This window comes from Pseudomonas sp. Z4-20, assembly GCF_051131955.1.
Classification (GTDB): Bacteria; Pseudomonadota; Gammaproteobacteria; order Pseudomonadales; family Pseudomonadaceae; genus Aquipseudomonas; species Aquipseudomonas marvdashtae.
Window position 1 is genome coordinate 336,559 of sequence record NZ_CP071641.1, and the last position, 53,625, is coordinate 390,183.

At 61.8% G+C, this 53,625-nt stretch carries 59 protein-coding genes and 1 pseudogene (2 of these 60 cut by a window edge); 20 read left to right on the forward strand and 40 right to left on the reverse strand.

All coding sequences use genetic code 11. From position 1 onward, the window contains the following. The 9 genes from J3P82_RS01635 to J3P82_RS01675 form a co-directional block, all read right to left on the reverse strand. A protein-coding gene (locus tag J3P82_RS01635; RefSeq protein ID WP_434560200.1) for a serine kinase crosses the window boundary here: on the reverse strand, positions 1-182 show its 5' portion. It extends 43 nt beyond the left edge of the window; only the first 182 of its 225 coding nucleotides appear in the window; the start codon lies at positions 180-182; its stop codon lies beyond the left edge, outside the window. A 138-nt stretch (positions 183-320) separates the two neighbouring features. Further along, the gene (gene sctL / locus J3P82_RS01640; RefSeq protein WP_434560202.1) at positions 321-902 is read right to left on the reverse strand and encodes a type III secretion system stator protein SctL; all 582 of its coding nucleotides are present in this window, start codon (positions 900-902) and stop codon (positions 321-323) included. Then, the gene (locus J3P82_RS01645; protein WP_434560204.1) at positions 880-1,470 is read right to left on the reverse strand and encodes a hypothetical protein; all 591 of its coding nucleotides are present in this window, start codon (positions 1,468-1,470) and stop codon (positions 880-882) included. Before J3P82_RS01645 ends, sctL begins: the two co-directional genes overlap by 23 nt. Further along, positions 1,467-2,342 (reverse strand): type III secretion system inner membrane ring lipoprotein SctJ, encoded by an 876-nt coding sequence (sctJ, locus tag J3P82_RS01650; protein WP_434560206.1) that lies wholly within the window; start codon positions 2,340-2,342, stop codon positions 1,467-1,469. The genes J3P82_RS01645 and sctJ overlap by 4 nt, the downstream gene beginning before the upstream one ends. A 13-nt stretch (positions 2,343-2,355) precedes the next feature. Further along, positions 2,356-2,730 carry a type III secretion system inner rod subunit SctI gene (gene sctI, locus J3P82_RS01655; RefSeq protein WP_434560208.1) on the reverse strand — a complete coding sequence of 125 codons (375 nt, stop codon included), beginning with the start codon at positions 2,728-2,730 and terminating at the stop codon, positions 2,356-2,358. Between the two features lie 28 nt (positions 2,731-2,758). After that, positions 2,759-3,688: a type III secretion protein gene (locus tag J3P82_RS01660; protein WP_434560210.1), complete on the reverse strand. Its 930-nt coding sequence runs from the start codon at positions 3,686-3,688 to the stop codon at positions 2,759-2,761. Between the two features lie 58 nt (positions 3,689-3,746). Continuing rightward, on the reverse strand, positions 3,747-3,956 hold the full coding sequence (locus J3P82_RS01665; protein ID WP_030138390.1) for a hypothetical protein: 210 nt from the start codon (positions 3,954-3,956) through the stop codon (positions 3,747-3,749). Between the two features lie 92 nt (positions 3,957-4,048). Further along, the gene (locus J3P82_RS01670) at positions 4,049-4,972 is read right to left on the reverse strand and encodes a sigma 54-interacting transcriptional regulator (RefSeq protein WP_434560212.1); all 924 of its coding nucleotides are present in this window, start codon (positions 4,970-4,972) and stop codon (positions 4,049-4,051) included. Positions 4,973-5,382: 410 nt separating this feature from the next. After that, positions 5,383-5,958, reverse strand: coding sequence for a DUF6436 domain-containing protein (locus tag J3P82_RS01675; RefSeq protein WP_434560214.1), 576 nt, complete (start codon positions 5,956-5,958; stop codon positions 5,383-5,385). 107 nt (positions 5,959-6,065) lie between these two features. Here J3P82_RS01675 and J3P82_RS01680 point away from each other — a divergent pair, with 107 nt between their 5' ends. Then, a complete protein-coding gene (locus J3P82_RS01680; protein WP_434560216.1) occupies positions 6,066-7,016 on the forward strand; it encodes an alpha/beta hydrolase in 951 nt (316 codons plus the stop codon). 4 nt (positions 7,017-7,020) lie between these two features. On the opposite strand, the gene J3P82_RS01685 is transcribed toward J3P82_RS01680, so the two are convergent. Further along, on the reverse strand, positions 7,021-7,764 hold the full coding sequence (locus J3P82_RS01685; RefSeq protein WP_434560218.1) for a DUF2059 domain-containing protein: 744 nt from the start codon (positions 7,762-7,764) through the stop codon (positions 7,021-7,023). Positions 7,765-7,904: 140 nt separating this feature from the next. Here J3P82_RS01685 and J3P82_RS01690 point away from each other — a divergent pair, with 140 nt between their 5' ends. Together J3P82_RS01690 and J3P82_RS01695 are read left to right on the forward strand one after the other, a co-directional pair. After that, a complete protein-coding gene (locus tag J3P82_RS01690) occupies positions 7,905-8,537 on the forward strand; it encodes a 2OG-Fe(II) oxygenase (RefSeq protein WP_434560220.1) in 633 nt (210 codons plus the stop codon). A gap of 2 nt (positions 8,538-8,539) precedes the next feature. Then, the gene (locus J3P82_RS01695) at positions 8,540-9,031 is read left to right on the forward strand and encodes a DUF523 domain-containing protein (RefSeq protein ID WP_434560222.1); all 492 of its coding nucleotides are present in this window, start codon (positions 8,540-8,542) and stop codon (positions 9,029-9,031) included. Positions 9,032-9,094: 63 nt separating this feature from the next. Here the strand turns inward: J3P82_RS01695 and J3P82_RS01700 are convergent, their stop codons facing one another. Continuing rightward, the gene (locus J3P82_RS01700) at positions 9,095-10,468 is read right to left on the reverse strand and encodes a GTPase/DUF3482 domain-containing protein (RefSeq protein ID WP_434560224.1); all 1,374 of its coding nucleotides are present in this window, start codon (positions 10,466-10,468) and stop codon (positions 9,095-9,097) included. Next, complete coding sequence (locus J3P82_RS01705) at positions 10,461-11,828, reverse strand: DUF2868 domain-containing protein (RefSeq protein WP_434560226.1); 1,368 nt, start codon at positions 11,826-11,828, stop codon at positions 10,461-10,463. The genes J3P82_RS01700 and J3P82_RS01705 overlap by 8 nt, the downstream gene beginning before the upstream one ends. A gap of 77 nt (positions 11,829-11,905) precedes the next feature. Between J3P82_RS01705 and J3P82_RS01710 the strand changes: the two genes are divergently transcribed. Beyond that, positions 11,906-12,418, forward strand: coding sequence for a dihydrofolate reductase (locus J3P82_RS01710; protein ID WP_434560228.1), 513 nt, complete (start codon positions 11,906-11,908; stop codon positions 12,416-12,418). Between the two features lie 66 nt (positions 12,419-12,484). Here J3P82_RS01710 and J3P82_RS01715 read toward each other — a convergent pair whose 3' ends face one another. Then, a complete protein-coding gene (locus J3P82_RS01715) occupies positions 12,485-13,876 on the reverse strand; it encodes an L-cystine transporter (RefSeq protein ID WP_434560230.1) in 1,392 nt (463 codons plus the stop codon). Between the two features lie 242 nt (positions 13,877-14,118). Between J3P82_RS01715 and J3P82_RS01720 the strand changes: the two genes are divergently transcribed. Further along, positions 14,119-15,174: a haloacid dehalogenase-like hydrolase gene (locus tag J3P82_RS01720; RefSeq protein WP_434560232.1), complete on the forward strand. Its 1,056-nt coding sequence runs from the start codon at positions 14,119-14,121 to the stop codon at positions 15,172-15,174. Between the two features lie 193 nt (positions 15,175-15,367). Here J3P82_RS01720 and ilvD read toward each other — a convergent pair whose 3' ends face one another. From ilvD to J3P82_RS01735, 3 genes are all read right to left on the reverse strand, one after another. After that, positions 15,368-17,203 (reverse strand): dihydroxy-acid dehydratase, encoded by a 1,836-nt coding sequence (gene ilvD / locus J3P82_RS01725; protein WP_434560234.1) that lies wholly within the window; start codon positions 17,201-17,203, stop codon positions 15,368-15,370. Positions 17,204-17,471: 268 nt separating this feature from the next. Continuing rightward, entirely contained in the window at positions 17,472-18,677 is a 1,206-nt protein-coding gene (locus J3P82_RS01730) for an MFS transporter (protein ID WP_434560236.1), read from the reverse strand. A gap of 207 nt (positions 18,678-18,884) precedes the next feature. Beyond that, positions 18,885-20,081 (reverse strand): class I SAM-dependent rRNA methyltransferase, encoded by a 1,197-nt coding sequence (locus J3P82_RS01735; protein ID WP_003206543.1) that lies wholly within the window; start codon positions 20,079-20,081, stop codon positions 18,885-18,887. Between the two features lie 192 nt (positions 20,082-20,273). Here J3P82_RS01735 and J3P82_RS01740 point away from each other — a divergent pair, with 192 nt between their 5' ends. Genes J3P82_RS01740 through J3P82_RS01750 form a run of 3 tightly spaced genes read left to right on the forward strand, consistent with a single transcriptional unit; the run spans position 20,274 to position 22,309 of the window. Further along, positions 20,274-21,089: an HDOD domain-containing protein gene (locus J3P82_RS01740; RefSeq protein WP_434563666.1), complete on the forward strand. Its 816-nt coding sequence runs from the start codon at positions 20,274-20,276 to the stop codon at positions 21,087-21,089. Between the two features lie 30 nt (positions 21,090-21,119). Further along, positions 21,120-21,932: a bifunctional DNA-formamidopyrimidine glycosylase/DNA-(apurinic or apyrimidinic site) lyase gene (mutM, locus tag J3P82_RS01745; RefSeq protein ID WP_434560238.1), complete on the forward strand. Its 813-nt coding sequence runs from the start codon at positions 21,120-21,122 to the stop codon at positions 21,930-21,932. A 56-nt stretch (positions 21,933-21,988) separates the two neighbouring features. Then, positions 21,989-22,309, forward strand: coding sequence for a multidrug transporter (locus J3P82_RS01750; protein ID WP_434560240.1), 321 nt, complete (start codon positions 21,989-21,991; stop codon positions 22,307-22,309). Positions 22,310-22,332: 23 nt separating this feature from the next. Here the strand turns inward: J3P82_RS01750 and J3P82_RS01755 are convergent, their stop codons facing one another. The 4 genes and pseudogenes from J3P82_RS01755 to J3P82_RS01770 all read right to left on the reverse strand — a co-directional run bounded on the left by J3P82_RS01755 (position 22,333) and on the right by J3P82_RS01770 (position 24,990). Beyond that, positions 22,333-22,584: a YfhL family 4Fe-4S dicluster ferredoxin gene (locus J3P82_RS01755; RefSeq protein ID WP_003206534.1), complete on the reverse strand. Its 252-nt coding sequence runs from the start codon at positions 22,582-22,584 to the stop codon at positions 22,333-22,335. Between the two features lie 145 nt (positions 22,585-22,729). Further along, on the reverse strand, positions 22,730-23,209 hold the full coding sequence (gene coaD, locus J3P82_RS01760) for a pantetheine-phosphate adenylyltransferase (protein ID WP_007897855.1): 480 nt from the start codon (positions 23,207-23,209) through the stop codon (positions 22,730-22,732). A gap of 115 nt (positions 23,210-23,324) precedes the next feature. Further along, positions 23,325-23,414, reverse strand: a pseudogene (locus tag J3P82_RS01765) (hypothetical protein); the annotation flags it as partial. Between the two features lie 145 nt (positions 23,415-23,559). Further along, a complete protein-coding gene (locus J3P82_RS01770; protein WP_434560242.1) occupies positions 23,560-24,990 on the reverse strand; it encodes a coniferyl aldehyde dehydrogenase in 1,431 nt (476 codons plus the stop codon). Between the two features lie 148 nt (positions 24,991-25,138). Between J3P82_RS01770 and J3P82_RS01775 the strand changes: the two genes are divergently transcribed. Further along, the gene (locus J3P82_RS01775) at positions 25,139-25,810 is read left to right on the forward strand and encodes a TetR/AcrR family transcriptional regulator (RefSeq protein ID WP_186634454.1); all 672 of its coding nucleotides are present in this window, start codon (positions 25,139-25,141) and stop codon (positions 25,808-25,810) included. A gap of 36 nt (positions 25,811-25,846) precedes the next feature. After that, on the forward strand, positions 25,847-26,701 hold the full coding sequence (locus J3P82_RS01780; protein WP_434560244.1) for a sulfurtransferase: 855 nt from the start codon (positions 25,847-25,849) through the stop codon (positions 26,699-26,701). On the opposite strand, the gene J3P82_RS01785 is transcribed toward J3P82_RS01780, so the two are convergent. The 6 genes from J3P82_RS01785 to J3P82_RS01810 form a co-directional block, all read right to left on the reverse strand. Continuing rightward, on the reverse strand, positions 26,664-27,695 hold the full coding sequence (locus J3P82_RS01785; protein ID WP_434560246.1) for a hydrolase: 1,032 nt from the start codon (positions 27,693-27,695) through the stop codon (positions 26,664-26,666). The two genes, J3P82_RS01780 and J3P82_RS01785, sit on opposite strands and share 38 nt — an antisense overlap. A gap of 79 nt (positions 27,696-27,774) precedes the next feature. After that, positions 27,775-29,241, reverse strand: a complete 1,467-nt coding sequence (locus J3P82_RS01790; protein WP_434560248.1) for a M16 family metallopeptidase — start codon at positions 29,239-29,241, stop codon at positions 27,775-27,777. After that, a complete protein-coding gene (locus J3P82_RS01795; protein WP_434560250.1) occupies positions 29,234-30,571 on the reverse strand; it encodes a M16 family metallopeptidase in 1,338 nt (445 codons plus the stop codon). Before J3P82_RS01795 ends, J3P82_RS01790 begins: the two co-directional genes overlap by 8 nt. A 107-nt stretch (positions 30,572-30,678) precedes the next feature. Further along, entirely contained in the window at positions 30,679-31,296 is a 618-nt protein-coding gene (gene rsmD / locus J3P82_RS01800) for a 16S rRNA (guanine(966)-N(2))-methyltransferase RsmD (RefSeq protein WP_434560252.1), read from the reverse strand. Continuing rightward, complete coding sequence (locus tag J3P82_RS01805; RefSeq protein ID WP_434560254.1) at positions 31,296-32,789, reverse strand: M16 family metallopeptidase; 1,494 nt, start codon at positions 32,787-32,789, stop codon at positions 31,296-31,298. Before J3P82_RS01805 ends, rsmD begins: the two co-directional genes overlap by 1 nt. After that, on the reverse strand, positions 32,782-34,137 hold the full coding sequence (locus J3P82_RS01810; protein WP_434560256.1) for a M16 family metallopeptidase: 1,356 nt from the start codon (positions 34,135-34,137) through the stop codon (positions 32,782-32,784). Before J3P82_RS01810 ends, J3P82_RS01805 begins: the two co-directional genes overlap by 8 nt. Before the next feature lie 343 nt (positions 34,138-34,480). On the opposite strand from J3P82_RS01810, the gene ftsY reads away from it, so the two are divergent. From ftsY to rpoH, 4 genes are all read left to right on the forward strand, one after another. After that, positions 34,481-35,905: a signal recognition particle-docking protein FtsY gene (ftsY, locus tag J3P82_RS01815; protein ID WP_434560258.1), complete on the forward strand. Its 1,425-nt coding sequence runs from the start codon at positions 34,481-34,483 to the stop codon at positions 35,903-35,905. Further along, a complete protein-coding gene (ftsE, locus tag J3P82_RS01820; protein WP_025215982.1) occupies positions 35,902-36,573 on the forward strand; it encodes a cell division ATP-binding protein FtsE in 672 nt (223 codons plus the stop codon). The genes ftsY and ftsE overlap by 4 nt, the downstream gene beginning before the upstream one ends. Further along, positions 36,570-37,592 carry a permease-like cell division protein FtsX gene (gene ftsX, locus J3P82_RS01825; protein WP_434560260.1) on the forward strand — a complete coding sequence of 341 codons (1,023 nt, stop codon included), beginning with the start codon at positions 36,570-36,572 and terminating at the stop codon, positions 37,590-37,592. The genes ftsE and ftsX overlap by 4 nt, the downstream gene beginning before the upstream one ends. A 112-nt stretch (positions 37,593-37,704) precedes the next feature. After that, on the forward strand, positions 37,705-38,559 hold the full coding sequence (rpoH, locus tag J3P82_RS01830; protein ID WP_092395442.1) for an RNA polymerase sigma factor RpoH: 855 nt from the start codon (positions 37,705-37,707) through the stop codon (positions 38,557-38,559). A 91-nt stretch (positions 38,560-38,650) separates the two neighbouring features. On the opposite strand, the gene mtgA is transcribed toward rpoH, so the two are convergent. Further along, the gene (mtgA, locus tag J3P82_RS01835) at positions 38,651-39,373 is read right to left on the reverse strand and encodes a monofunctional biosynthetic peptidoglycan transglycosylase (protein ID WP_434560262.1); all 723 of its coding nucleotides are present in this window, start codon (positions 39,371-39,373) and stop codon (positions 38,651-38,653) included. 73 nt (positions 39,374-39,446) lie between these two features. On the opposite strand from mtgA, the gene J3P82_RS01840 reads away from it, so the two are divergent. From J3P82_RS01840 to trmB, 4 genes are all read left to right on the forward strand, one after another. Continuing rightward, the gene (locus tag J3P82_RS01840) at positions 39,447-39,827 is read left to right on the forward strand and encodes a DUF423 domain-containing protein (RefSeq protein WP_434560264.1); all 381 of its coding nucleotides are present in this window, start codon (positions 39,447-39,449) and stop codon (positions 39,825-39,827) included. Between the two features lie 91 nt (positions 39,828-39,918). Beyond that, positions 39,919-40,119, forward strand: coding sequence for a sulfur carrier protein ThiS (gene thiS, locus J3P82_RS01845; protein ID WP_434560266.1), 201 nt, complete (start codon positions 39,919-39,921; stop codon positions 40,117-40,119). 54 nt (positions 40,120-40,173) lie between these two features. Continuing rightward, positions 40,174-40,968: a thiazole synthase gene (locus J3P82_RS01850; protein ID WP_434560268.1), complete on the forward strand. Its 795-nt coding sequence runs from the start codon at positions 40,174-40,176 to the stop codon at positions 40,966-40,968. A gap of 9 nt (positions 40,969-40,977) precedes the next feature. Continuing rightward, the gene (gene trmB / locus J3P82_RS01855; protein ID WP_434560270.1) at positions 40,978-41,703 is read left to right on the forward strand and encodes a tRNA (guanosine(46)-N7)-methyltransferase TrmB; all 726 of its coding nucleotides are present in this window, start codon (positions 40,978-40,980) and stop codon (positions 41,701-41,703) included. Between the two features lie 56 nt (positions 41,704-41,759). Here the strand turns inward: trmB and J3P82_RS01860 are convergent, their stop codons facing one another. From J3P82_RS01860 to J3P82_RS01900, 9 genes are all read right to left on the reverse strand, one after another. Continuing rightward, positions 41,760-42,083 carry a DUF3392 domain-containing protein gene (locus tag J3P82_RS01860; RefSeq protein ID WP_014340681.1) on the reverse strand — a complete coding sequence of 108 codons (324 nt, stop codon included), beginning with the start codon at positions 42,081-42,083 and terminating at the stop codon, positions 41,760-41,762. A gap of 17 nt (positions 42,084-42,100) precedes the next feature. Continuing rightward, positions 42,101-43,300: a radical SAM family heme chaperone HemW gene (gene hemW / locus J3P82_RS01865; protein ID WP_434560272.1), complete on the reverse strand. Its 1,200-nt coding sequence runs from the start codon at positions 43,298-43,300 to the stop codon at positions 42,101-42,103. After that, entirely contained in the window at positions 43,297-43,893 is a 597-nt protein-coding gene (gene rdgB, locus J3P82_RS01870; protein ID WP_434560274.1) for an RdgB/HAM1 family non-canonical purine NTP pyrophosphatase, read from the reverse strand. The genes hemW and rdgB overlap by 4 nt, the downstream gene beginning before the upstream one ends. Further along, positions 43,890-44,324 (reverse strand): DUF4426 domain-containing protein, encoded by a 435-nt coding sequence (locus tag J3P82_RS01875; RefSeq protein ID WP_434560276.1) that lies wholly within the window; start codon positions 44,322-44,324, stop codon positions 43,890-43,892. Before J3P82_RS01875 ends, rdgB begins: the two co-directional genes overlap by 4 nt. A 25-nt stretch (positions 44,325-44,349) precedes the next feature. After that, positions 44,350-44,970: a methionine biosynthesis protein MetW gene (gene metW, locus J3P82_RS01880; protein WP_434560278.1), complete on the reverse strand. Its 621-nt coding sequence runs from the start codon at positions 44,968-44,970 to the stop codon at positions 44,350-44,352. A gap of 7 nt (positions 44,971-44,977) precedes the next feature. Then, positions 44,978-46,117, reverse strand: coding sequence for a homoserine O-succinyltransferase MetX (gene metX / locus J3P82_RS01885; protein ID WP_063323960.1), 1,140 nt, complete (start codon positions 46,115-46,117; stop codon positions 44,978-44,980). Between the two features lie 240 nt (positions 46,118-46,357). Further along, the gene (locus tag J3P82_RS01890; RefSeq protein ID WP_434560280.1) at positions 46,358-46,948 is read right to left on the reverse strand and encodes a YggT family protein; all 591 of its coding nucleotides are present in this window, start codon (positions 46,946-46,948) and stop codon (positions 46,358-46,360) included. Between the two features lie 10 nt (positions 46,949-46,958). Beyond that, positions 46,959-47,777, reverse strand: a complete 819-nt coding sequence (proC, locus tag J3P82_RS01895; RefSeq protein WP_434560282.1) for a pyrroline-5-carboxylate reductase — start codon at positions 47,775-47,777, stop codon at positions 46,959-46,961. Positions 47,778-47,805: 28 nt separating this feature from the next. Further along, entirely contained in the window at positions 47,806-48,498 is a 693-nt protein-coding gene (locus J3P82_RS01900) for a YggS family pyridoxal phosphate-dependent enzyme (protein WP_434560284.1), read from the reverse strand. A 55-nt stretch (positions 48,499-48,553) separates the two neighbouring features. Here J3P82_RS01900 and J3P82_RS01905 point away from each other — a divergent pair, with 55 nt between their 5' ends. Continuing rightward, positions 48,554-49,588, forward strand: coding sequence for a type IV pilus twitching motility protein PilT (locus J3P82_RS01905; RefSeq protein WP_434560286.1), 1,035 nt, complete (start codon positions 48,554-48,556; stop codon positions 49,586-49,588). Positions 49,589-49,740: 152 nt separating this feature from the next. On the opposite strand, the gene J3P82_RS01910 is transcribed toward J3P82_RS01905, so the two are convergent. Then, positions 49,741-50,352 carry a C40 family peptidase gene (locus J3P82_RS01910; RefSeq protein ID WP_434560288.1) on the reverse strand — a complete coding sequence of 204 codons (612 nt, stop codon included), beginning with the start codon at positions 50,350-50,352 and terminating at the stop codon, positions 49,741-49,743. Between the two features lie 249 nt (positions 50,353-50,601). Between J3P82_RS01910 and J3P82_RS01915 the strand changes: the two genes are divergently transcribed. Then, the gene (locus J3P82_RS01915; RefSeq protein ID WP_186612062.1) at positions 50,602-51,030 is read left to right on the forward strand and encodes an NINE protein; all 429 of its coding nucleotides are present in this window, start codon (positions 50,602-50,604) and stop codon (positions 51,028-51,030) included. A gap of 49 nt (positions 51,031-51,079) precedes the next feature. On the opposite strand, the gene J3P82_RS01920 is transcribed toward J3P82_RS01915, so the two are convergent. The 3 genes in view from J3P82_RS01920 to pyrR are tightly spaced (at most 24 nt apart) and all read right to left on the reverse strand, a layout consistent with a single transcriptional unit that may run on beyond the window. Further along, on the reverse strand, positions 51,080-52,351 hold the full coding sequence (locus J3P82_RS01920; RefSeq protein ID WP_434560290.1) for a dihydroorotase: 1,272 nt from the start codon (positions 52,349-52,351) through the stop codon (positions 51,080-51,082). Beyond that, positions 52,348-53,352, reverse strand: coding sequence for an aspartate carbamoyltransferase catalytic subunit (locus J3P82_RS01925; protein ID WP_434560292.1), 1,005 nt, complete (start codon positions 53,350-53,352; stop codon positions 52,348-52,350). The genes J3P82_RS01920 and J3P82_RS01925 overlap by 4 nt, the downstream gene beginning before the upstream one ends. 24 nt (positions 53,353-53,376) lie before the next feature. Further along, positions 53,377-53,625 carry the final stretch of a bifunctional pyr operon transcriptional regulator/uracil phosphoribosyltransferase PyrR gene (pyrR, locus tag J3P82_RS01930; protein ID WP_434560294.1) on the reverse strand. The gene runs 258 nt beyond the window's last position, so only the last 249 of its 507 coding nucleotides appear in the window; its start codon lies beyond the right edge, outside the window; it ends in the stop codon at positions 53,377-53,379.

Sequence of the window (53,625 nt, forward strand, 5' to 3'; positions counted from 1 at the left end):
GCGCTGGTTTGTTGAGTGGTCGCGTTCACCGCGACCGACATGCCGTTCATGCTGGTGAAGAATGAATGCATATCGTCGAGCGATTGGCTTTCCGCGGCGTTGATCGCCGCGTTGTTGACGTTATCGGTCGCGCGCTGGAAATAAGTGTCGAGACGGCGCTGCAAGGCATCGATAGAAGACATGGTCGGTTCCTCCGAGTGGGCGTATTCACCGGATGAGTGGTGATTACGCCGGCGGCGGTTCCGCGTAAAAGAAAGGAAAAAAGCCAGTCGCGGTGACGGTTGAATCCTCAGGCACGCCACGGGTTCTGCGTTGTTGGCTCACCGCTGCGGTTCAGGCAGGCGCAATGCCTCGACAGCCGTGGCCCAATCGACCAGGAACGTGCCGCCCGGCGTTTCCAACTTCAGCTGGTGCGCCTCCATGCGGGCGTCTGCAACCGTCGTCCAGGGACGCTCGCCCGATGAACCCAGGCTTTGGGTCAGTTTCGCCAAATCATCGGGATGACAGCGAAGGGTCGCGGCGACCGCATCATCCTGACACGAGGCAAGCTGACGCACGAGCGCATCGATGCGCGCCTGCTCCGGCACATCCTCCAACAACATCTCCAGGGCTTCGTTGACCAACAGTGCCGCGCTGCTTTCGATCCGCGCCCACATGGCCAGGCGCTGGGCTTCCCAGGCCGCGAGCACGGTTTCGGCTTTCTCCCAGAACTGTGCTTGAGCCTGGAGCACTGCGGCGTCCGCTTCTTCGGCGGCCTGCTCAAGCAGTTGCGCGGCTTGTGCCTGGGCCCGTTCGAGAGCGGTTTGCGCACGGCCGCAGTCGACCAGGGTTTCTTGAGCGATATAGGGCTGCAGAAGGCCTTGGCCATCGGGGCGCAGTTCAAGCGAACGCCGAGCGAACATCGTGCGTCTCCGTTTGGGTGGTCAGCGGTGCCGCCAGGCTTTGCTCGGCTTTCCAGCACGCGGATTGCCAGAGCGTGTCGAGTTTGGCGGCGGGTGGTTGTGGCGCGGGCAGCGATTCGAGGGCAAGGATTCTTTCGCGTGGAAAAACCAGGCGCGCCCGCTCCCAGGTTCGTTCGTCCAGCCAGGCGCGCAACAGCGCAAGCGGATCCTGGCCTTGCTCGAGCCAGTGGCCGGGACGCAACGCTTTAGCGGTGCGCTCGCACCACGCGCGGTCCTGCGCCGAAAGCGCACCCGTTGCCGTTACCGGTGAGCATGTGTTTGCCACCAGTTGGCAGGCAAGGGCCAAGGGCCGAGGCGTGCCGCAGAGCAGCGATTGCACCGCCGACCTGGGTTGTGGCGCAGTGCAAGGCGTTATGCCGAAGCCGCGCGCGAGCGCGGCATGCTGCCCGCGGGCCAGGGCGTCGATGTGTTGCGCGGTCAGCAGGCCGAGCGCCGGTGGATACCAGTCACGGTCGGCTTCTCTCCAGGCATGGCTCCACCAGCGAACCCAATCAAGCGCAACGGTCATGCGGCGGTCCCGCTGCGGTCAGGCTTGGAGCCGGGACTGTTGACTGCGAACAGTGACGGCGAGGTAGTGCCCTGGGGTGAAGCGGCGGCTGCAGTCTTGCGGTCGAGAAATCGCGGCAGCACCAACACGCCGTTGCGCCATAACCTGTACAGGCCATACAAGACGCCCATCAGCAGGGCGAGCAAGGTGATGCCGGCCGCCACGGTCACCCCCCGCCAGTAGCCGATCTCGTCGGCCTGCATGAGGAAGGGTCCGAAGTAGGCCATCTTGCGTCGTTCCTGATACGCGGCGGCGGGAACGAATACCACCGATAACTTGGCGGCGTTCTGCGCCGCGTCGGCCATGCCCGGAATCCCGCTGGCGACCAGGTTGCGTACCCGTGGCGTGATGCTGTCGGGATCAAGAGCGCTGGTGTGCTTGATGAATACCGAGGCCGAGGCGGGTTGGACCGGCTCACCGGGTGCGACCCGTTCCGGCAGGACCACATGAACCCTGGCGAGCACCACGCCATCGACTTGTGACAGCGTCGATTCGAGTTCCTGAGACAGCGCGTAGATGTAGCGGGCGCGCTCTTCCATGGGTGTGGAGATCACCCCTTCCTTGCGGAAAATCTCTCCCAGGCTGGAACGTGATCGCCGCGGCAGTCCGGCCGCTTCCAGCACTTGCACGGCGCTGTTCATGTCGGCCGGCTCGACCAGCACGGTCAGTCCGTCCTTGTCGACCTGCTTGCTGGCCTCAACGTTCTTGTCCGCCAGTTCCGCGATCACTTCATTGGCATCCTGTTCGGAAAGATGGCTGTGCAACGCCGTTCTCTCGTCGCATCCGGCGAGCAGCAGGCACAACACTAAAGGTGAGAATGCGCGCATGAACATGACCGGCTTCCCTTTACTGGAGATTGGTGAGTTTCTCGATGGCCTGGGAGCCCTTGCTGACGATCTTCGCGGTCATCAGGCTCTCCAGGTGGAAGGACGACAGCGACCGGTTCGACTGCAACATGTCTTGCGGATCGGCGGTGCGGATGGCCTTGAGCATGTCGCGGTTGGCGCGATCGTCCAGGCGCTGCAACTCGCCGGAGCGGCTGGACAGCGAATCAATGATCCTCGCCGCGACGTTGTTTTCGCTGTTGGGGACTGGGGGTTTTTCATGCATTTGCGCGTTGAACCAGCTGACATCGCTGGTCTCTGCGCCCGCTTGCGGCCGCGCGCTGGGCTTGGTGGCGGTGGAAGCAACGCTGGTGGTGTCGATGGCTTGGACGGTCATGGATTTTCTCCAATTCTCAGGGTGGACTTCAGGCGTACATCAGTTTCAAGACGTTGCGAGCGCTACCGGTGACGCTCAGGTGAAACTCGATTTCTTCCCGGCTGCGTCGACCACGACGCAGCATCGGGGCATGCTGGCCGGCCAGGCGAGCCAGGGCGAGGTCCAGTTCTTCCAGGGCGAGTTGGAACAGCCGCGTCTCGCGAGCGTCAAGCCATGCGCCACAGGCAATACGTTCGGTCCATGTCCATGTTTGTGCATCGAGGCTCGTCGGTGGGGGATATCGCGCCGGGTGTTGATCCATGAAGCCTGCGACCTCGAACAACAGGTCCAGGTCGTCTTGCTCATAACGCGCCTGGCCTTCGTCTTCGTCGATGTCCAGCAGTGTCAGTAGCTTCCTGCGCCCCAGGACCGCGATGATCTTGAGCAACAGCGGCAGGCTCGTGTCCTGACGACCCCGTTGCCTGGCCCGGTCGCTTTCAATTTCCCAGGCGCCAAACAGTGCGCCGCAAAACGGGTTGTTGGCGTTACCGAAGTCGCTCTGGCTATCGACGTCGTTATCACCGAGGGATTGTCGGCGATGGGCGAGCATCTGGGCCAGGTCGTTGAACAGGTCTTCGTTGGAATAGGCATCATCGATATCCACGTCGAGCGTGGAGCCGGTACCGCCGTTGATCTCTTCAAGAATGTCTTCGAGTACCAGGTGCAGAGGGGCTTCGGTCTCTGCCGTCAGTCTGTCCTGTGGGCTCGGCAAGCCCGGTCTGGAGTGTCCGCCCGCTGGCCCCTGTTCACTCGCCCATTGCACGAGCGACTCGCGCAGCCGGTTGCTCGCGCCATGCAGCGTCAGGTGCTCAGCGACCAGGTTCGCCAGGCCGACCGAGTTCGAGGCGGGGCGCAGCGTCGAGTCGTCGCTGGGCCGGTCCCTGGGAATATGAGGATTATCTGGCGAATGGATTTGCATAGGGCCTCCTCTCATCGCACCTCAGGTTCCCCGCCGGAGCGGGGCTGGAGCGAGAGGGTCAGAATCGTATGTTTTTCGACGCCTCCCCCATGGCGGTGATGGCCTTGGTCGCGCTGTCCATCGACTCCGCCGAGATTGCATTCATGGTGTCGGCGACCAGTTTTTTCTGGTCGAATTGGGATTTCATGGTCGTCATCGCCGCCGACGTGGCGTCCATCTGCTGCATGGCAGCCATGGAGGCGGCGAGAGAAGCTCCACCAAAACTCATAGTCGTATCTCCGGATTGTGGATTGGCGAGACGATCGTGAACGTCTCGCCGATTGAGTGGCGACCGCTGCGAAAACGGTTCCACCGATCCACTCAGCTTGTCGATATATGCAGGCACTTCATCCGGTAATACAGCGTGCGACGGGCGATACCCAGCTCGGCGATGACTTTATCGATGCAGTGATGGTGACGGCGCATGCAGTCCTCGATGAGGATCTTTTCGAACTGCTGCAGATGTTCTTTGAGCTTGAGCGTCGAGCTGCTGTGTTCCAGTTGCTCGGCACGGGGCAACGCCGGCAAGCCGAGCACGTAGCGCTTGGCGGCCGATTGCAGCTCGCGGATGTTTCCAGGCCAGGCGTAGCCGAGCAGCTGGCGCAAAAGCGCCGGCGACGGTGCGACATAGGGCCGGTCAAGTGCCAGGGCCTCACGGCGCACCAGGGACTGGAACAGCGGCACGATGCGTTCCTTGCGGCTGCGCAACGGCGGCAATTTGAGGCTGATAATGTTCAAGCGAAAATAGAGGTCCCGGCGAAACTCGCCACGCTCGACCATTTCCGCCAACGGGCTTTGGGCCGAGGCGATGACCCGCATGTCGACCCGAATGTTCTGGGTCGAACCCAGCCGCTGGACGGTGCGTGACTCCAGGACACGCAGCAGCTTGGCTTGCAGCCCCAACGGCATGCTGTCGATTTCATCCAGGTACAGCGTGCCGTTGTGCGCAGCCTCGACGAACCCAGCGCGGTTCTGGCTGGCGCCGGTAAACGCCCCGGTATTGGCGCCGAATAGCTGGCTCTCCGCCAGGGATTCGGGGATGGCGGCGCAATTGATGGCAACGAATTTTCCGGGACGGCCGGACATGCGGTGGATCTTTTCCGCCAGCGTATCCTTGCCGGTGCCGGTCTCGCCGCGCAACAGCACATCGACCCCGAGCGGGGCCACGCACTGGGCAAACGCCTCAAGGTTGAGAGCATCCTCTTTGTTGGGGGTGGAAAGTGCAGCGCATAGCAACTTTTGCATCACTGACGATTCCATTTTTTGTTTGGTTTAGGAGGGTCGACAAGTAAAACGATGAAAAGGCGTGTACAACTTCCTCGCTATATATAGCGCCGCCGCGCAACCGCATTGGAAAAGAACATGTGCTGTACGAGGTTTAGAGAAGCGTTTAAAGAAAAGTTCACGTTGCGGCGGCGCTTATTAAACGATTCAGCTCCCGGGCCAGAACGCCTCGAAAACCTCTGCGCGACCCGGCTGGCTTGAGGGTTGACGGCGAAAACGGGACGCGTCGGTCAGCTTTTGAAAAATTGGATCCGACAAACGGTTCAGCGAGGGCCCCTGCTTTGAGCAAGAACTCTAGAAGAGAGCATCTACTCCAACTTCTTGCGCGGAGGAGGGGCAGGCTTTCAAAATACGTATCGTAGTTGGTTAGATCAATTAACTGTCGGCCATGAACAATAACAGCCCACCGCCAGCGTATGGGTCGCATTAACTTCCCGGTCAACACTTAGTGCTTCGAGAATCGGTTCGATAAAGCTGTTGCTCGAGTTGCAAGTCAGGCCTTCGCTGTAAGGACCGAAATACGCCAGCTTGCCGCTGCGGTCCCAGATCGCCACGGCGGGGCTGGCGGGGATTTGTGCCGAACCTGGCAACGCCGTCAGGGTTTTGAGATTGTTCAGGGTGGCGGGCAATTGGCCTTGGCTGCCGGGTTTTTGCACCGCATAGAACTCGACACCTTGCGGTGCATATTTATCGACCAGTTCGGAAAGGTGCTGCTGGTTGCCGACATTGCACGGACAAGCCGGATCCCAGAAGTGCACCAAGCGGATCGCGCCCGGGCCGGCCAGGTCGGCGGGCAGGCGCAGGGGGTCTCCGGAAAACACCGCCGTGTGTTGGCTGAATGTGCGTAGGAAACGACCCTGGAACCAGTCGTAGGCGAACCACAGCGTGACGGCGCACCCGAGTGCGAGGAGGCAGGCAAGCAAGGTCTTGCGGTGGGACGAACGCATGGAGTCGATCCTCTGAAGCGGCGTAGCTTGCCATGCCTGGCGCGACAGATGAATATCGCAGGCTCATAAAGCCTGTTTCGCGCGATGCGCCTTTGCCTGGAATATTAATGCCTGCCTTTTTCGACCCCGATGACCTGCGCGCCAGCCTGCAACCACTGGCGCAGTGGCAGCCGCTGTCTGCGCAAGCGCAGGCCTACCAGCAATTCTATGCACTCGATTTCCCGACACGCACGTTGCGCAAGGGCCTGGGCCGTTTCGAAATTGCAGGATATGAACTGGTCGGCCAAATCTGGAAGCCGGAAAGAGCCGTGGCGACAATGTTCATCTTCCATGGCTACTACGATCACATGGGGCTGTACCGGCACCTGATCGAATGGGCGCTGGAGCAACAATTCGCGGTTATTGCCTGCGACCTGCCGGGCCATGGCTTGTCCAGCGGTGAACGCGCCAGCATAGGTGACTTTGCCGATTACCAGGCGACGATGCAGGGCCTGCTGGCCGAAGCCGGGACGTTGGAGTTACCGCAGCCGTGGCACCTGTGCGGACAAAGCACCGGCGGCGCGATTGTAGTGGATCATGTGCTCAATCATGGCGCGGACAGCCCGGCCCAGGGCCAGGTCATTCTGCTGTCGCCGCTGGTTCGGCCTCGAGCCTGGGGATGGTCGCGCCTCAGTTATTATCTACTTAAACCGTTCGTGAGCGGCATCGCCCGGCGCTTCAGCGAAAATTCCACCGACCCGGATTTCCTGCCGTTCCTGCAAGCGGACCCGCTGCAACCGCTGCGCCTGCCTACCGCGTGGGTCGGGGCGCTGGCGCAATGGATCAAGCGTATCGAGGTGGCGCCGAGCAGCCCGCGTCAGCCCTTGATCGTGCAAGGGCAGGCGGACATGACGGTGGATTGGCGACATAACCTGCAAGTGCTGCGCGGCAAATTCGACCGGCCGCAGGTCTTGATGTTGCCTGAAGGGCGGCATCACCTGGCAAATGAAACGCTGGCGATGCGCGAAGAGATGTTCGGGTTTTTGACCCAGCGGATGAGTGGGATCCGGCGAAGCTGAGGTTCTACTGCCCCAGGCTTTGCCCCACCGCCAAGCCCGCCCGAATCGCCTCCAGGGCGGCTTTGTAATAAGCCTGGCCCTCGGCCGATTCGGCGAAAGTGGCGAACTCTTCCAGCTCGGTATCCGTCAGGTCGCGGTAGACGTACAACAGCGTGTTGTTCAGGTCCGTACCGATCTGATCCATCAGGCGCTGACGCTGGCCGTTCAGCATGCCTTGGGCCTGGCCGCCGCCTAACAGACCGGGGATCATCGAACTCAGGCTGTCGGCCGCCACGCCGGCGATCGCCAGGCTGACCTCGGCGCCGGCTTCGCGGGCGGGCAGGGCCTGGGCCAGGTGACCGATGATCAACAGGCGGTTGTCGCTGGCTTGCATCTTCGGCAGGCCCTTGGCGTTCTTCGCCAATTGGTCGCGGCGGGTGGCCAGTAGCTCGGCTGCGATGATTTTACGGCCCAGCGGCGATTGAAAGAAGGTCAAGGCGGGTGTCGGGTCGGCGAGATTCTTGCGCAATTGCGCTTCGGCGCGCTGGTCCATGGCCTGGGGCGCAAAACGCTGGTTGCTGTTATTGACCAGCGCCTGGAATACCGCCGGCGGCAGGCTGCTCTGGTAGCGCTGCTGGGTGGCACTCAAGGCGTCATTGAAATGCGCCCGTTGTTCCGGCCAGCCGGCGACCTTGTACAACTGGTCGTAGCTGTCTGCCCAGGCGGGCAACACGCAGAACATCAACAGTGAGAAAAGCAAACGGCGCATAGGGACTCCTGTCAGCAGCCGACTATTCTCCGTGGGGGGCGGGAACTTGTCGAGAATTCGTATCAAGTTCGTACGGCGGTGCTACTTTGGCCGGCCGACCTGCTGCGCGGCGCTGTCGGTTTTTCAGGCGCCGGAATACTATGCGCACCATGCAAATACCTTCTGATCATCCGTTGCTGTTACGTATCGTCGACGACCTGGCCGAGCGCGGTTGGTCGCAGCAGAATATCTTCCTGCCCGATGCGCTGACGCGCGCCCTGGCGACCGAGTGCCGCCAGCGCGCCGCCGAGGGCGAACTGGCTCCAGCCGCCGTTGGGCGCGGGCCGTTTTCGCAGATCCGTGAAGGCATTCGGGGTGATCGCATCCAATGGATCGAGCCCGGCCAGGTGCAAGCCTGCGATCGTTACCTGGCGCTGATGGACAGCCTGCGCGAGGCCTTGAACCGTGGGCTGTTCCTGGGCCTGGAGGATTTTGAAAGCCACTTCGCCCTGTATCCGCCCGGCGCTTTCTATCTCAAGCATGTCGACCGCTTTCGTGATGACGATCGGCGCATGGTCTCGGCGGTGCTCTACCTGAACGACGCCTGGCTGCCGGAGCATGGCGGCCAGTTGCGCATGTACCTGGACGAAGGCGCGGCCCACGATGTGGTGCCCACGGGCGGATGCCTGGTGGTGTTTCTATCGGGGGAGATTCCCCATGAAGTGCTGCCGGCCACACGGGATCGGCTGTCCTTGACCGGTTGGTTCCGACGCCGCGGCAACGAGTTGTTCTGAACATGGAAAAGATTCTCGTCAGCCGCTGCCTGCTCGGCCACCGCGTGCGCTACGACGGTGGCGCCAGTGGTCTATTCGACCGGCTCCAGCAATGGCTCGACGAAGGCCGGGTCGTGCCGCTGTGCCCGGAAGTCGCCGGCGGCTTGCCCACGCCTCGGGCGGCGGCGGAGATTCTTGGCGGACAGGGCGCGCAGGTGCTTGATGGCGATGCGGCGGTGATCACCACGGCGGGCGAGAACGTGAGCGAGCAGTTCCTGTCGGGCGCGTATCAGGCGTTGGACCTTGTGCGGGAACACCACATACGAATCGCGGTGCTTAAAGCCAACAGTCCATCCTGCGGAAATCTGCTGACCTATGACGGGACGTTCAGCGGCGTGAAGGTGCGTGGAGAAGGCGTGACGGCGGCGCTGCTCAAGCGCAATGGCATCCGGGTGTTCAGCGAGTTGGAACTGGCTGAAGCGGCGTTGGCGCTCGATGCGTTGAGCAAAGCGTAAAGGCGCACACGACCGCTCTTCGTGGCGAGGGAGCAAGCTCCCTCGCCACGGGGGTTGTGTTGTCTATAACTGCTCGGCTAGGAGCTCGATCTGCTCCTGCCGTTCAGCCTGGCTCAATTTTGGCTGGGGGTTGAGCGACGACCACTGCGGGTACGCCCGCGCCTTGCCCAGCGCTTCGGGCAGCTTGCCTTCGCGCCAGGTCTTGTCCTGGGGCGCGTCGATGCGGATGCTGTCCATCGCCGCGTGGCCGCGGTGATTGATCGCTTGCAGCAGTTGCCGCTGACGCAGGGCTAATAGTCGCAGTACGTTGTCATCCACCGTCAACTCCCGCTGGCCCTTGAGCTTGCCCATCAACCGGTTGCCATAGCTGCGGGCCGTTTGCAGCGCGCCGCCGGCAATGGCCCCGGCCAGGGCGGCGGCGCCAAGGGTCAGGCCGCCCACCAGCAAGTCCACGCCAGCGCCCGCCGCCGCGCCCGCCGCGATCCCGCCACCGACCCGTACGCCCAACTGCTTGAGTGTGTCGGGATTGAATAGATCATCACCCCAGCGGCCGTCCAGCAGCGGTAAATCGCTGGCGGCTGCATCTTGCGGGCGGAAGGCATAGAGCTTGAGCAAGGCCTCGACGCAGCGCTGCTCCCGCTGACGCACGGCGTTGCGCAACTGACCGATGGCCTCGCGCTCCAGGTCGGCTTCGCTGGCGACGCTGCGTCGGCAGGCGGCGCAGTCGATCAGCAGTTCGGCGATCAATCGCTTTGCGCTCTGCTGGCGAGCCAGGCGCTGGGCCTGTTGATCGACGATCAGGCGCTCCAAGGATTCGCGAGCGCTTTCCAGCAGCAGCGCGAGGCTTTCATAGAGCCGGCGTTCGCCGTCCTCGGGCGGGGCGACGCTGTCGAAGCGTACCAGCGCATGCAGGCCCAACCGTGCCAGGGCTTCGCGCCAGTCGGGTTCGCGATGGTGGGCGCTGCTGACGAAATTGAGCACTGGCAGCAACGGTTTCCCGCAACTGGCGAGCACTTCCAATTCATCTCGGTATTTGGCCAGCACCGGCTCCCGTGCATCGATTACGTAGAGCCCGGCATCGCTGGCGAGCAGTTGCCGCAGCACCTTGGCTTCCTGCTCGAAGCGCTGCCGCGCCTCGCTGCCCTCAAGGAAGCGCGCCAGGCGTGCCGGACCGTCCAGGCGTTCACCCGGCCGCTCCAGGCGTTCGAGATAATCGAGCAGGGCAATGGCGTCTTCCAGCCCGGGCGTGTCGTACAACTCCAACAGCGCTTGGCCGTCCACTGACAAGCGAGCCCCTTCGACGTGCCGGGTCGTGCTCGGCCGATGAGAGACCTCGCCGAAGCCGACGTCTCGCGTCAAGGTGCGCAGCAGGGACGTCTTGCCGACATTGGTGTGGCCGACCACGGCAAGTTTCAATGGCTTGATGGAGTCAGTCATGGCCGGTCTCCAACCAGTTCAACGGCGCACAGTCGGCGAACGGCAGTTGCAATTGTTGCAGCGCGTTGTGCCAGTCACCCAGGCGCTCGCCATCCAGCGCTTCGCCAGTCGGCGCCTGCAACAGCCAGACGCGGGTGGCGCTGGCGCTGCGCGCCAGTTCGGCGATCAACGCCAGGCTGCCACGGTCTGGCGAGCGCCGGGGATCGCAGGCAATCGCCAGGCGCGCGGGAGGAAAGCGTGACAGTTGTTCGAGGAGTTTGTGGCGAGACTCGCGGCTGTCGAGAATGCCGGCGTTCTTCACCGAGTCGGGCAGCTTCGGCGGCCAGGGGCGTTCGTCCAGCTCGATGGCCACCAGTAATGCGCCGTTACTCTCCATCGCATCGACTGTGCGCTCGACCTGATGCAACTGCGCGGGCGCGGCGTCATTGACCCCCAGGCGTTCGCTGCTGGGCATCAGGCGCTCGCGCAACTGAGCGTAGCCCGGCAGGTTCAGGTCCAGGCGCAGCCCGGCGCGACCACGGCGCCAGCGCCACAGGCACAGCAGGGCCAGGCACAGGCGCGGCAGCACACCGTAGACCAGCAGTGCGCCGACCAGCCACGCAGCCCAGGCCTGGCGAGCGCTCTCGATGTTCAACGCGGCGTCGCCACTGGCGCGGATCATCTCGACGGTCGGCACGCTGAACCCAAGCAGCGCAGGCAGCGCCCCAAGGGCCTGGGTCAGGACGACGAAGGTTTCGCCACCGAGAAGGGTGGTTTCCCAGACGAAGCCGTAACGCCGGGTCGCCATCAACATCAAGACGATTACCATTGCGCTGAGCATGGCCAGCAACCACAAACCGTTGACCAATACACCGAGGACCCAGCGATTGAGCTTGTGCCGTTGCAGCAACAGCAGGAGGGCCGGTGCCAGTTGGGCAGCCTTGGCGTCGCGGGCGAGTTTTTCGCTGAGCCACAGCCACAGGCGTCCCAGCGTGGCGCCTTGCTCGCCGGCGAAGATCAGGCCCAGCGCCCAGCCGATGAGCAGCAGCAGGTTCAGCCCCAGCAGACTGCCGAGGGCCCAGAATACGTTGACCGGCGCGCGTCCATCGCCAAGGGCTGCGAACCCCAGGCCGGCGCCGCTGAGCGTGGCGAGCACCGCCAGCACCACTAGCGCCAGGCGCGCGCCTTGCAGCCAGTGGCGCATGGCTTGGGTGAGGCCATCGCGTTCGGCCAGCGAGCGGGCGCGGTGGCGGATACGGGTGGACAGATCGCCTCCCGCCGCGCGGGCCAGGCGATTGGCTTCCTGGTCCTCAAGCGGGCCGGCGTGTTCTTCACGCAGGCGTACCGTCTCGGTCAACCAGAGGTTTTGCAGTTCAGTCACGAGGGCTTCCGTTGCTCGAATGAGGAATCAGCATAACCGCTGTGGCGCCTGTCCGGGCCTCTGGTATTCTCGCCATCATGAAAAAAACTCTTCCCTTAAGCCTGATCGCAGCCCTCGGTGAAAACCGGGTGATCGGCATCGACAACAGCATGCCCTGGCATTTGCCGGGGGATTTCAAATACTTCAAGGCCACCACCTTGGGCAAGCCGATCATCATGGGACGCAAGACCTGGGATTCCCTCGGCCGACCGTTGCCGGGGCGCTTGAACATCGTAGTCAGCCGCCAGCCGGGCCTCGTGCTCGAAGGCGCGCAGGTGTTTTCTTCGCTGGAAGCCGCGGTGGAACGGGCCGAGGTGTGGGCGTTGGAGCAGGGCGCCGATGAGCTGATGCTGATCGGCGGCGCCCAGCTTTATGCCCAGGCGCTGGATCAGGCGGATCGGTTGTACCTGACCCGCGTTGCGCTGAGCCCGGAAGGGGACGCATGGTTTCCGGAGTTCGATCCGAGCCAGTGGAGACTGGTCTCGAACCAGCCGAACCCGGCTGAAGGGGACAAGCCGGCCTATAGCTTTGAAGTGTGGGAGAAGCGTTGAGTCAGGCGTAGACCTTAGATCGTTCCCACGCTCTGCGTGGGAACGATCAATCTCCGGTGCCGCCGCTCAAGCGTGCACCAGCTCTGCATGTTCGTCAGCTTCCAGCAGTACCTTATCGGTCTGCTGCATCACCTGGCTGGTAATCGCCCCGGCGGTGATCGAACCGCTGACGTTCAACGCCGTGCGGCCCATATCGATCAGCGGCTCGACCGAAATCAGCAGCGCCACCAGCGCGACCGGCAAGCCCATGGCCGGCAGCACGATCAGCGCGGCGAACGTCGCGCCGCCACCGACGCCGGCCACCCCGGCCGAACTCAAGGTCACGATGGCCACCAGCGTCGCGATCCACACCGGGTCCAGTGGGTTGATACCTACAGTCGGCGCGACCATCACCGCCAGCATCGCCGGATAAAGCCCGGCGCAACCGTTCTGGCCGATGGTGGCGCCGAACGAGGCGCTGAAGCTGGCAATCGCCCGGGGTATGCCGAGGCGGCTGGTCTGGGCCTCGATGCTCAACGGGATGGTGGCGGCGCTGGAGCGGCTGGTAAAGGCGAAGGTCAGCACCGGCCAGATCTTGCGGAAGAAGCGCAACGGGTTGATCCCGGCAGCGGACACCAGCAAGCCATGGACCACGAACATCAACCCCAGTCCCAGATACGAGACCACAACGAAGCTGCCAAGCTTAATGATGTCCTGCAGGTTGGAACCGGCCACCACTTTAGTCATCAGTGCCAGCACGCCGTACGGGGTCAGCTTCATCACCAGACGCACCAGGCGCGTCACCCAGCTCTGCAAGGTGTCGATGGCGTTGATCACTTTCTGGCCTTTCTCGGCGTCATCCTTGAGCAGTTGCAACGCCGCGACACCGAGGAACGCTGCGAAAATCACCACGCTGATGATCGACGTCGGCTTGGCCCGCGCCAGGTCGGCAAAGGGATTTTGCGGAATGAACGAAAGCAACAGTTGCGGGATATTCAGGTCGGCGACCTTGCCGGCGTAATCGCTCTGGATCACTTGCAGGCGCGCCAGTTCCTGGGTGCCGGCCACCAGGCCTTCGGCGGTGAGGCCGAACAGGTTGGTCAGGCCGATGCCGATCAGCGCGGCGATGGCGGTGGTGAACAGCAGCGTGCCAATGGTCAGGAAGCTGATCTTGCCCAGGGACGAGGCGTTATGCAGGCGGGCCACGGCGCTGAGGATCGAGGCGAAGACCAGCGGGATCACGATCATTTGCAGCAATTGCACGTACCCGTTGCCCACCAGGTCGAACCAGCCGATCGAAGCCTTGAGCACCGGGTTGCCGGCGCCATAGATCGTATGTAGAGCGATACCGAACACCACGCCCAATACCAGCGCCAGCAACACTTTCTTGGCCAGGCTCCAAGTGCGGTGACGGGTTTGTGCCAGGCCGAACAGTAACGCGAGAAACACCAGCAGGTTGAGTATCAGCGGCAGATTCATCAAAAGAGACTCCGATAAGACGTGCCAGTCGCCCGAAGCCGCGACTGTGAGCCGGGAAGCCTAACAGCTTGATATCTAATGATTTAATACTAAAAAGGCATGTTGATTGTCGTTTATGGAATAAGGACTTGGCGTTTGCGGGTATGCCACTGGCGTTATCAGGACGCAAGTGGTCGCGGCTGGGCGAGGACTGTCATACGCATTTGTTAGCGTCGAGCTCTTTGAACCCGGGAGAAATGCCGATGAAGCTCGCACCTCGTTTTCTCGCTGTCGCCTTGAGTCTTGGTCTCGCCGGCCAAGTGCTCGCCACCGAACTCAAGCACTGGCCGGCGGAGCAGGCCAAGGCCTTGGATGCGATGATCGCGGCCAACGCCAACAAGGGTAACTTCGCGGTGTTCGACATGGACAACACCAGTTACCGCTACGACCTTGAGGAATCGTTGCTGCCGTTCATGGAGAACAAGGGCCTCATCACCCGGGAGACCTTGGACCCATCCTTGAAGCTGATGCCGTTCAAGGACACGGCCGAACACAAGGAAAGCCTGTTCAGTTACTACTACCGCCTGTGCGAAGTGGACGACATGGTCTGCTATCCGTGGGTGGCCCAGGTGTTCTCGGGCTTCACGCTCAAGGAACTCAAGGGCTATGTCGATGAGCTGATGGCGTCCGGCAAGCCGGTGCCGACCACCTATTACGAGGGCGACAAGGTGGTCCAGTACAACGTCAACCCGCCGAAAATCTTCACCGGCCAGGCCGAGCTGTACAACAAGCTGATGGAAAACGGCATCGAGGTCTATGTCATGACCGCCGCTTCCGAGGAACTGGTGCGCATGGTCGCCTCGGATCCTAAATATGGCTACAACCTCAAGCCGCAGAACGTGATCGGCGTGACCACACTGCTCAAGGATCGCAAGACCGGCGAGCTGACCACCGCGCGCAAGCAGATCACCGCGGGCAAATATGATGAGAAGGCCAATCTTGGCCTGGAATACACGCCTTACCTGTGGACCCCGGCAACGTGGATGGCCGGCAAGCACGCGGCGATCCTGACCTACATCGATGAATGGAAAAAGCCCGTGCTGGTGGCTGGCGACACACCGAGCAGCGACGGCTACATGCTGTTCCATGATGTAGACGTGGCCAAGGGCGGCATCCACTTGTGGGTCAATCGCAAGGATAAATACATGACGCAGATAAACGGCATGATGGCCAAGCACGCGGCGGCCCAGGCCAAGGAAGGGTTGCCGGTGACGGCGGACAAGAACTGGGTGATCGTCAAGCCTGAAGATATCCAGTAGGAGCAGCTGCAAGCTGCAAGCTACAAGCTACAAGCTACAAGCTACAAGCTACAAGCTACAAGCTACAAGCTACAAGCTACAAGCTGCAAGCTGCAAGCTACAAGCTACAAGCTACAAGCTACAAGCTACAAGCTACAAGCTACAAGCCGATGCGATGTGCTTGCAGCTTGTGGCTTGCAGCTTGCAACTGCTTCTATCCCAACATCGCCTTGTTACGCACCGCGCCTTTGTCGGCGCTGGTGGCGAGCAGGGCGTAGGCCTTGAGGGCGGTGGTGACTTTGCGCGGACGCACTTCCACCGGTTTCCAGCCTTTCTTGTCCTGTTCGGCCCGGCGTTCGGCCAGTTCTTCATCGCTGATCAACAGGTTGATCGAACGGTTCGGAATATCGATCAGCACCTTGTCACCATCGCGCACCAGGCCAATGGCGCCGCCCGCAGCGGCTTCCGGCGAGGCGTGGCCGATGGACAGGCCCGAGGTGCCACCGGAAAAGCGGCCGTCGGTGAGCAATGCGCAGTCTTTGCCCAGGCCCTTGGATTTCAGGTAGGAGGTCGGGTAGAGCATTTCCTGCATGCCCGGGCCGCCCTTCGGGCCTTCGTAGCGAATGATCACGATATCGCCAGCCTTCACTTCATCGGCGAGGATGCCGCGCACGGCGCTGTCCTGGCTTTCAAAGATCTTGGCGTTGCCTTCGAACACATGGATCGATTCGTCGACACCGGCGGTCTTTACCACGCAGCCATCCAGGGCGATGTTGCCATACAGCACGGCGAGGCCGCCTTCCTGGGAGTAGGCGTGTTCGACACTGCGGATGCAGCCGTTCTCACGGTCGTCGTCCAAGGTTTCCCAGCGAGTCGACTGACTGAACGCGGTTTGCGTCGGAATGCCCGCCGGGCCGGCCTTGAAGAAATGATGCACGGCTTCGTCGGTGGTCTGGGTGATGTCCCACTTGGCGATGGCGTCGGCCATGGTCTTGCTGTGTACCGTCGGCAGGTCTGTATGCAACAAGCCGCCACGGGCCAGCGACCCGAGGATGCTGAAGATCCCGCCGGCGCGGTGCACGTCTTCCATGTGGTACTTCTGGATGTTCGGCGCGACCTTGCACAATTGCGGCACGCTGCGAGACAAGCGATCGATGTCGCGCAGGTCGAAATCGATCTCGGCTTCCTGGGCGGCGGCCAGCAGGTGCAGGATAGTGTTGGTGGAACCGCCCATGGCGATGTCCAGGGTCATGGCGTTTTCAAACGCCTTGAAGTTGGCGACATTGCGCGGCAATACCGACTCGTCGTTCTCGCCGTAGTAGCGCTTGCACAGTTCGACGATGGTCCGGCCAGCCTGCAGGAACAACTGTTCGCGATCGCTGTGGGTGGCCAGCGTCGAGCCGTTGCCCGGCAACGCCAGGCCCAGGGCCTCGGTCAGGCAGTTCATCGAGTTGGCGGTGAACATGCCGGAGCAAGAGCCGCAGGTCGGGCAGGCGCTGCGTTCGTACTCGGCAACCTTCTCGTCAGAGGCGCTGGCGTCGGCGGCGATTACCATGGCGTCGACCAGGTCCAAGCCGTGGCTGGCGAGCTTGGTCTTGCCGGCTTCCATCGGACCACCGGAAACGAAGATGACCGGGATGTTCAGGCGCAGGGCGGCCATGAGCATGCCTGGGGTGATCTTGTCGCAGTTGGAGATGCAGACAATGGCGTCGGCGCAATGGGCGTTGACCATGTATTCGACCGAGTCGGCGATGATTTCGCGGCTGGGCAGCGAATACAGCATGCCGTCGTGGCCCATGGCGATGCCGTCGTCCACGGCGATGGTGTTGAATTCCTTGGCGACGCCGCCGGCGCGTTCGATTTCACGGGCGACCAGTTGTCCCAGATCCTTGAGATGCACGTGGCCCGGTACAAACTGGGTGAAGGAGTTGGCAATGGCAATGATCGGCTTCTTGAAGTCGTCATCCTTCATCCCCGTGGCGCGCCACAATGCGCGGGCGCCGGCCATGTTGCGGCCATGGGTGGATGTCTTGGAACGATAATCAGGCATGGAGCACTCCGGGCGGCTAATCAGGTACTTATCAGGTATCAATGGGGAAGTGAGCTTCTGTTGACGTCCGGAACACTCGGGATTGGCGGTGTGTCCGGAAGTGGCCGATGACTGTGCAGGATCGCTGCGCGCCTCAGCATGAGCTCATAAACCCGCCGGGGATGAATGGCGATGAATGCCACGATTCTACACCGCTGGGGCCAGGATGAAATGACGCAAAGCGCTGATCGGGCGCCAATGTCGTGCACGGGATGACGACTGGCAGGGTTCAACCCGCCAACAACCCTTTGCCATGCTGCCGGACCAGGGCATTGAGGGCCAGCCCCAGCAGGCTGAGCAGGACCAAGCCGAGGGCCAGGGTGAGCTGCAAGTCCAGTGGGGTGAGGCTGATCGAGGCGCTGGTCAGCCCGCCGGCGATGAAGATCAGCACGCTACCGGCCGAAGCGGATGTGCCGGCCTGCCCGGGAAATCTATTCATGGCTTGGGTGTGGGCGGCGGCGCGGGCGATGGTCGTTCCGGTGGTGCACACGATCATGGGCAGCAACAGGGTGGTGACTGACAAGCCCAGGAGATTGGCGAGCCCCAGCATCAGCAGGCCTGCGCCGAGAATCAGGCCCAGGCCCGTGATGATTTGCGCCTGTGGATCGATTCGGTTGCTCAGCACGGTCGCGACGGCTCCGCCACCGATATAGGCCAGCCCGTAGCCTAACAGCGCCAGGGAAAAAGCCTCGAGTGACAAGTGCAGTTGGTCGATCAGCACCAGCGGTGAAATGACGATAAACGAAAAATGGCAGGAAAACGCCAGTGCCGAGGTCAGCCAATAGGCCATGAAATTGAAGTCGCCGCAGACTTTTCGATAGGCGGCGATGAAATCCAGGCGCCTGGGTGGGCTGCCCGCCGCGCAGCGTTGAAGTAGACGACTGGTGCCGATGAATGCACCGATTGCCAGGGCGATGAAGGCCAGGAAACTGCCACGCCAGCCCATCCAGCTTTGCAGCCCGGTGCCGGCCAGTGGCGAAACGGAAATGAAAATCCCCCCGCAGGTGACCAGAAAGATTCGCAGTCGCTGCTGTTCCTGGCCGGTGAACAGGTCCTGGATCAGCGCTTGGGACAGCACGAAACAGCCACACCCCAAGGCCTGGACGATACGGGACAGCAAAAAAGACCAGTAGCCCTCGGCAAGCACGCAACCTGTTGCGCCAACGGCTGAAACGGTAATCCCGATCAGCAGCAGGTTTTTTCGCCCCATGACGTCGGAAAGCGGACCGACCAGCAGTTGCGAAAGGGCGATACCCACCGCGAACAGGCTGACGGACAGGGCAATGTCCGACGATGGACGTTCAAAATGCCCGGACAGGGCGGGGAACGAGGGCAGCACGACATCGATTGGAAAGACACCAAGCAGTGTCAGCGTCAGCAACAAGCCGACGGTGGCTGGTTTGCGGGCCGCCAGGCGGTTTTGCGGATCAGTCATGAGGCGTTCCAAGGCTTACCTGAGGGTCGCTTTCAATCCTAATGCGTCATGGCCGCCAGTCACGGGGAGATTGAGTAGGACGGTTCTGGTAATTGCGTGGGTGGGCTCCTACAGACTTATTCAGGCGCGCAAAAAAAATCGCAGCCAAGGCTGCGATCTGGTTGCCAGTCGGGGGGCACAGCGCTACGGCACTGGCCCCGCCCGGCCTCAGCTGTTGGGCAACAACCGGCAGGTGATGCTCTTGATGTAGCGGGTTTCGGCGATGGCCGGGTGTACCGGGTGGTCGGGCCCCTGGCCGCCGCGTTCGAGCAGTTGGATGTTGCGGTCCAGGTGACGGGCGCTGGTCAGCAGGATGTTCTGCAGATCGTCTTCGGGCAGGTGCATGGAGCACGACGCGCTGACCAGGATGCCGTCCTTGCTGAGCAAGCGCATGGCTTGCTCGTTGAGGCGGCGGTAGGCGCCTTCGCCGTTCTTCAAGTCTTTCTTGCGCTTGATGAAGGCAGGAGGGTCGGCGACGATCACGTCGAAGCGCTCTTCGCTGGCCTTGAGCTCTTTCAAGGCTTCGAACACGTCGCCTTCGATGCAGGTCAGCTTCTCGGCGAAGCCGTTCAATGCGGCGTTGCGCTCGACACCGTCGAGGGCGAAGGCCGAGGCATCGACGCAGAACACTTCACTGGCACCGAATGCCGCGGCTTGCACGCCCCAGCCGCCGATGTAGCTGAACAGATCCAATACGCGCTTGCCCTTGGCATAGGGTGCCAGGCGTGCGCGGTTCATGCGGTGATCGTAGAACCAGCCGGTTTTCTGGCCTTCCATGACCGGCGCTTCGAACTTCACCCCGTTCTCTTCCAGCGCCACCCACTCCGGCACGAGGCCGAACACGGTCTCGACATAGCGGTTCAGGCCTTCGGCGTCACGGGCGGCGGAGTCGTTCTTGAACAGGATGCCGCTGGGTTTCAGTACCTGGGTGAGGGCGGCGATCACGTCGTCCTTATGGGCCTCCATGGTCGCGGAGGCGATCTGCACGACCAGGATGTCGCCGAAACGGTCGACCACCAGGCCCGGCAGCAGGTCGGAATCACCATAGACGAGGCGATAGAATGGCTTGTCGAACAGCCGCTCGCGCAGGGACAACGCGACGTTGAGACGATGCACCAGCAGCGACTTGTCCAGTGGCAGCTTCACGTCGCGTGACAGCAGGCGCGCGCAGATCAGGTTGTTGGGGCTCATCGCAACGATGCCCAGCGGCTTGCCGCCTGCGGCCTCGAGGATTGCCTGGTCGCCGGCCTTGAAGCCGTGCAGCGGGGTGGCGGCCACGTCGATTTCGTTACTGTAGACCCACAGGTGGCCGGCGCGCAGGCGACGGTCGGCGTTGGCTTTGAGGCGCAGGCTAGGCAGGGACATGACGTCGCTCCGGAAAAAAGAGCGGGAGTATACCGTGTTGCAGGGATTGGCGGGCTTGGAGGACGATCGGTGGCCTGGCGGTGTATCGGATCCATCTTTAAGGGTTAGAATCCCTGCCTGGCCCAGAGTGTGTACCCCATGTCCAAAGAGCTTACCGCCGAACAGATCCAACAGTCCCTTCAAGGCATCAGTGTGCCGCCCCAGCCGCAAATCATGGTGGATTTGCAGATGGAGCAGTACATGCCCGATCCGGACCTGGAGACCATCGCCAAGCTGATTTCCCAGGACCCGGGACTCTCGGGTGCCTTGCTCAAGATCGTCAATTCGCCCTATTACGGCTTGAGCAACAAGATCACCTCGATCCAGCGCGCCGTGAACCTGCTGGGCAGCCGCTCGATCATCAACCTGATCAACGCGCAATCGATCAAGGGCGCGTTGCACGATGATGCGATCGTGGTCCTGAATCGCTTTTGGGACACCGCCCAGGACGTGGCTATGACCTGCCTGACCCTCGCCAAGCGCGTCGGTCTGCACAACGGTGACGAAGCCTACGCGCTGGGGTTGTTCCATGATTGCGGCGTGCCACTGATGCTCAAGCAGTTCCCCACGTACATGAGCGTGCTGGAGGAGGCCTATGCCAACGCCAGCGCCGAATGCCGCGTGGTGGATACCGAAAACCGCGTGTTCAACACCAATCATGCGGTGGTCGGCTATTACACATCCAAGTCCTGGCGCCTGCCGGATCACGTCAGCCAGGCCATCGCCAACCATCACAATGCGCTGGCGATTTTCAGCGACGACTCTTCGCGCAATAACAGCCCGCTGAAGAACCTCTTGGCGATCCTGAAGATGTCCGAAAACATCTGCGCGTCCCATCGGGTATTGGGCAATCAGGCCGAAGACCGCGAGTGGCAGTGCGTCGGCCCGCTGGTGCTCGATTACATAGGGTTGTCGGAGTACGACTTCCAGACCCAGAAACAGGAAATTCGCGACCTGGCCACTCGTTGAGTGCCAACCGTCGCCTGATTCGAGACCCCCATGCCAGAACTGCCGGAAGTCGAAACCACTCGTCGCGGAATTGCGCCGCACCTTGAAGGGCAGCGGGTCAGCCGCGTGCTGGTGCGCGACGGCCGCTTGCGCTGGCCTATTCCGGAAGATCTCGACGTGCGGCTTTCGGGGCAGCGCATCGTTCAGGTGGAGCGGCGCGCGAAGTACCTGTTGATCAATGCCGAGGTCGGCACGCTGATCAGTCATCTGGGCATGTCCGGCAACCTTCGGCTGGTTGAAATCGGCATGCCCGCCGCCAAGCATGAGCATGTCGACATAGAGTTGGAGTCCGGCCTGGCCTTGCGCTACACCGACCCTCGGCGCTTTGGAGCGATGCTCTGGAGCCTCGATCCGCTCAACCACCAATTGCTGATTCGCCTGGGGCCGGAGCCGCTGACCGATCTTTTTGACGGCGAACGATTGTTCCAACTCTCCCGTGGGCGTTCGATGGCGGTCAAGCCGTTCATCATGGACAACGCGGTGGTGGTTGGCGTCGGCAACATCTATGCGACAGAAGCGCTGTTTGCCGCCGGGATCGATCCACGTCGCGAGGCGGGCGGCATCTCCCGGGCGCGTTACCTGAAGCTGGCGATCGAGATCAAACGCATCCTCGCCCATGCCATCGAACGTGGCGGGACCACGTTGCGGGACTTCATTGGCGGCGATGGCCAGCCCGGTTATTTCCAGCAGGAATTGTTCGTCTACGGGCGGGGCGGGCAGCCTTGCAAGATCTGTGGCACGGGCCTGCGGGAAATCCGCCTGGGCCAGCGTGCGAGCGTCTGGTGTCCACGCTGCCAGAGCTGATTCGTCCTACGGTCTATAGTCAGTAGTCATACTGCCTAGCCGAAGGATTTCCCCCAATGAATCTGCTTCGACCTTTCGTTCTGGCACTCTCGCTGAGTGTCGGTTTGCCTGTCCTGGCAAACACCGAGAGCGGTGACCCGCGCTATACCATCCAGAATCCGCCCGCTTTCGCCATGATCGGCGACTTGCTGATTGCCCGTCCTTTGCTACTCGCGGCCACTGTGATCGGTGCCGGGGCGTTCGTCGTATCGTTGCCGTTCACCGCGTTGGGTGGCGGTGTTGGCGACGCGGGGAAGGCGTTGGTGGTTGACCCGGCGAAAGCCACCTTCGTGCGCTGCCTGGGGTGTATTGGGGAAGGGTTTGAGCGGCAGGAGTGAGGCCTGTAGGCTCGTCCGAAAACTCAAGCCTTGCCCGTGATCTTGCGGTATTTCGCCATCAACTGTTCTTCAGTCTCCGGATGAGCCTCGTCCAGCGGGATGCAATCCACCGGACAGACCTGCTGGCACTGGGGCTCGTCGTAATGGCCGACGCACTGGGTGCACAGGTTCGGGTCGATGACGTAGATTTCTTCGCCCTGGGAAATGGCTTCGTTCGGGCACTCGGGTTCGCAGACGTCGCAATTGATGCAGTCGTCGGTGATGATCAGGGACATGCAGACTCCGGCCGGGGCGTTGGGCCCGGGCAGTTGAAAACGAATAGGCGCAATTGTGCCGCAATCAAGAGCGCAGTGCACGCTGGCGCGATGGACTGCGCCTGCTCGGCGGTCTGGCCGCGAAGTGAGTCGCGACCAGAGAGGGCTATTTCTTGAAGCGCAGGGTCAGCGCATCGGCCACGGCTGGGTGCACGAACTTGGTGATGTCGCCGCCCAAGGCCGCGATTTCACGCACCAGGGTCGAAGAAATGAAGGAGTAACGCTCCGACGGCGTCAGGAACAGGCTCTCGACGTCCGGCGCCAACTGTCGGTTCATGTTGGCCAGTTGGAATTCATATTCGAAGTCCGATACCGCGCGCAGGCCCCGCAGGAACACGTTCGCGTTCTTTTCCTTGGCGAAATGCGCCAGCAGCGTCGAAAAGCCAACCACTTCCACGTTGGGCAGATGCTTGGTGACCTCACGAGCCAGCTCCACACGTTGTTCCAGCGGGAACAGCGGGTTTTTCTTCGGGCTGGCGGCAACGGCAATGATCACGTGGTCGAACAGGCGCGAGGCGCGTTCGACCAGATCGCCATGGCCCTTGGTAATAGGGTCGAAGGTACCTGGGTACAACACTCGGTTCATCGCGTCGTCCTGGCGGGAGTCCGTTGGGGAGTCGGATGGTATCGCAGCCTTCTCGGTCGGCCAAGTCGGCTGTTGGGTAAGAACGCACTATAGACGTTGCGAATATCCGATATTTTCATGTTTTTTCCAGACGTTCGGCCAGGGCAATCGCCAGTTGCGCGGTCAATCCATAGACCGACAACTGCGGATTGGCGCCGATGCTGGTGGTCCAGCCACGGGCGAGGCCTTCGCGGAACGGGTCGAGTACGGGCATGCTCGGGCTCTCTTATTGTCATGGGTTGCGATGGGGCATTTTCAGGAGGGGCGTGGCTGGCTTGGGTTCATTATTGTTATTACCCGGGAGACCATCGTTAGCGGATAAACAGCTTCTGGATCAGCTTCTGCAGCGGCTTGCCATAGGGCGGATAAATCAGCTTCGCGGCGTTGAATCGTTGTTTGGTCAACACGCTCTTGGCCTTGCTGAAGGTCAGGAAACCCTCGTGGCCGTGATAGTGCCCCATCCCCGAGGCGCCAATGCCGCCGAACGGCATGTCGTCCTGGGCCACGTGCAGCAGGGTGTCGTTCAGGCATACGCCGCCGGAATGGGTTTGTTCGAGCACGCGATTCTGTTCGGCCTTGTTGTAGCCAAAGTAGTAGAGCGCCAGCGGACGTGGCCGCTGGTTAATGTAGGCAAGCGCCTGGTCGAGGTGCTGGTAAGGCACGATGGGTAGCAGCGGCCCGAAGATTTCGTCCTGCATGACGGTCATGTCATCGGTGACGTTGAGCAAAAGGCTGTGGGCCATGCGTCGGCCCTGGCCCTGGTCGAACAACTCGATCAACAGCGCGCCCTTGCTGGTGGCATCGCTGATATAGCCGTTGAGTCGCGCCAGTTGTCGTTCATTGATAATCGCGGTGTAGTCCGGGTTGTCGCTCAGCGTCGGATAGAACCCGCGAACGGCCTCGCGATATGCCTCGACGAACGCCCCGACCCGATGCTGGGGCACCAACACGTAATCCGGCGCCACACAGGTTTGCCCGGCATTGAGGGTCTTGCCGAAGGCGATGCGCTCGGCGGCGTCCTTGAGGGGTACGTCGTCGGAAACGATGGCGGGAGATTTGCCGCCGAGCTCAAGGGTGACGGGGGTCAGGTTTTCAGCGGCGGCACGCATCACGTGCTTGCCGATGCTGGTGGCGCCGGTGAACAGCAGGTGGTCGAACGGCAACCTGGAGAACGCGACGCCGACATCCGCCTCGCCAAGCACGACGCACACCAGGTCCTGAGGAAAGATCCGCGCCAGCAATTGCTGGAGCAACAAACCAGTGGCGGGGGTCGATTCGCTGAGTTTGAGCATCACCCGGTTACCCGCCGACAACGCCCCCACCAAGGGGCCGATGGCCAGGAAAAGCGGATAGTTCCACGGCACGATGACCCCGACCACGCCCAGCGGCTGATAGACCACTTTGGCCGATGCCGGCTGGAAGGCGATGCCGACCTTGCGCCGGGAAGGCTTCATCCAGCCCTTGAGGTGTCGGCTGGCGTAATGAATGCCGTGCAGGCTCGGCATCAGCTCGGCCAGCAATGTTTCGTCTGCGCTGCGGTGGCTGAAATCCTCGCTGACGGCATCGATCAGCGCCTGTCGTTCGTTGCTCAACAGTTCACGCAATGCCTTGAGCCATTGCCGGCGTTGTTCGGCCGGCGGCATCGGGTGAGCGGCGTAGGCTTGGCGCTGGGCGGCAAAGAGTGCTTGGAGTTGGTCCAGGTGCTGTTGAGACTCGTGCAAATAAGCAACGTCGGCAGGCATGGCGGCACCGGATAATTGTTATCGTCGGTGCTTTCTAGAGCTTATGCTCTAAGAAGTCAAATGAGCGGCGGTAAATGGCTTGGGTTTTATCCTGTGACCGATAGGTCGTAAGATGCCCTTCAATTACTTTTTCATTAAAGCCCAAGCCATGGCCCCACGAATAAAAACCAGCGAGCGCATCGTGCAGAACAGCCTGGAGTTGTTCAACCGGCAGGGAGAGCGCAGCATCAGCACCAATCACATCGCCGCCCACATGGACATGTCCCCGGGGAATCTCTATTACCACTTCCCCAACAAGCAGGCGATTATCGCCGTGCTATTCAGTGAATACGAAAACCTGGTGGACAGCTTCCTGCGCCCGCCCCAGGGGCGGCCAGCCACGGTGGACGACAAGCGTTTCTATCTGCAGGAACTGCTATCGGCAATGTGGCGCTACCGTTTCCTGCATCGAGACCTGGAACATCTGCTCGACAGTGACCCGGAACTTGCGGCTCGCTACCGACGGTTTTCCCAGCGCTGCCTGATCCATGGCACCGCTATCTACGAGGGCTTTGTCGCCGCCGGCATCCTGGAGATGGACCGTGTGCAGATCGAGTCGCTGACGCTCAACGCCTGGATCATCCTGACCTCCTGGGTACGGTTTCTCTGCACTACCCGGGAAAACTCCAGCCATCTGAGCGAACAGGCCATCAAGCGTGGTGTGTACCAGGTGCTCGTGCTGGAGGCGGGTTTTGTGACCGATCAAGCCCGCGAAGCGGTGAATGCATTGTTCAAAGAATATTATGTCCCACTGGCCCAGACCCTGGAGGAAGGGCAGTAGGATCGGGACCCCCTGAACCCGTTACAGGAGCTCACCATGCCCATCGCTCAACTCATCAGTCCCCAAGGCCTTGAACAGAGGCGAACAGATCCCGGGCTGGTGATTCTTGATTGTCGTTTTGCCTTGGAGGATCCGGACTACGGCCAACGCAGCTACGCCGAAGGCCATATTGCCGGAGCGTCGTTCGCGGACCTTGAGCGGGATCTGAGCGGGCCGGTGATCAAGGGTGTGACCGGGCGCCATCCGTTGCCCGAACCGCAAGCCTTGATCGCGCGTCTCCAGGCCTGGGGCGTCAACAATGACAGCGATGTCGTGCTGTATGACGACGGCCCCGGTGCCTATGCCGCCCGGGCCTGGTGGTTGCTGGCATGGTTGGGCAAGCGCGACGGCGTCTACATTCTCGACGGCGGGCTCAAGGCCTGGCATGCGGCCGGCTTGCCCTTGAGTCTCGGCCCGCCTGCCGTCCAGCCGGGTACTTTCAATGGATCATCGGACGCCGATTTGCTGCTTGATGTCGAGGCCCTGCAACAACGCCTTGGCCGACCGCAGATGACGCTGCTGGACGCCCGGGCACTGCCCCGTTTCAAGGGCGAAGTCGAGCCGATCGATCCGGTCGCCGGGCACATTCCAGGTGCGCAATGCGCGGCCTTCACCGACAACCTCGGCGCGGATGGACGATTTCTTCCGGTCGATCAGCTCAAGCAGCGCTTCGCTACAACGCTGGGCGATCGCTCGCCGACCGAATTGGTGGCCTATTGCGGCTCCGGCGTGACGGCCTGCCACAATCTGTTTGCCCTGTGCCTGGCTGGGTATCCGTTGGGCAAGTTGTATGCGGGGTCCTGGAGCGAGTGGATCAATGATCCGCAGCGCGGGGTGGCGAAGGGCGAGTAATGCCATGCGAGGCCAAGCCGGCCAGCCATTCGGGTATGCGTCGTTCGAGGTAATAGCCCGGACGCCGCAGCGTTCCGTCGACGAAGCCGACATGTCCACCTTGGGCATGCAGTTCGAGCCGGGTCGAGCCGGACAGCTCATCGGGCTCGGGCAAGCTGTGGGGAAATACGAAAGGATCGTCTGCGGCCTGGATAAGCAGGGTCGGCGTTGTTATCCCGGCCAGGAAGTAGCGGCTGGAAGCTCGGCGATAATAATCAGCCGCATCCGAGTAGCCGTGCAGCGGCGCGGTCACCCGGCCATCGAAATCCCAGAAGGTGCGCATGTTGTCCAGCGACCCAAGCGCGGCCAGGGCCGCAAGCCCTTCATGGCGCCCGTCATGCTGGAACTGACGCTGTTTGTTGCGCAGGTAGGCCACCATCTCGCGCATGAAGTGCGCTTGATAGAACTTGGAAAACCCCTGTCCGATGCGGTCAGCGCACTGATCCAGGCGGAACGGCACCGAAACCGCCACCGCTCCCTGCAATTGGCTGGCGCTGCCGGTTTCTCCCAAATGCTTGAGCAATACATTACCGCCGAGCGAATAACCCACCGCAAACAATGGCGCCAATGGCCGCCTGGCACGCAGGTGCGCGAGGGTGGCGGCAAGGTCTTCGCTGGCGCCCGAGTGATAGCTGCGGGGCAACAGGTTCGGCTCCCCCGAGCACCCACGCCAATTCAACGCGACGCTGGCCCAGCCCCGGTTGCCGAGTGCTTGCTGCAACCCCGCCACATAAGGCGAGTTCGAGGAGCCGGTCAGCCCATGAAGCACCAGGACCAATGGCGCATCGGCGCTGTGAGGGCCGTGCCAGTCGAGGTCGAGGAAGTCACCGTCTTCAAGCCAGAGCCGTTCGCGCTCGCGTGCGATGTGGACAGTCTTGCGCCAAAGCGGCCCCCATAGCGTCTGCAGGTGTGGATTAGCCAGGCCGAAGGCCGGTGTAAATCTTTGGCTGGACATAGAGGAGTCTACAGGCACGTCGGATCTCGTCATTTCAAGCATAGGCGCCAGGCGTGGAGGTGCGCCTGGCGCAGCAGCTCTAAATTGCCATAAAGGCTTGCGCGGCGCGACATCTGTCCTGTGGAAGGGGATCGGTCGACGGTGGCGCTGGCGCTGGCAAGGGTTGCTGCTCGACGGTGGGACCCACCGTCACAATGTGCCAGGCGTCGGCTTCGAAATGGCGGTTCAGTGTGTCCTTTATTTGCCTGGGGGTCAGTTTCTGTATCTGTTGGACGGTGTAGTCCAGGTCCAGCGGCAGGTCATCTCGATTTATTCTGACCAATTGATCGAGAATTTGTGCATTGTTGGCGCTGTCATGAGCAATCGAACTGCGCTTCCGGCCTTTCAGTTGGTCAACTTCCTGTTGCGTTGGTCCGTCGCGCAGATAGTCGGTGAACATTGAACGCACCAACGCCTGAGTGCCTTGGTTGAAGTGTGGACTGGTCCGAAGTGAGATGATCGCCAGGGCGCCATCGGCCCAGTCCCAGTGCAGGATCTCGGTGCCATACACCAGGCCGCGCTTTTCCCTCAGCTCCGTCATTAACCGGTTCTTGAAAATCACGTTCGCCGCATCCAGCGCAAGATAGTCGGCATGCTTGCGCGGCACGCTGGGCTGCGCGAGCAGAAGTTGGGTTTGTTGCTGCGCCCGTTCCAGATGGCTGTTCGTTGGCGTGCCAACCGATGAGGGGGCGTTGGGGCTAGCGGCCTGGCTGGTGCCGGGCAAGGCGCTGCTGATCTGTTGGCTGATCAGTTGGGCCTGTTCGAGCGTGAGGTCGCCGACCAAGGTAATCTGCGCCGTCACAGCCGAGTAGGCGTGCCGATGGAAGTCCTGTACCGCTTGGCGTGTCAGAGCGTCCAGCGCCTCGTTCGTGCCGAACATCGGTTGGGCGTAGGGGGGCTCGGGGGCCAGTTGTTCCTTGAGGTGTTGTAGCGCGATGTCCGTCGGGTTCTGTCGGTCACGCAGAAGTATGTCTTTCGCCTCGTTTTTCACCCTTGCCAATGCTTCGTCACTGAGCGATGGGTTGCCCAATATTTGCGAAAACAACCGCAGGGCAGGGGTGCGCTTTTCCATTTCGCTCAAGCTGCGCAAGGAAAATGCGCTGCGTTGCGGATCTATACCCATGCCGAGCCTTGCCCCCAGGCTCTGAAAGGTGTCGATGATCGCTTGATAGCTTGCCATGCCTGGCACGCCTTCGTTGAGCATGCTGTAGGTTACGCCGGCGAGGCCAGGGACAGGGCTCCGGGCGCTTCCCGCCTCGAAGCTGACATGGACATCGAACATCGGCGATGCCGTCGTACGGATGAACAAGACCTTGCTGCCTGCCGTTGTCTTCCAGCCCTTGACGGCCAGGGGACGCGGCTTTGGTGCGACGATGTCGGGCTCAAGCAGCGATTGCAGGCGCACAGTGGAGCCATTCGAAACGGTATCGGCCAAGGCTTGCGCGCAGCAACCCAACAGTGCGATGCCCAGCATCGCAAGACAGCCAACGTGAGCTGATTTATTCATGGGTTTGCTCCCCTTGGATGTGCGCTATGGTCAGGCGATCACGGGTCAGAAAGGTCGCGGCGGCTTGTCGGATGTCATCCGGGGTTACTTTTTTCAGCTCGGCAATTTCGTCGTTCATCAATCGCCAGGGCAGCCCGTTGCTCACCAAGGAGCCAAGGAAATGGCCCTGGCCCTCTATTGAGTCCTGGTCGTAAATGTTTTGTGCGATCAGTTGCGTGCGGGCACGTTCCAGTTCATCAGGCGCGGGGGGATCGGTTCGTAGCTTGTCAAGTTCTTGCCACACGCGCGCCTCGGCCTCATTGAACGAGCCGGTGTAGGCATTGGAGATACGGCCGTCGATCAATAGAAGACCGTCGCCACGTCCCAGCCAGTCGTATCGGGAGGATAGGGCGGAGAACAGCGGAGTCTTGAATTGAAGCTGCGATTGCAGTCGGGCGCTGCTTGAGCCTGCCAGTAGCGTTTGAAGCAAGCGCAAGGCGTACACGGTCCGAGGAGACTCGGCAGTCACCAGCACTGGGACATTGAATGCCATGAGAAATTGCTTAGTGGCGTGGGGTACGCCAAGGATGAGCCTGCGTTCGCCGGGTCGGTCCAGCTCCAGCGGTGCCCGCGACACGGTGAAAGGACGGGCGGCTACCGCCCCAAAGTAAGTTTGTGCCAGCAGCTTGACCTGCTCAAGCGTGACATCGCCAACCACGACCAACACGGCATTGCCGGGCGCATAGCGGGTTTGATACCAGTCGCGCAAATCAGCAATGTCGAGTCGCTGCAGGTCGTGCATCCAGCCGATGGTGGGCGTGCGGTAGCCACTTGAAAGATGGGCCAGGCTAAGAAAGCGTTCCAGGGCCAGCTCTCCGGGGTGGTCCTGGTTCTCGCGCCGTTCTTCCTGGATCACGGCAATTTCCGGCAACCAGTCGTCGGCGCGCAGGTGAGCGGTCGACATGAGGTCGGCCATCAGTTCGAACGCGACACCCAAGTGACGACGCTCAAGGGTTTGATGATGTACGGTGAAATCTTCTCCGGTAAAGGCGTTATATTCGGCGCCCAGGGTATCCAGGGTCTTCATGGCCTCGCCCGCACAACTCTTGTGGCTACCTTTGTAAACCATATGTTCTAGCGCGTGAGACAGTCCTGAACGCCCCGGCGCTTCATCGGCCGAACCAACTTTGAACCAGAGTTGCGAGCTGACCAGTGGAGCACGATGATCTTCGCGCACGACCACTTTCAGGCCATTGTCCAGGGTGAACTCGTGGGTGGGGGGAGAATCGGCGACCGCCACTAGCGGTGCCAACCAGAAGAAAAGCAGCATCCGGCTGCGAAAAATGTCCATGGGTAAAATCGTCCTCAGTGGTTCACAAAATTGTGTCACTCACTGTGGCGTTTCCAGGATGGCGGCGTGCGGTAACTAAGTACCGCACCTTCCAAGCGTTCTTCGGTTCACGCGGGTGCGACTGCTCCTGCGGTGCGTTGCCAGAGCGCGTAGAAGACCCGGCCGGATTTCTGCTCGCGATGCAGGCGCCAGTTGCTCGGCATACCGAGTGTTGAAGGCGCTGTTTCGCTTTCGGTGTAGACCCATGCATCGTCCGCCAGCCATTGTCGGTCTTCAAGCAATGCACAGACGGCGGGCAGCAGATTCTGGTTGAACGGTGGATCGAGGAAGACGAGGTCGAAAGGCGTCGCCGGTTGGCTGTCCAGGTAGCGCAACGCATCGGCCGTCTGTACTTGGCCGACGGTGCAGCGCAGGGTGCCCAGGTGTTCCTTCAGGCTGGACACCGCCAGGCTGCTGGCGTCCAGCGCCTGGCCCATGGCGGCGCCCCGGGACAACGCCTCGAGAAACAGCGCACCGCTGCCGGCGAAAGGGTCGAGCACCTTGGCCCCCGCCACGTAAGGTGCGAGCCAGTTGAACAGGGTTTCGCGAACCCGGTCCGGGGTCGGGCGCAAGCCTGGGGCATCCGGGAAGCTCAAGCGTCGGCTGCGCCATTCGCCGCCGATGATGCGCAGTTGGTTCACACCGTTGTGCACGGGTTTCTTGCTGGAATTGGATGGACGGGCCATTAGTGCTCCGGGACCCCGAGCGGCTGCTCGGCAGGTTTGTCAGTGGGGGCCGGCAACGGCTCTTGCGGCACGGTCGGGCCAGCGGTGACGATGACCATCTTGTCCGTGCTCAAATGTTTGTTCAGTGCTGCCTTGACTTGCTCGACCGTCAGCTCCTGTGACTGGCGCATGAAATCTTCCAGGTAGCTCAGCGGCAAATCGTAGAAACCCATGGCGCCGAGCTGGCCAACGATGTCGGCGTTACTGGCGGTGGATAACGGAAAGCTCCCGGCCAACTCGCGCTTGGCATCGTCGAGTTCCTTTTGGGTCGGGCCGTTCTTGAGGTAATCGGCGAATACATCCTGCACCAGCTTGAGCGTGCCTTCGCTCATCTGCGCACGGGTTTGCAGATTGATCATGAACGGGCCGCGGGCCTGCATGGCGGTGAAGCCGGAATAAATGCCATAGGTCAGGCCGCGTTTTTCACGGACTTCGGTCATCAACCGCGTACCGAAACCACCGCCACCGAGGATCTGGTTGCCCAGGGACACGGCTGCATAGTCTGGATCGTCCCGATCGATGCCCAGTTGCGCCAGCATCAGGTTGGTCTGCTTGGATGGGAACTCGATGTGGTGGACGCTCGCTTTCGGCTCCACCGGTGGCGGTGTTTTCGCCAGGGCGGGGCCCTTGGGCAGCGCGCCGGACACCTGGTTGGCAATGGCTTCGGCCTCGGCACGGGACAGGTCCCCCACCAACGCGATCACCGCGTTGCCAGCCGCATAGGCCTTGGCGTGGAAAGCCTGGGCCTGGGCCAGGGTGATCGGCGGAATGCTTTGCGCGGTGCCGTCGCTGGAATGGGCGTAAGGATGATCGCCATACAAGCGCTTCATCAATTCCAGGCCCGCCAGTTTGCCAGGGTTCTGCTTCTGGTACTCGAAGCCGGCGAGCATCTGGTTCTTGATACGCGCGAAGGAATCGGCGGGGAAAGTCGGCTTGCCGACCACTTCGGCAAACAGTTTCAACGCCGGCTCACGCTTGTCCGCCGCGCTGAGGCTGCGCAGCGAGGCCACGGCCATGTCCCGAAAGGCACCGTTGCCAAAATCCGCGCCAAGGCTTTCGAACCCTTCGGCGATGGCGCTGACGTCCTTGCCAGCCACACCTTCGTTGAGCATGGCGTTGGTCAACTGCGCCAGCCCGGGAGCGTTGCCGTCCTGGCTGCTGCCGGCGGCGAAGGTCAGGCGCAGGTCGAACATCGGCAACTCGCGGGCCTCGACAAACAGCACCTTGGCGCCGTCAGCGGTTTTCCAGGTTTGTACGTTGAGCTGGCGACGGCTGGGTGCCTTGCCGTCCAGCTCGGCCAGTGATTGCAGCTTTTTACCGGACTTGGCGTTGTCCAAGGCCTGGCTGGCGGTGACGTCAGTGGCCGGCAGCAAATAGAACGCCAGCGCTCCAGCCACCGCGATGAATGCCAGGGCAATCAGTGGCCCCCGGCGCGATAAAATGCGCTCACTCATGAGCTTTCTCCTCGGGCAGGATGTGCGCGACGCTCAGGCGCGAGCGGGTGAAATACAGCTGGGCTGCCTTCTGGATATCCTGCGGGGTCACGCTTTGCAGTTCGGCGAGTTCGGTGTCCATCAGCTTCCAGGACAAACCGACTGTTTCCAGCTGGCCGATGGCAGTGGCCTGGCTGGTGATTGAGTCGCGCTCGTACACCAGGCCGGCGATGACTTGGGCGCGCACGCGCTCCAGTTCCGCGGCAGTCGGGGCGGTGGTTTTCAATTGTTCGAGCAAGCGCCACAAACCGGCTTCGGCCTGGGCCAGGGTCTTGTTCTTTTGGGTGTTGGGCGTTGCCGACAAGGTGAACAGCGTATCGCCACGGGTGAAGGCGTCGTAATTCGACGAGCCGCCGGAGACCAACTCTTCGCCACGCTCCAGCTGTGCCGGAATCCGTCCGCTGTAGCCGCCGTCCAACAGGGCCGAGATCAGCCGCAACGCGTTGACCGAAGCCTTGTCCGTGGCGGTGGCGATGCTTGGCACATTGAAGGCGAGCATGACGCTCGGCAGTTGGGTCTGCACATGCAGGGTGATCTTGCGCTCGCCAGGCTCGGCCAGCTCCAGCGGGATTTTCGCCGACGGCACGGCGCGCCGGGCAATCGGGCCGAAGTAGCGCTGGGCCAGGGTCTTGACCTCGTCCGGCGTCACGTCGCCGACAACCACCAGGGTGGCGTTGTTCGGGACGTACCAGGATTCGTACCAGTGGCGCAGTTCCTCGACCTTCATCCGCTCCAGGTCGGCCATCCAGCCGATGGTGGGCGTGTGGTAGCCGCTGGCCGGATAAGCCATGGCCTTGAAGCGCTCATAGGCCTTGGACATGGGCTTGTCGTCGGTGCGCATGCGGCGCTCTTCCTTGATCACTTCGATCTCGCGGCTGAACTCCTCCGGTGGCAGGCGCAGGCTCGCCATGCGGTCGGCTTCCAGTTCGAAGGCCACGGCCAGGCGATCCCGGGCCAGCACTTGGTAATAAGCCGTGAAGTCGTCGCTGGTGAAGGCGTTTTCCTCCGCGCCGAGGTCACGCAGGATCAGCGATGCCTCGCCGGGGCCGATCTTGTCGCTGCCCTTGAACATCATGTGTTCCAGCGCATGGGACAAACCGGTCTGGCCCGGCGTTTCGTAGCTGGATCCGACCTTGTACCAGACCTGGGAAACGACCACCGGCGCGCGATGGTCTTCACGCACCACGACCTTGAGGCCGTTGTCGAGGGTAAATTCGTGGGTGGGTTGTGGATCGGCAGCCAAGGCTGAAAAGGGCAGACAAACCGTGCAGAGCAGCAGGCCTGCGGCGCAGCGGGCAAGAGCATTCATTCGTGTTTAAACCTGTTGGGCTGCCTGCCGGGTCTTAGCCTCAGCAGGCGAGGAGGTGCTAGGATAACGGTCCGTTTTACTGGCGGCCACGCCTATCGGGTCTTTTATCGGCCCAGGGTTGTTTGAGTTCCGTGCAAAAGCGTTGGGTTTGTTCGTGGATGCCCGCGTTTTCGCCGATGATGTCTTGCCAGTCCTTCGAAAAATCGAGGCTGAAGTGTCCTGGCGACATTTCGACAATCTGTTGCGCGTGAACAAGCTGGATGAAACGCAGTCTGTTCAGCATCGAATATTTATCACCGAGGCGCCCTCCAGGCGCGTCGCTACCGTGAGATAGCCGTCCTCCATGTTTGGTTCCAACGACGACAAGAAGACCCCAGCTGAGGCTGGCGAGAAAAAAAGCCTGTTCGGATGGCTGCGCAAGAAGCCGCAGGAAGCCGTTGTCGAACAGCCGCAACCTGAGCCCGCCGACGAGTCGGTGGTCGAAGAGGCTGCGCCCATTGTCCTGCCGATCGCCGAGCCGGTGCTGCAACCGACCCAGCCTGAATCCGCGCCTGAATCTGAACCGGTGGCCGAGCAACCGTTGACCCCGCCCGCCGGACAGACACTCTGGCCGGTCTTGCCGGTAGCGGAGGAGCCCGTCGCGCTGGTCGAGGATGCCAAGGCCGCGCAGGTCACTCCACCGATTCCGGCCCCGACGCAACCGGTCGAGACGCTGGTTGCCGAGGCGCCGGCTGTCGACATCGCGCCTGCCGCTGTCCAACCGATTCCTGAGCCAGAGCCTGTCCCAGCCGAGGTCCCCGCACCGGACGAGTCCCCGCGCACCGCCGAAGAAAGCAAGGTCGGCTTCTTCGCCCGTCTCAAGCAGGGCCTGTCCAAGACCAGCGCCAGCATTGGCGAAGGCATGGCCAGTCTGTTCCTGGGCAAGAAAGTCATCGATGACGAATTGCTGGAAGACATCGAAACCCGCCTGCTGACCGCCGATGTTGGCGTCGAGGCCACTTCGGTGATCATCCAGAGCCTGACCCAGAAGGTTGCGCGTAAACAGCTGACTGACGCTGACGCGCTGTACAAATCCCTGCAAGGCGAACTCACCAGTCTGCTCAAGCCGGTGGAAAAACCACTGGTGATTGCCTCCCAGAACAAACCGTTCGTGATTCTGGTCGTCGGCGTCAACGGCGCCGGCAAGACCACCACCATTGGCAAGTTGGCGAAGAAGCTGCAGCTCGATGGCAAGAAAGTCATGCTCGCCGCGGGCGACACCTTCCGCGCCGCGGCGGTCGAACAGCTGCAAGTGTGGGGCGAGCGCAACAAGATCCCGGTGATCGCCCAGCACACTGGCGCGGATTCCGCTTCGGTGATCTTCGACGCCGTGCAGGCGGCCAAGGCTCGCGGCATCGACGTGCTGATCGCCGACACGGCCGGTCGCTTGCACACCAAAGACAATTTGATGGAAGAACTGAAGAAGGTCCGCCGGGTGATCGGCAAGCTTGACGCCGACGCGCCTCACGAAGTCCTGCTGGTGCTGGACGCCGGTACTGGCCAGAACGCCATCAACCAGGCCAAGCAGTTCAACCAGACCGTCGAACTGACCGGGCTGGCCCTCACCAAGCTCGACGGCACCGCCAAGGGCGGGGTGATTTTTGCCCTGGCCAAGCAGTTTGGCCTGCCTATTCGATACATTGGCGTGGGCGAGGGCATCGATGACTTGCGCACCTTCGAAGCCGAGCCCTTTGTCCAGGCGCTGTTTGCCGAGCGGGAGCATTCATGATTCGTTTCGAACAGGTCGGTAAGCGCTATCCGAACGGTCACGTCGGCTTGCATGAGCTGAGCTTTCGGGTCCGTCGGGGCGAGTTTCTGTTTGTCACCGGCCATTCCGGCGCCGGTAAAAGTACCTTGCTACGCTTGCTGCTGGCGATGGAGCGGCCTTCCACTGGAAAGCTGTTGCTGGCCGGGCAGGACCTGAGCACCATCAGCAACGCGCAGATCCCCTATCTGCGGCGCCAGATCGGCGTAGTGTTCCAGAACCACCAGTTGTTGTTCGATCGCACGGTGTTCAACAACGTGGCGTTGCCGCTGCAGATCCTTGGCCTGTCCAAGGCCGAGATCGTCAAGCGCGTCGATTCGGCCCTGGAGCGCGTGGCCCTGTCGGACAAGACCGACCTGTACCCTGGCGATCTGTCCACCGGCCAGCAACAACGCGTCGGCATCGCTCGCGCCATTGTCCACCGCCCGGCCTTGCTGTTGGCGGATGAACCCACCGGTAACCTCGACCCGCGATTGGCGGCGGAAATCATGGGCGTATTCGAAGACATCAACCGCTTAGGTACCAGTGTGCTGATCGCCAGTCACGACTTGGCATTGATCGCACGTATGCGTCACCGCATGCTCACTTTGCAGCGCGGTCGATTGATCGGTGATGGGGAGGCCGGCGTATGAGTGCGACTCGCAGCCCTAAAGTGGCGGAACGCGTGGCCCCCAAGGGCACCGATCCGCAGCCGCCGAAGAAAAAGCGCGACGATGACGACGGCCCGGATTTCGCCACGCTGTTGCGCGCCTGGGTAGAAAGCCATCGCGCCAGCCTGCTCGACAGCTTGCGGCGCCTGGGCAAGCAGCCCATCGGCAGCTTCTTTACGTGCATGGTCATGGCGGTGGCATTGAGCTTGCCGATGGGCCTGTCACTTCTGCTGAACAACGTCGAGCGCCTGGGCGGTTCCTGGCAGCGTGCGGCGCAGATTTCCCTTTATTTGCAACTGGACGCGACACCGGGCGAAGGCCAGGCGCTGCGCGAGCAGATCAAGGCCATGCCGGGCGTCGCCGATGCCGAATACGTGGGGCGCGAGCAGGCGCTTGAAGAGTTCCAGCAGCAGTCCGGCCTGGGCGAAGCCCTCAAGGAACTGCCGGAAAACCCTCTGCCGGGTGTGGTGCTGGTGACACCGAACGAGGTCGACAAGCCCACTCTTGAAGCATTAAGACAAAGACTTTCCGAGTTGCCGAAGGTACAACAGGCGCAGCTTGATCTAGTCTGGGTCGAGCGTCTGGCGGCGATACTCAAGCTCGGCGACCGGTTTGTCTTCGGCCTGACGGTGCTTCTGGTGTCTGCATTACTTTTGGTGATAGGCAATACCATTCGTCTTCATATTGAAAACCGCCGCACAGAGATAGAAGTGATTAAACTCGTCGGCGGTACGGACAGTTATGTTCGCAGGCCCTTCCTCTACATGGGGGCGCTGTATGGCTTCGGTGCCGGGATCCTGTCCTGGGGCGTATTGGCGTTCGGCCTGGATTGGCTGAACGATGCGGTAGTGGGATTGGCCGGTTTGTACGGCAGTGATTTTTCACTGGCCGGTGTGCCAGTCGCCGACGGCGTGTCGCTCTTGCTTGGCGCGGTGCTGTTGGGTTATATCGGTGCATGGATTGCGGTAGCACGCCACCTGCGTGAGCTTGCTCCAAAATAGTATTTTTTGCGCGTATTGACCTTTCAGTCTTTGTGGGAACTTGTCCTACGGTTCCCGGTCAATTTTCGCAGTGCTGAACTGCACGAGTTATGTGAGTCGGAGGTTTTTTCGTATGACCACTTCTTTGCAACCTGCTTATGCCCTGGTCCCGGGTGCGAACCTCGAGGCCTATGTGCACACGGTGAACAGCATTCCATTGCTGACGCCCGAGCAGGAGCGTGAACTGGCCGAGAGTCTCTATTATGAGCAGGATCTTGAGGCGGCTCGGCAGATGGTGCTCGCCCACCTGCGTTTTGTCGTACATATTGCCCGCAGCTATTCCGGCTACGGGCTGGCCCAGGCCGACCTGATCCAGGAAGGCAACGTTGGCCTGATGAAGGCGGTCAAGCGTTTCAACCCGGAAATGGGCGTACGCCTGGTGTCCTTTGCGGTGCACTGGATCAAGGCGGAAATCCACGAGTTCATCCTGCGAAACTGGCGCATCGTGAAAGTCGCGACCACCAAGGCCCAGCGCAAGCTGTTCTTCAACTTGCGCAGCCAGAAAAAGCGTCTGGCCTGGCTGAACAATGAAGAAGTCCATCGCGTCGCGGAAAGCCTTGGCGTGGAGCCTCGGGAAGTTCGCGAGATGGAAAGTCGCCTGACCGGCCATGACATGGCTTTCGACCCGGCCGCCGAAGCGGACGACGACAGCGCTTTCCAATCGCCGGCCAACTACCTGGAAGACCACCGGTACGACCCGGCCCGTCAGCTGGAAGATGCCGACTGGAGTGACAACTCCAACACCAACCTGCACGAAGCGTTGGAGGTGCTGGACGAACGCAGCCGCGACATTCTCTACCAGCGTTGGCTGGCCGAGGAGAAAGCCACGCTGCACGACCTGGCGCAGAAGTACAACGTGTCGGCCGAGCGGATTCGTCAGCTCGAGAAAAGCGCGATGAACAAGCTCAAGACATCCATCGCAGCTTGACCTGCGACAGCGGTAATAAAAAACGCCCCGATCAGTGATGATCGGGGCGTTTTTTATTTGTGTTGGGACGCGGAGCGTGGAAACGATCAGGCTATTGAGCCCAAGGTGCCCGCCGCGCATGATCGAGCCCCAGCAAATAGCTGTCGCCTCCCAACTGACTCATCTGCTGGCGGATCCAGCTCGCGCGCCGCAGTACATAGGGGCTCGGTCGGCTGGCGTTCCATACCCGCGGGTTGGGTAGCACTGCCGCCAGCAGGCTGGCCTGTTGCCGGGACAAGGCATCGGCGCTTACACGGAAGTGATGCCGCGCGGCCGCTTCCGCTCCAAACACCCCGTCGTCCCACTCGACGCTGTTGAGGTACACCTCAAGGATCCGCTGCTTGGGCCATAACACCTCGATCAGCGTGGTGAACCAGGCTTCCAGGCCTTTTCGCAGCCAGCTGCGTCCCGACCACAGGAACAGGTTCTTGGACACTTGCTGGCTGAGGGTGCTCGCGCCACGGATCGAACCGCCGCGCCCGTTATGGGCAAATGCGGCCTGGATCGCGCTGATGTCGAAGCCCCAGTGCTCAGGGAATTTCTGGTCCTCACCGGCGATCACCGCCACTTTGAGACTGTCGGAAATCTGGTCCCATGGCTGCCAGTCACGCTGCAAGTCGATCGGCTCGCCGCCGAACCAGGATTCAACCTTGCGCTCGATCATCAGCGCGGTGAACGGCGGCGGCACCACGCGAAACAGCAGCACCAGCACAACGCTGCCGACGGCGAACCAGAGCAGGGCTTTAACGAATCGTCGAAACAATGTACGCAGCATAGAGATGGCTTGGCCGAACCCGTCGAGCGGGCCATTATACAGACCCTGTCCACCGAGTCTGATTGGAGTTCTCATGTTGCGTAGCTTTCTGATGCTGGCGGCGTTTTTCGGCTTCACGGGCGTGGCGCTGGGGGCATTCGCCGCCCATGGCCTGAAAAACCGCCTGAGTGCCGATTACCTGGCCATTTTCCACACCGGCGTCACTTATCAGTTGGTGCACACCTTGGCGCTGCTGGGCGTTGCGTTGCTGGCCACGCACATTCCTGGGCGCATCGTCACCTGGGCCGGGATTTCCTTTGTGATCGGCATCATTCTGTTCTCCGGCAGCCTGTACCTGTTGACCCTTACAGGTGTCACCAAACTGGGCATGATCACGCCCTTGGGCGGTGTGGCCTTCCTGATTGGCTGGCTTTGCCTGGGCATTGCGGCTTGGCGCCTACAACTTGCCGCTTAAAGCTTGCGGCTCGTAGCTGACCAAGGGGCTTGGGTCACCCAGACTGATCGGGCTAGAATGCCAGCCCCTAAAAATGATGGCGGCATCCGGCATGCGCATTCAGTTGAACGGCGAACCCCTTGAACTGCCCGACGGCGAAACCGTCGCGGCCCTGCTGACCCGTCTGGAACTCACCGGACGCCGTGTCGCGGTGGAGCTCAACCTGGATATCGTCCCGCGCAGCCAGCACACTGACACCACGTTGCACGATGGCGACAACGTCGAAGTGGTCCACGCCATCGGCGGCGGCTAGTCGCCCCAGCTTCGCAGTATTTCGCAAGAACCTCACCCCAACAGAGGATTTCCCATGAGCATCGTTCGTAGCGACAAGCCTTTCGTCCTGGCCGGTCGTACCTACCAGTCGCGTTTGCTGGTAGGCACCGGCAAATACCGCGACATGGAAGAAACCCGCCTGGCCATCGAAGCCTCGGGCGCCGAGATCGTGACCGTCGCTGTGCGCCGGACCAATATCGGCCAGAATCCGGGCGAACCGAACCTGCTGGATATCCTGCCGCCGGATCGCTACACCATTCTGCCGAACACCGCCGGTTGCTTCGACGCCATCGAGGCCGTGCGCACCTGCCGCCTGGCCCGTGAGCTGCTCGACGGCCACAACCTGGTGAAGCTGGAAGTGCTGGCGGACCAGAAAACCCTGTTCCCCAACGTAATCGAAACCCTCAAGGCCGCAGAAAGCCTGGTCAAGGAAGGTTTCGACGTGATGGTCTACACCAGCGATGACCCGATCATCGCCCGTCAGTTGGCGGAAATCGGCTGCATTGCGGTCATGCCGCTGGCCGGCCTGATCGGCACCGGCCTGGGAATCTGCAACCCGTACAACCTGCAGATCATCCTCGAAGAAGCCAAGATCCCGGTGCTGGTGGATGCCGGTGTCGGTACCGCGTCCGACGCCACCATCGCCATGGAACTGGGTTGCGAAGCGGTGTTGATGAACTCTGCCATTGCCCACGCCCAGCAACCGATCCTGATGGCCGAAGCGATGAAGCACGCGATTGTCGCCGGGCGCCTGGCTTATCTGGCCGGCCGCATGCCGAAAAAACTTTACGCCAGCGCGTCCTCACCGCTGGATGGTCTGATCAAGTAAGAGCCATTGATGACTGAATCGAACGACACGCCTGTCCTGCCGGAAGAAGGCGAAGAGCGCCAACACCGCCGCATCAAGAGTTTCGTGATGCGCGCCGGGCGCATGACCGAAGGCCAGCAACGCGGCCTGGAGCAGGGCGCACCGCTTTATGTCCTGCCGCTGGCCGATGCACCGGTGGATTTCGACCAGGTGTTCGGCCGCTCGGCGCCGCGCTCGTTGGAGATTGGCTTCGGCATGGGCCACTCACTGCTGGAAATGGCCGCTGCTTCGCCGGAACAGGATTTCATCGGTGTGGAAGTCCACCGTCCGGGCGTTGGTGCGCTGCTCAACGGCGTGCTGAGCCAAGGCCTGACCAACCTGAGGGTCTACGACTGCGATGCCATCGAAGTGCTCAACCGTTGCGTTGCCGATAACAGCCTCGACCGGCTGATGCTGTTCTTCCCGGATCCATGGCACAAGAGTCGTCACCACAAGCGCCGTATCGTCCAGGCGTCGTTCGCTGAGTTGGTGCGCAGCAAGTTGAAGGTCGGCGGTGTGCTGCACATGGCCACCGACTGGGAACCTTATGCCGAGTACATGCTGGAAGTCATGAATGTCGCGCCGGGCTACCGCAACCTGGCCGAAGACGGCAAGTGCGTACCGCGCCCGGCCGAACGGCCGATCACCAAGTTCGAACGCCGTGGCGAACGGCTCGGGCATGGGGTTTGGGATTTGAAGTTCGAGAAGCTGGCGTAAGCATCGCGCGTTAAACCATGTGGGAGCCGGTGTGCTCCCACCTTTCGTTTCACGGTCTATCGACGGTCCGCCACCACGCCAATCAGCACCAGCACCACCAGCAATACCGGCGCCAGGCTGTAGTTGTTGAACTGGCTCAAGCCTCGGACGATCCACGGCGTGGCGTAGATCAGTGCGGCGCCGCTGCCGATCATGCACAGCAGGGCGATCAGCGGGACGCGCAAGGCGCCGGCGATGCTGCCCAAGCGTTGCTCGACCCAGCCCTTGATGTCAGCACCAAACAGCACCAGCAGGCAGCCAACCAGTGCCAGGGAGATTTCCGACAGATTGCTGCGGCTCCAGCGGGACACGGTGGCGAGCAGGTCGAGTACCAGATCCATTCGTTTTCCTTGTTTGATCAGCTCAGAAATTTTTGCAACAAGTCATTGAGAAACAGTTGTCCGCGCTCGGTCGCCGCCAGACGTGACGGTTCGACCTGCAACAGGCCACTTTGTTCGGCCTCGCGGCGGCCTTCGGCCAAGCTGTCCAGGGACAGCCCGGTGCGTTGTGGATAAAGCTGCGCGTCCACGCCATCGGTGAGGCGCAGCGCGTTCATCAGGAATTCGAAGGGCAGCTCTTCGTTGGCGAGCTGTTTTTCACCGGCGAGGAAGCGTTTGGCCGGGTTGAGATAGTCCTTGGGCAAGCGGGTCTTCCAGGTTCGCACGATGCGCCCGTCCGGATGACTGAGCTTGCCGTGGGCGCCGGCGCCGATGCCGATGAAATCGCCGAAACTCCAATAGTTGAGATTGTGCCGTGCCGCGCGCCCAGGCTGGGCATACGCCGAGACTTCGTACTGGGCGTAGCCGTGTTCGGCGAGCAGCGCTTGCCCGGCTTCCTGGATATCCCACAAAGTGTCGTCTTCCGGCAAGGTCGGCGGCTGGTTCCAGAACACCGTGTTCGGCTCCAGCGTCAGCTGGTACCAGGACAAATGGGTCGGCTTCAAGGCGATGGCCTGGCGCAAGTCGCTCAGGGCATCGTCCAGGGACTGATCCGGCAGGCCGTGCATCAGGTCCAGGTTGAAGTTATCGAACCCGGCCTGGCGGGCCATGCCGGCGGCGCGTACCGCTTCGTCGCCATTATGGATCCGGCCCAAGGCTTCGAGCTTGGCCTGCTGGAAACTCTGGATGCCGATGGACAGCCGATTGATGCCCAGCGCCCGGTACGCGACGAACTTCTCTTGCTCGAAGGTTCCGGGGTTGGCTTCCAGGGTGATTTCAATGTCCGGCGCAAAAGGGACGCGCGCCTCGACGCCCCGGAGCAATCGCCCCAAAGCCTGAGCGCTGAACAGGCTTGGGGTGCCGCCACCGAAAAAGATCGAGCTCAGTTCCCGGCCATACACAGCATGCAGGTCCTGGTCGAGATCGGCGAGCAATGCGTCGACGTATTCCTCTTCCGGTAGCTGCGGGCTGGCGGTGTGGGAATTGAAATCGCAATAAGGACATTTGCGTACACACCACGGGATGTGGATGTACAACGCCAGGGGCGGCAGCACTGGCAGCGAACCCCGTGGCGTTTGTGCACCGCCGTGGATCAGCGGTGGCGGAGCATCATTGATCATTGCAAGCCCAGGCGTTGACGCAGCAGGGCCATGGCGCGGGCGCGGTGGCTCAGTTGATTTTTTTCCACGGGCCCCAACTCAGCGCTGGAGCAATTGCGTTCCGGCACCCAGAACAGCGGGTCGTAGCCGAAACCGTGTTCTCCGCTGGCTTCGGTGAGGATGCGCCCGTGCCACAAGCCTTCGCAGAGGATCGGCAGCGGATCGTCGGCATGTCGCACCAAGGCCAGGACACACACGAACTGTGCTCCGCGCGCGGTTTCGGGTACGTCCTTGAGAGCATCGAGGAGCTTGGCGTTGTTCGCCGCGTCACCTTTGCCATCAGCGTAACGGGCCGAGTAAATGCCCGGCGCGCCGCCAAGGAAATCCACGGCCAGCCCGGAATCGTCGGCCAGCGCCGGCAAACCCGAGATACGCGCGGCATTGCGAGCCTTGAGGATGGCGTTCTCGACAAACGACAGGCCGGTCTCTTCCGGCTCCACCTGGCTGAATTCGCCGATCGAGCGCAGTCGCACCGAGCCGCCGAGCATGGCCTGGAGTTCCTTGAGTTTGCCGACGTTGTGGCTGGCGAGCACGAGTTGGGTGAGGTTCATCATAGCCCCGGGAACAGTTCCTGGTTGAAGTTGATCGTACTGACCTTGTCGCCGGTCTGCACCTTGATCTCAAAGGTGCGGATTTCCTGCTGGTCCACCGGGTACTGGGCGATGTAATAGATCGCGCCTGGTTCAGTGACCTGACGGAAGGTGAGGGTGACTGTCTTGCTGGTCAGGTCCTTCACCGTGCCGCTGACTTGGGCGATCAGCGGCTTGCCGCCCTTGAGTACCGAGACATTGATCACGCCCTGGTTCTTGCTGCGGATCAGTTCGGCGGCCTTGGCGATGTCGGGTGTCAGGAAGGTGGAGTTGAAGGTGTTGTAGTGCACGGTAACGTCACCGAACACTTCCTTGCGCTCGGCCTTGATGACGTCGGCAGCCATGGCGCCCGCGCTCAGGCAGGCGGTGATCAAAAACAGTGCTAGGCGTTTCATGTCGTGCTCCTGAAAAGGCCGGTGTTCAGATTGCGACCTGGTGGTCGGCCAGGCCTGGGCTGCTGACCCGATAGATGCCGATTTCACCTAGCAGATTAGGCCATAGCTTGCTTGCCCACCCGTGCCGGTGCTGCTGGTCGACCGCCAGGCGATTGATGACCCGGGCTTCGCGCTCACCGCACAGAGCTTCGAAATCCTCGAAGGTGCAGAAGTGGATGTTCGGGGTGTTGTACCAGGTATAGGGCAGGAATTCCGAGACCGGCATGCGCCCTTTGCTCGCCAGGTACCAGCGGCAGCGCCAATGCCCGAAGTTGGGGAAGGTGATGATGCATTGGCGGCCGACACGGAGCATTTCGTCGAGAATTTTATCGGGGTAATGCACGGCTTGCAGGGCCTGGGTCATGACCACGATGTCGAAGCTGTTGCTGGCGAAATTGCCCAGGCCCTTGTCCAGGTCCTGTTCGATGACGTTGATGCCCTTGGCCACGCATTCGGCGATGTTGTCCGGGTCGTTTTCCAGGCCGTAGCCGGTCACTTGCTTGTTGTCCCGCAGCCAGGTCAGCAGTTCGCCATTGCCGCAGCCCAGGTCGAGCACGCGGCTGCCGGCGGGGATCCATTCCTGGATGATGTCCAGATCGGCTCTCATGGCGTCCTCACAGCGTAATACGGTTCATGTAGTTGCCGAACGCCTGCAAATAGCGCGGGATCGGGATCAAAAAGGCGTCGTGGCCCTGGGGTGCGTCGATTTCCAGGTAGCAGACGTCCTTGCGCGCGGCCATCAGCGCGTCCACCAGTTCCCGAGAGCGGGCCGGAGAGAAGCGCCAGTCGGTGGTGAACGACATCACGCAGAACTTGGCGGTAGCGTTGGCGAAGGTTTTCGCCAGGTTATCGTCGAAGTTCGCCGCCGGATCGAAGTAGTCCAGCGCCTTGGTCATCAACAGGTAGGTGTTGGCGTCGAAACGCCCGGAGAACTCTTCACCTTGATAACGCAGGTAGCTCTCGACTTGGAACTCGACGCTGTGGAAGTCGTAGTTGAGCTTTTCGCTCTTGAGGCCACGGCCGAATTTTTCGCCCATGGAGTCGTCGGACAGGTAAGTGATGTGCCCGACCATCCGCGCCAGCATCAGCCCGCGCTTGGGAATCACCCCGTGTTCCTGGAACGACCCGCCGTGGAACTCCGGATCGGTGAGGATTGCCTGGCGCGCTACTTCATTGAAGGCGATGTTCTGCGCCGAGAGCTTGGGCGCCGACGCGATTGCCAGGCAGTGGCGCACGCGGTCCGGGTAGGTGATGGTCCATTGCAGCGCTTGCATACCGCCGAGGCTGCCGCCGATCACCGCTGCCCACTGGCCAATGCCTAGGCGGTCGGCCAGGCGCGCCTGGCTGTGCACCCAGTCTTCCACGGTCAGTACCGGGAAATCGGCGCCGAACGGCTTGCCGGTGTCCGGATTGAGGCTGCTGGGGCCGGTAGAGCCGTTGCAGCCGCCGAGGTTGTTCAGGCTGACCACAAAGAACTTGCTGGTGTCGATGGGCTTGCCGGGGCCGATGCAACTGTCCCACCAACCGGGCTTGCGGTCGTCGACGCTGTGGTAACCGGCGGCGTGGTGGTGCCCGGACAGGGCGTGGCAAATCAGCACGGCGTTGCTCGCCGTGGCATTGAGGGTGCCGTAGGTTTCGTAGATCAGGTCATAGGCTGGCAGCGAACGACCGCAGGCCAGGGCCAGGGGCTCGCTGAAATGCGCCATTTGCGGCGTCACCAGACCAACGGAATCGGGGGGAAAGGCAGCTGGCATCGACCCTGCTCTCGTTGAAATGAGGCGTAAGTCTAAAGACCGCTGTGGCAAGCGGCAAGCAAAGGGCGGCGCTGATTGGCCACCGCTTTACCCGTGGCGAGGGAGCTTGCTCCCGCTGGGGCGCGAAGCGGCCCTGAAAACTGCCGCCCGGGGCTGTCTGGAAGACGATGGCGCCTGGTTTGGGGCTGCTCGCAGCCCAGCGGGAGCAAGCTCCCTCGCCACAGGAAACTGCGGTGTGCTTTAGATCAGCAGACGCAGGATTTCCGGCATCAGGGTCATCGCCGCCAGGTTGTTGATCACCAGCATGTCGATCAGCTTGAGCACCATGAACGCCAGGATCGGCGAGATATCCAGGCCGCCGAGGTTCGGCACGATGCGGCGGAACGGTGCCAGGGCCGGTTCGCAGATCTGGTTCACCAGCTCGGCGCCCGGGTTGTGGCTGCCCGGCGCGACCCACGACAGGATCACGCTGATGATCAGGGCGAAGAAGAATATCTTCAGGAACAGCGCGGTCACGCCAATGAGCGACCAGATCAGCAGTTGCAGCGGGTTGCCGATGGTGCCATAGGTCAGCAGCAGGGTCAGGGCCATCAACGCCAGTTGAATGAGGATCGCCAATACCAGCGACGACATGTCCAGGCCGAACAGGCTCGGGATGATCCGGCGCAGCGGCTTGAGCAGTGGCTGGGTCGCCTTGACGATGAACTGGCACAGCGGGTTGTAGAAGTTGGCGCGCACCAGTTGCAACACGAAGCGCATCAGCACGATCAGCAGGTACAAGCTACCGAGGGTTTGCAGCACGTAGACCGCTGCAGTGTTCAATCCAATCATGAATGGCTCCTTATTGGCCCAGTTGTTCGGCCATTTCGGCCGAGCGGTGCGCGGCGGCGCCGAGTGCTTTTTCCACCAGGGCTTCGAAGCCCCCGGCCTGGAACGATTTGATGGCTGCTTCGGTGGTGCCGGCCGGTGAAGTCACGCGGCGACGCAGCTCGGCCGCGTCGACGTCGCTGGACACCGCCATGTGGGCGGCGCCCAGAGCGGTCTGCACAGTCAGCTGGGCGGCGACTTCGCGAGGCAGGCCGAGCTTTTCGCCTGCGGCGGTCATGGCTTCGATCAGCAGGAAGAAATACGCCGGGCCCGAGCCGGAGACGGCGGTGACCGCGTCCAGTTGCTGCTCGGTGTCCAGCCACAGCGCCAAGCCGACAGCCGACAGTAACTCTTGCGCCTGCTGGCGTTGCTCGGCGGTCACCTGTTCGGTTGCGAACAGGCCGCTGACGCCCTGGCGCAGCAGCGCGGGAGTGTTGGGCATGCAGCGCACGATCGGCTGGGCGCCGAGCCAGTTATTCATGCTCGCGCAAGTAATACCCGCGGCAATCGACACCACCAGTTGATGGGGCTTGAGGTTCGGACGAAGCGCCTCGCACACGACTTTCATCGCTTGCGGCTTGACCGCCAGCACGATGACGTCCATCCCATCGATGGCCTGGGCGTTGTCGGCGAAGGTTTCGATGCCATGCTCGGCGCTCACCCGGTGACGGGTCTCTTCACCCGGATCGCTGGCGCGAATCCGTGAAGCATCCAAGCCCTTGGCCCGAAGGCCGCCGATCAGGCTGGAGGCCATGTTGCCGGCGCCGATAAAGGCAATACGCGTGTTGCTCATGACGGGTCCTTATAAAGAGATGAGTGAGTCAGCTGGGCGCTTGGCCGTAGTCGCGAGCCCCAAACAGGGCCGTGCCGATGCGCACCCAGGTAGCGCCTTGGGCGATGGCGGATTCGAGGTCATGGCTCATGCCCATGGACAATGTGTCCATCGGCAGGTCCAGGCTGGCTTGCAAACGCTGGACGGCGGCAAAAGCTGCATCCTGTTCGGAGCGATCGTCGGTGGGCTCGGGAATGGCCATCAACCCGCGCAATGTGAGGCGCGGCAGTGCGCTGATGGCGCTGGCGAGGGCGGGCAGGTCCGCTGGCGTGCAGCCGGATTTGCTGGCTTCGCCGCTGACGTTGACCTGGATGCAGATATTCAGCGGCGGCAAGTCGGCCGGGCGCTGCTCGGACAGGCGTTGGGCGATTTTCAGGCGATCCACGGAGTGCACCCAGTCGAAATGTTCGGCGATAGCGCGCGTCTTGTTCGATTGAATGGGGCCGATGAAGTGCCAGATCAAGGGCAGGTCGGTGAGTTCGGCCTGTTTGCCCAGCGCTTCTTGCAGGTAATTCTCGCCGAAGTCCCGCAGGCCGGCGGCATAAGCCTCGCGAAGTGCCTGGGCGGGCTTGGTCTTGCTCACCGCCAATAGCTGGACGCTGTGTCCGGCGCGTTGGGCGGCCTGTTCCGCGGCATGGATGCGCGATCTAACCTGAGCAATGTTGTCTGCTATCGTGGTCATAAAGAAAGGCCAGCGGTCTGAGGTTCGCGGCATTCTACTGGAATTGAGGAGCGCTATGGATATCACTGAGTTACTGGCCTTCAGCGCCAAACAGGGCGCGTCGGACCTGCACCTGTCCGCCGGGCTGCCGCCAATGATCCGCGTCGATGGCGACGTGCGGCGGATCAACCTGCCGGCACTGGACCACAAGCAGGTTCATGAGCTGATCTTCGACATCATGAACGACCGCCAGCGAGTGGATTACGAGAAGTTTCTGGAAACCGATTTTTCCTTCGATGTGCCCGGCGTGGCGCGGTTTCGGGTCAATGCCTTCAACCAGAATCGTGGCGCGGGGGCAGTGTTTCGGACCATTCCGTCGAAAGTCCTGACCATGGAAGACCTCGGGATGGGCGAGGTGTTTCGCAAAGTGACCGAGGCCCCTCGCGGGCTGGTGCTGGTGACCGGCCCGACCGGTTCAGGCAAGTCCACCACCCTGGCGGCGATGATCGATTACTTGAACAGCCACAAGCACCATCACATCCTCACCATCGAAGACCCGATCGAATTCGTTCATGAACCGCGCAAGTGCCTGATCAACCAGCGTGAGGTGCACCGCGACACTCAAAGTTTTTCCACCGCCCTGCGCTCGGCGCTGCGAGAAGACCCGGACGTGATCCTGGTGGGGGAAATGCGCGACCTGGAGACCATCCGCCTGGCGCTGACCGCCGCCGAAACCGGGCACCTAGTGTTCGGCACCCTGCACACCACGTCGGCGGCCAAGACCATTGACCGGGTGGTGGACGTATTCCCGGGCGATGAAAAATCGATGGTTCGCTCGATGCTGTCGGAATCGTTGCAGGCAGTGATCTCCCAGACCCTGGTCAAGAAGATTGGTGGCGGCCGGGTCGCTGCCCACGAAATCATGCTGGGAACCTCGGCGATCCGAAACCTCATTCGGGAAGACAAGATCGCGCAGATGTATTCGTCGATCCAGACTGGCGGCTCGCTGGGGATGCAGACGCTGGACATGTGCTTGAAAGACTTGGTGACCAAGGGATTGATCAGCCGCGAGCATGCGCGGGAGCGGGCGCGGACGCCGGATAGTTTTTAGAAGGGCAGGGGCGGTAGTGCAATCCCTGTGGCGAGGGAGCTTGCTCCCGCTGGGCCGCGAAGCGGACCCAAAATAATTGGGCCCACAGATATCATTGGTCTGTTTAGGGCGGCTGCGCCACCCAGCGGGAGCAAGCTCCCTCGCCACGGGGATCAGCGTTGAACGACGCGCAGCGTATTCGGCTCTTTCGGCAACACCCGCTTGGCAACCACGTAATGAGTGTTCCAGTACGGTTTGTTCAGGGTGTCGATGGTCACCGACTTGCCACGGCGCGGGGCGTGGATGAAGCGGTCGTTGCCCAAGTAGATGGCCACGTGGTTGACCCGGCGGCTCTTGAGCTTGAAGAAAATCAGATCGCCAGGCTTGAGGTCCTTGCGCTCGACTTTCTCGCCGTGGCCGGCTGCCATGGCGTTGGAGGTGCGCGGCAGGTCGAACGTGGCGTCGTTGAAAGCGTACTTCACCAGACCACTGCAATCGAAACCTTTGCTTGGGCTACTTCCGCCCCAACGGTAAGGTGTGCCGAGTACATTCACGGCGCGGCTCAGGACATTGCTGGTTGTCTTGGTCGCCATGGGTGGCACCAGCCTGCTATGCGAGCTGCTCAAACGCTGGACGCTTTGCTTGTTCTTGCTCGAGGGAGCAGAAACATGGGATTTAGGGGTATAGCCGTTGACGTTGGGAAGACGTTGCTCACGATTGGTGGCGTGGGCGGCCAGTGGCAATAATAGGCAAATGGTTAGCCATGTCTTGAAAAATGGACGCATTAGGCAGGGCTCTTGAAGGTTAGCGCGCAACTTTATAACAGCTTTTTTTGCCATTCCGAGGCCGTTTGTCGATTCGAAACCCAGCGCAAACCCGGCAAAATTGCGACAATTTGCCCCGATTGTCCGACAGAACCCCCGTGTCACGGGCACTTGCGTGATTCGAGGTGGTCAGGACCGCTTGTCGGCGAGACACAAAAAAGTCACAAAAAATCTGAACAAATTTTTCTATCGAGGCAAAAGAGGCCATTCATGAACAGCTATCAGCAGGGCGCAATTCGCGATACCCACAGCAAAGTCATCGGGTATCTGCTGTGGATTTTGGGTTTTACCGGCGCTCACCGCTTCTATTACGGCAAGCCGGTCACCGGCACGATCTGGTTCTTCACCTTCGGGCTGCTGGGCATCGGTTGGCTGATCGACTTGTTCCTGATTCCGGCCATGGACCGCGAAGCGGACCTGCGTTTTACGCCGGGGCCGATCGAGTACAGCGTGGCGTGGATACTGCTGACGTTTCTCGGCGTACTGGGCGTGCATCGCATGTATCAGGGCAAATGGCTCAGCGGCATCCTCTATCTGCTGACCGGCGGGGTGTTTTTCCTGGGCGTGCTGTATGACTTCTGGACGCTGAACGATCAGGTTTCGATCCGCAATGCTCAGAAACGCGGAGCTTTCCAGTAAGACGGTAAATCGAGTCGCCTGCATTCGCGCAGCAGGCGACTCGATTTTTTCAGGCCTGGTGGGTGATCCGCCCATCCATCAGGGTGTAGCGCACCACACCCGGCAGGCTGTGGCCGAGGAACGGGCAGTTGTCGCCCTTGGAACGCCAGGCTTCACCGGCCACGGTGGAGGTGGCGGGGTCGAACAGCACCAAGTCCGCCGGCGCGCCCACGGCCAGTTTCCCAGCTGGAAGCTGCAGCGCCTGGGCCGGGCCGGCGCTCAGGCGTGCCAGCAGGGTTGGCAGGTCGAGCAAGCCGTCTTCCACCAGCGTCAGGGCCAGCGGCAGCAGCAGTTCGACGCTGCTGATGCCTGGCTCGGTGGCGCCGAACGGGGCCAGCTTGGCATCGCGCTCGTGGGGTTGGTGATGGCTGGAGATGGCCGAAATGACGCCGGACTTCACCGCCTCGCGCAAGCCATCGCGGTCGGCGCGGGTGCGCAGCGGCGGCTGGACATGGTAGACGCTGTTGAAATCGATCAGCGCTTCGTCGGTCAGGATCAACTGGTACAGCGCCACATCGGCGGTCACCGGCAAGCCGCGGGCCTGGGCCTGGGCGATCAACGCCGCGCCGCGGGCACTGGTCAGTTGGCTGAAATGGGCACGGACGCCGCTTTGCTCCACCAGCAGCAGGTCGCGGGCCAGGGCCACGGTCTCGGCGGTTTCCGGAATACCCGGCAGGCCCAGGAAGCTGGCGGTCGGGCCTTCGTGGGCCAGGCCACCTTCGGCCAGGTCATGATCCTGTGAGTTGAAAACCACGGTCAGCCCGAAGGTCGCGGCGTACTCCAGTGCACGGCAGAGGGTGCGGGCGTTGCGGAAGCTGTTCAAGCCGTTGCCGAACGCCACGCAACCGGCGTCGCGCAAGGCGATCAACTCAGCCAGTTGCTCGCCCTCCAGGCCTTTGCTCAACGCCCCGATCGGGAAGACCTTGGTGTTGCCGGCTTCCCGGGCGCGGTCGAGAATCAGTTCGGCCACCGCCGAGGTGTCCAGCACCGGCTTGGTCTGGGGCGGGCAGCACAGGCTGGTTACGCCACCAGCAGCGGCGGCCCGGGTTTCGCTGACAATGCTGCCTTTGCGGCTGTAGCCGGGCTCGCGCAAGGCGACGCTCAGGTCCACCAGGCCGGGAGCGGCCACCAGCCCTTGTGCGTCGAGGATGTCGACCGCGACGAAACCGACCGGCGCCGCGCCAAGGGCGACGATCTTGCAGGCATCTATATGAATGTCAGTCACTTGATCCAGGCCACTGGCTGGATCGATCACGCGTGCGCCGAGAATGCTGAGCTTCACTGGGCGTTCTCCTGGTCGGATTGGCGCTGGGCCGTTTGCCCGCTCATGGCCATGGACAGCACGGCCATGCGGATGGCGATGCCGTAGGTCACCTGGTTGAGGATCACCGAATGCGGTCCGTCGGCCACCGCCGACTCGATCTCCACGCCGCGGTTGATCGGCCCCGGGTGCATGACGATGGCATCCGGCTTGGCCCCGGCCAGGCGCGCCGTGGTCAGGCCGAACAGGCGGTAGAACTCGCCTTCGCTGGGCAGCAGGCCGCCGGTCATCCGCTCGCGTTGCAGGCGCAGCATGATCACCACGTCGACATCCTTGAGGCCTTCGGTCATGTCGGTGTAGACCTTCACGCCGTATTGCTCGACGCCGATGGGCAGCAGGGTTTTCGGCGCGATCACGCGGATGTCCGGGCAGCCGAGGGTCTTGAGGGCCAGCATGTTGGAGCGGGCCACCCGCGAATGCAGGATGTCGCCGACGATGGCCACCGACAGGTTTTCGAAGCTGCCCTTGTGCCGACGGATGGTCAGCATGTCGAGCATGCCCTGGGTAGGGTGTGCGTGACGGCCGTCGCCGCCGTTGATGATCGCCACCTGTGGGCAGACGTGTTCGGCAATGAAGTGCGCCGCCCCGGAATCGCCGTGACGGACGACGAACATGTCGGCGGCCATGGCTTCGAGGTTGCGCAGGGTGTCGAGCAGGGTTTCGCCCTTGCTCGCCGAGGATGTCGACACGTTCAAGGTGATCACGTCCGCCGACAGCCGCTGGGCCGCCAGTTCGAAGGTGGTGCGAGTGCGCGTGGAGTTTTCGAAGAACACGTTGCACACGGTCTTGCCGCGCAGCAACGGGACTTTCTTCACCGCCCGGGCACCGACTTCAAGGAAGGAGTCGGCGGTGTCGAGGATTTCCGTCAGCAGCTCGCGGCGCAGGCCGTCGAGGGACAGGAAATGCCGCAGCTGGCCCTGATCGTTGAGCTGCAGCGGGCGCTTGGTTTCGAGAGGCGTCATCGCGATGGACTCTTACAAGGGCAGTTAAAGGGCAAGGTCTTGCAGTTCGAGTTGCAGCGGCGACGGGCCGGACAGCTTGACTCGCTCATCGGCGGCCAGCGCCAGCGTCGCGCCGACCACGTTCGGCCGAATCGGCAGCTCGGCGGCGTCCAGGTCCAGCAGGCACACCAGCGTCACGCTGGCCGGGCGACCGTAGTCGAAAAGTTCGTTCATGGCCGCGCGGATGGTCCGCCCGCTCATCAGCACGTCGTCGATCAGCACCAGGTGCTGGCC

What these genes read in the sequence shown, in the direction of transcription:
- J3P82_RS01775 (WP_186634454.1), top strand. Translation starts at nt 25,139, where the DNA reads ATGGCCCCACGAATAAAAACCAGCGAGCGCATCGTGCAGAACAGCCTG.
- J3P82_RS01665 (WP_030138390.1), bottom strand. Translation starts at nt 3,956, where the DNA reads ATGAGTTTTGGTGGAGCTTCTCTCGCCGCCTCCATGGCTGCCATGCAG.
- J3P82_RS01675 (WP_434560214.1), bottom strand. Translation starts at nt 5,958, where the DNA reads ATGCGTTCGTCCCACCGCAAGACCTTGCTTGCCTGCCTCCTCGCACTC.
- thiS (WP_434560266.1), top strand. Translation starts at nt 39,919, where the DNA reads ATGCGCATTCAGTTGAACGGCGAACCCCTTGAACTGCCCGACGGCGAA.
- rdgB (WP_434560274.1), bottom strand. Translation starts at nt 43,893, where the DNA reads ATGATGAACCTCACCCAACTCGTGCTCGCCAGCCACAACGTCGGCAAA.
- J3P82_RS01925 (WP_434560292.1), bottom strand. Translation starts at nt 53,352, where the DNA reads ATGACGCCTCTCGAAACCAAGCGCCCGCTGCAGCTCAACGATCAGGGC.
- mutM (WP_434560238.1), top strand. Translation starts at nt 21,120, where the DNA reads ATGCCAGAACTGCCGGAAGTCGAAACCACTCGTCGCGGAATTGCGCCG.
- J3P82_RS01900 (WP_434560284.1), bottom strand. Translation starts at nt 48,498, where the DNA reads ATGACCACGATAGCAGACAACATTGCTCAGGTTAGATCGCGCATCCAT.
- J3P82_RS01685 (WP_434560218.1), bottom strand. Translation starts at nt 7,764, where the DNA reads ATGCGCCGTTTGCTTTTCTCACTGTTGATGTTCTGCGTGTTGCCCGCC.
- J3P82_RS01850 (WP_434560268.1), top strand. Translation starts at nt 40,174, where the DNA reads ATGAGCATCGTTCGTAGCGACAAGCCTTTCGTCCTGGCCGGTCGTACC.
- metW (WP_434560278.1), bottom strand. Translation starts at nt 44,970, where the DNA reads ATGAGAGCCGATCTGGACATCATCCAGGAATGGATCCCCGCCGGCAGC.
- J3P82_RS01695 (WP_434560222.1), top strand. Translation starts at nt 8,540, where the DNA reads ATGGAAAAGATTCTCGTCAGCCGCTGCCTGCTCGGCCACCGCGTGCGC.
- rpoH (WP_092395442.1), top strand. Translation starts at nt 37,705, where the DNA reads ATGACCACTTCTTTGCAACCTGCTTATGCCCTGGTCCCGGGTGCGAAC.
- ftsX (WP_434560260.1), top strand. Translation starts at nt 36,570, where the DNA reads ATGAGTGCGACTCGCAGCCCTAAAGTGGCGGAACGCGTGGCCCCCAAG.
- J3P82_RS01680 (WP_434560216.1), top strand. Translation starts at nt 6,066, where the DNA reads ATGCCTGCCTTTTTCGACCCCGATGACCTGCGCGCCAGCCTGCAACCA.
- J3P82_RS01790 (WP_434560248.1), bottom strand. Translation starts at nt 29,241, where the DNA reads ATGAATAAATCAGCTCACGTTGGCTGTCTTGCGATGCTGGGCATCGCA.
- J3P82_RS01730 (WP_434560236.1), bottom strand. Translation starts at nt 18,677, where the DNA reads ATGACTGATCCGCAAAACCGCCTGGCGGCCCGCAAACCAGCCACCGTC.
- J3P82_RS01735 (WP_003206543.1), bottom strand. Translation starts at nt 20,081, where the DNA reads ATGTCCCTGCCTAGCCTGCGCCTCAAAGCCAACGCCGACCGTCGCCTG.
- J3P82_RS01645 (WP_434560204.1), bottom strand. Translation starts at nt 1,470, where the DNA reads ATGACCGTTGCGCTTGATTGGGTTCGCTGGTGGAGCCATGCCTGGAGA.
- rsmD (WP_434560252.1), bottom strand. Translation starts at nt 31,296, where the DNA reads ATGGCCCGTCCATCCAATTCCAGCAAGAAACCCGTGCACAACGGTGTG.
- hemW (WP_434560272.1), bottom strand. Translation starts at nt 43,300, where the DNA reads ATGATCAATGATGCTCCGCCACCGCTGATCCACGGCGGTGCACAAACG.
- J3P82_RS01810 (WP_434560256.1), bottom strand. Translation starts at nt 34,137, where the DNA reads ATGAATGCTCTTGCCCGCTGCGCCGCAGGCCTGCTGCTCTGCACGGTT.
- J3P82_RS01915 (WP_186612062.1), top strand. Translation starts at nt 50,602, where the DNA reads ATGAACAGCTATCAGCAGGGCGCAATTCGCGATACCCACAGCAAAGTC.
- J3P82_RS01910 (WP_434560288.1), bottom strand. Translation starts at nt 50,352, where the DNA reads ATGCGTCCATTTTTCAAGACATGGCTAACCATTTGCCTATTATTGCCA.
- mtgA (WP_434560262.1), bottom strand. Translation starts at nt 39,373, where the DNA reads ATGCTGCGTACATTGTTTCGACGATTCGTTAAAGCCCTGCTCTGGTTC.
- J3P82_RS01890 (WP_434560280.1), bottom strand. Translation starts at nt 46,948, where the DNA reads ATGATTGGATTGAACACTGCAGCGGTCTACGTGCTGCAAACCCTCGGT.
- J3P82_RS01660 (WP_434560210.1), bottom strand. Translation starts at nt 3,688, where the DNA reads ATGCAAATCCATTCGCCAGATAATCCTCATATTCCCAGGGACCGGCCC.
- J3P82_RS01755 (WP_003206534.1), bottom strand. Translation starts at nt 22,584, where the DNA reads ATGTCCCTGATCATCACCGACGACTGCATCAATTGCGACGTCTGCGAA.
- sctL (WP_434560202.1), bottom strand. Translation starts at nt 902, where the DNA reads ATGTTCGCTCGGCGTTCGCTTGAACTGCGCCCCGATGGCCAAGGCCTT.
- J3P82_RS01875 (WP_434560276.1), bottom strand. Translation starts at nt 44,324, where the DNA reads ATGAAACGCCTAGCACTGTTTTTGATCACCGCCTGCCTGAGCGCGGGC.
- J3P82_RS01785 (WP_434560246.1), bottom strand. Translation starts at nt 27,695, where the DNA reads ATGTCCAGCCAAAGATTTACACCGGCCTTCGGCCTGGCTAATCCACAC.
- sctI (WP_434560208.1), bottom strand. Translation starts at nt 2,730, where the DNA reads ATGACCGTCCAAGCCATCGACACCACCAGCGTTGCTTCCACCGCCACC.
- J3P82_RS01700 (WP_434560224.1), bottom strand. Translation starts at nt 10,468, where the DNA reads ATGACTGACTCCATCAAGCCATTGAAACTTGCCGTGGTCGGCCACACC.
- sctJ (WP_434560206.1), bottom strand. Translation starts at nt 2,342, where the DNA reads ATGTTCATGCGCGCATTCTCACCTTTAGTGTTGTGCCTGCTGCTCGCC.
- J3P82_RS01715 (WP_434560230.1), bottom strand. Translation starts at nt 13,876, where the DNA reads ATGAATCTGCCGCTGATACTCAACCTGCTGGTGTTTCTCGCGTTACTG.
- J3P82_RS01860 (WP_014340681.1), bottom strand. Translation starts at nt 42,083, where the DNA reads ATGGATCTGGTACTCGACCTGCTCGCCACCGTGTCCCGCTGGAGCCGC.
- J3P82_RS01690 (WP_434560220.1), top strand. Translation starts at nt 7,905, where the DNA reads ATGCGCACCATGCAAATACCTTCTGATCATCCGTTGCTGTTACGTATC.
- J3P82_RS01780 (WP_434560244.1), top strand. Translation starts at nt 25,847, where the DNA reads ATGCCCATCGCTCAACTCATCAGTCCCCAAGGCCTTGAACAGAGGCGA.
- J3P82_RS01750 (WP_434560240.1), top strand. Translation starts at nt 21,989, where the DNA reads ATGAATCTGCTTCGACCTTTCGTTCTGGCACTCTCGCTGAGTGTCGGT.
- proC (WP_434560282.1), bottom strand. Translation starts at nt 47,777, where the DNA reads ATGAGCAACACGCGTATTGCCTTTATCGGCGCCGGCAACATGGCCTCC.
- ilvD (WP_434560234.1), bottom strand. Translation starts at nt 17,203, where the DNA reads ATGCCTGATTATCGTTCCAAGACATCCACCCATGGCCGCAACATGGCC.
- metX (WP_063323960.1), bottom strand. Translation starts at nt 46,117, where the DNA reads ATGCCAGCTGCCTTTCCCCCCGATTCCGTTGGTCTGGTGACGCCGCAA.
- J3P82_RS01795 (WP_434560250.1), bottom strand. Translation starts at nt 30,571, where the DNA reads ATGGACATTTTTCGCAGCCGGATGCTGCTTTTCTTCTGGTTGGCACCG.
- J3P82_RS01720 (WP_434560232.1), top strand. Translation starts at nt 14,119, where the DNA reads ATGAAGCTCGCACCTCGTTTTCTCGCTGTCGCCTTGAGTCTTGGTCTC.
- ftsY (WP_434560258.1), top strand. Translation starts at nt 34,481, where the DNA reads ATGTTTGGTTCCAACGACGACAAGAAGACCCCAGCTGAGGCTGGCGAG.
- trmB (WP_434560270.1), top strand. Translation starts at nt 40,978, where the DNA reads ATGACTGAATCGAACGACACGCCTGTCCTGCCGGAAGAAGGCGAAGAG.
- J3P82_RS01805 (WP_434560254.1), bottom strand. Translation starts at nt 32,789, where the DNA reads ATGAGTGAGCGCATTTTATCGCGCCGGGGGCCACTGATTGCCCTGGCA.
- J3P82_RS01710 (WP_434560228.1), top strand. Translation starts at nt 11,906, where the DNA reads ATGAAAAAAACTCTTCCCTTAAGCCTGATCGCAGCCCTCGGTGAAAAC.
- J3P82_RS01770 (WP_434560242.1), bottom strand. Translation starts at nt 24,990, where the DNA reads ATGCCTGCCGACGTTGCTTATTTGCACGAGTCTCAACAGCACCTGGAC.
- coaD (WP_007897855.1), bottom strand. Translation starts at nt 23,209, where the DNA reads ATGAACCGAGTGTTGTACCCAGGTACCTTCGACCCTATTACCAAGGGC.
- J3P82_RS01840 (WP_434560264.1), top strand. Translation starts at nt 39,447, where the DNA reads ATGTTGCGTAGCTTTCTGATGCTGGCGGCGTTTTTCGGCTTCACGGGC.
- J3P82_RS01670 (WP_434560212.1), bottom strand. Translation starts at nt 4,972, where the DNA reads ATGCAAAAGTTGCTATGCGCTGCACTTTCCACCCCCAACAAAGAGGAT.
- J3P82_RS01905 (WP_434560286.1), top strand. Translation starts at nt 48,554, where the DNA reads ATGGATATCACTGAGTTACTGGCCTTCAGCGCCAAACAGGGCGCGTCG.
- ftsE (WP_025215982.1), top strand. Translation starts at nt 35,902, where the DNA reads ATGATTCGTTTCGAACAGGTCGGTAAGCGCTATCCGAACGGTCACGTC.